The 57,671-nt window shown below is 54.2% G+C and carries 45 protein-coding genes (2 of these 45 cut by a window edge); 43 read left to right on the top strand and 2 right to left on the bottom strand.

Annotated elements, in window-relative coordinates:
- The 5 genes from NSU18_RS03745 to NSU18_RS03725 all read left to right on the top strand — a co-directional run.
- Positions 1 to 4,846, top strand: the 3' portion of a protein-coding gene (locus tag NSU18_RS03745) for a rhamnogalacturonan lyase family protein (protein ID WP_341148270.1). It extends 794 nt beyond the left edge of the window; the window shows 4,846 of its 5,640 coding nt (coding positions 795-5,640); its start codon lies off the left edge, out of view; its stop codon occupies positions 4,844 to 4,846.
- 655 nt (positions 4,847 to 5,501) lie between these two features.
- Positions 5,502 to 6,809: a BNR-4 repeat-containing protein gene (locus NSU18_RS03740; RefSeq protein WP_341148269.1), complete on the top strand. Its 1,308-nt coding sequence runs from the start codon at positions 5,502 to 5,504 to the stop codon at positions 6,807 to 6,809.
- 316 nt (positions 6,810 to 7,125) lie between these two features.
- On the top strand, positions 7,126 to 9,747 hold the full coding sequence (gene ppsA, locus NSU18_RS03735; RefSeq protein WP_341148268.1) for a phosphoenolpyruvate synthase: 2,622 nt from the start codon (positions 7,126 to 7,128) through the stop codon (positions 9,745 to 9,747).
- Between the two features lie 46 nt (positions 9,748 to 9,793).
- Positions 9,794 to 10,567, top strand: coding sequence for an ABC transporter ATP-binding protein (locus tag NSU18_RS03730; protein WP_341148267.1), 774 nt, complete (start codon positions 9,794 to 9,796; stop codon positions 10,565 to 10,567).
- Positions 10,568 to 10,781: 214 nt separating this feature from the next.
- Complete coding sequence (locus tag NSU18_RS03725) at positions 10,782 to 12,038, top strand: peptidase G2 autoproteolytic cleavage domain-containing protein (protein WP_341148266.1); 1,257 nt, start codon at positions 10,782 to 10,784, stop codon at positions 12,036 to 12,038.
- 106 nt (positions 12,039 to 12,144) lie between these two features.
- Here the strand turns inward: NSU18_RS03725 and NSU18_RS03720 are convergent, their stop codons facing one another.
- Entirely contained in the window at positions 12,145 to 13,443 is a 1,299-nt protein-coding gene (locus NSU18_RS03720; protein ID WP_341148265.1) for an alpha-glucosidase/alpha-galactosidase, read from the bottom strand.
- A gap of 136 nt (positions 13,444 to 13,579) precedes the next feature.
- Here NSU18_RS03720 and NSU18_RS03715 point away from each other — a divergent pair, with 136 nt between their 5' ends.
- The 14 genes from NSU18_RS03715 (at position 13,580) to NSU18_RS03650 (ending at position 33,396) form a co-directional block, all read left to right on the top strand.
- Positions 13,580 to 14,470, top strand: coding sequence for an AraC family transcriptional regulator (locus NSU18_RS03715; protein ID WP_341148264.1), 891 nt, complete (start codon positions 13,580 to 13,582; stop codon positions 14,468 to 14,470).
- A complete protein-coding gene (locus NSU18_RS03710; RefSeq protein WP_341148263.1) occupies positions 14,467 to 15,216 on the top strand; it encodes an AIR synthase related protein in 750 nt (249 codons plus the stop codon). Before NSU18_RS03715 ends, NSU18_RS03710 begins: the two co-directional genes overlap by 4 nt.
- A gap of 717 nt (positions 15,217 to 15,933) precedes the next feature.
- Entirely contained in the window at positions 15,934 to 16,899 is a 966-nt protein-coding gene (locus NSU18_RS03705) for an NAD(P)/FAD-dependent oxidoreductase (protein WP_341148262.1), read from the top strand.
- 74 nt (positions 16,900 to 16,973) lie between these two features.
- A complete protein-coding gene (locus tag NSU18_RS03700; RefSeq protein ID WP_341148261.1) occupies positions 16,974 to 18,398 on the top strand; it encodes a spore germination protein in 1,425 nt (474 codons plus the stop codon).
- Between the two features lie 34 nt (positions 18,399 to 18,432).
- The gene (locus NSU18_RS03695; RefSeq protein ID WP_341021862.1) at positions 18,433 to 19,536 is read left to right on the top strand and encodes a GerAB/ArcD/ProY family transporter; all 1,104 of its coding nucleotides are present in this window, start codon (positions 18,433 to 18,435) and stop codon (positions 19,534 to 19,536) included.
- Positions 19,537 to 19,554: 18 nt separating this feature from the next.
- Positions 19,555 to 20,733, top strand: a complete 1,179-nt coding sequence (locus NSU18_RS03690) for a Ger(x)C family spore germination protein (protein WP_341148260.1) — start codon at positions 19,555 to 19,557, stop codon at positions 20,731 to 20,733.
- A gap of 47 nt (positions 20,734 to 20,780) precedes the next feature.
- A complete protein-coding gene (locus NSU18_RS03685) occupies positions 20,781 to 20,999 on the top strand; it encodes a hypothetical protein (protein WP_341148259.1) in 219 nt (72 codons plus the stop codon).
- A 138-nt stretch (positions 21,000 to 21,137) separates the two neighbouring features.
- Entirely contained in the window at positions 21,138 to 22,088 is a 951-nt protein-coding gene (locus NSU18_RS03680) for an ABC transporter permease (RefSeq protein WP_341148258.1), read from the top strand.
- Positions 22,082 to 22,987 carry a carbohydrate ABC transporter permease gene (locus tag NSU18_RS03675; protein ID WP_341148257.1) on the top strand — a complete coding sequence of 302 codons (906 nt, stop codon included), beginning with the start codon at positions 22,082 to 22,084 and terminating at the stop codon, positions 22,985 to 22,987. The genes NSU18_RS03680 and NSU18_RS03675 overlap by 7 nt, the downstream gene beginning before the upstream one ends.
- Before the next feature lie 96 nt (positions 22,988 to 23,083).
- Positions 23,084 to 24,706: an extracellular solute-binding protein gene (locus NSU18_RS03670; protein WP_341148256.1), complete on the top strand. Its 1,623-nt coding sequence runs from the start codon at positions 23,084 to 23,086 to the stop codon at positions 24,704 to 24,706.
- Between the two features lie 102 nt (positions 24,707 to 24,808).
- Positions 24,809 to 26,275, top strand: a complete 1,467-nt coding sequence (locus NSU18_RS03665) for a response regulator (RefSeq protein ID WP_341148255.1) — start codon at positions 24,809 to 24,811, stop codon at positions 26,273 to 26,275.
- On the top strand, positions 26,272 to 28,104 hold the full coding sequence (locus NSU18_RS03660; protein WP_341148254.1) for a cache domain-containing sensor histidine kinase: 1,833 nt from the start codon (positions 26,272 to 26,274) through the stop codon (positions 28,102 to 28,104). Before NSU18_RS03665 ends, NSU18_RS03660 begins: the two co-directional genes overlap by 4 nt.
- Before the next feature lie 436 nt (positions 28,105 to 28,540).
- Positions 28,541 to 31,663, top strand: coding sequence for a family 43 glycosylhydrolase (locus tag NSU18_RS03655; RefSeq protein WP_341148253.1), 3,123 nt, complete (start codon positions 28,541 to 28,543; stop codon positions 31,661 to 31,663).
- 20 nt (positions 31,664 to 31,683) lie between these two features.
- Positions 31,684 to 33,396, top strand: a complete 1,713-nt coding sequence (locus NSU18_RS03650) for a hypothetical protein (protein WP_341148252.1) — start codon at positions 31,684 to 31,686, stop codon at positions 33,394 to 33,396.
- A gap of 314 nt (positions 33,397 to 33,710) precedes the next feature.
- Here NSU18_RS03650 and NSU18_RS03645 read toward each other — a convergent pair whose 3' ends face one another.
- Positions 33,711 to 34,688: a biotin--[acetyl-CoA-carboxylase] ligase gene (locus NSU18_RS03645; RefSeq protein ID WP_341148251.1), complete on the bottom strand. Its 978-nt coding sequence runs from the start codon at positions 34,686 to 34,688 to the stop codon at positions 33,711 to 33,713.
- Between the two features lie 249 nt (positions 34,689 to 34,937).
- On the opposite strand from NSU18_RS03645, the gene NSU18_RS03640 reads away from it, so the two are divergent.
- From NSU18_RS03640 to NSU18_RS03525, 24 genes are all read left to right on the top strand, one after another.
- Positions 34,938 to 35,489 (top strand): biotin transporter BioY, encoded by a 552-nt coding sequence (locus NSU18_RS03640; RefSeq protein WP_341148250.1) that lies wholly within the window; start codon positions 34,938 to 34,940, stop codon positions 35,487 to 35,489.
- A 6-nt stretch (positions 35,490 to 35,495) separates the two neighbouring features.
- Positions 35,496 to 35,630, top strand: a complete 135-nt coding sequence (locus NSU18_RS03635) for a hypothetical protein (RefSeq protein ID WP_341021883.1) — start codon at positions 35,496 to 35,498, stop codon at positions 35,628 to 35,630.
- Positions 35,582 to 35,896, top strand: coding sequence for a hypothetical protein (locus NSU18_RS03630; RefSeq protein ID WP_341148249.1), 315 nt, complete (start codon positions 35,582 to 35,584; stop codon positions 35,894 to 35,896). Before NSU18_RS03635 ends, NSU18_RS03630 begins: the two co-directional genes overlap by 49 nt.
- 20 nt (positions 35,897 to 35,916) lie before the next feature.
- The gene (locus tag NSU18_RS03625) at positions 35,917 to 36,717 is read left to right on the top strand and encodes an ATP-binding cassette domain-containing protein (protein WP_341021885.1); all 801 of its coding nucleotides are present in this window, start codon (positions 35,917 to 35,919) and stop codon (positions 36,715 to 36,717) included.
- Complete coding sequence (locus NSU18_RS03620) at positions 36,702 to 37,556, top strand: ATP-binding cassette domain-containing protein (protein ID WP_341021887.1); 855 nt, start codon at positions 36,702 to 36,704, stop codon at positions 37,554 to 37,556. The genes NSU18_RS03625 and NSU18_RS03620 overlap by 16 nt, the downstream gene beginning before the upstream one ends.
- Positions 37,553 to 38,317 (top strand): energy-coupling factor transporter transmembrane component T family protein, encoded by a 765-nt coding sequence (locus NSU18_RS03615; protein WP_341148248.1) that lies wholly within the window; start codon positions 37,553 to 37,555, stop codon positions 38,315 to 38,317. The genes NSU18_RS03620 and NSU18_RS03615 overlap by 4 nt, the downstream gene beginning before the upstream one ends.
- A 42-nt stretch (positions 38,318 to 38,359) precedes the next feature.
- Positions 38,360 to 39,559, top strand: coding sequence for a phosphoenolpyruvate hydrolase family protein (locus NSU18_RS03610; protein WP_341148247.1), 1,200 nt, complete (start codon positions 38,360 to 38,362; stop codon positions 39,557 to 39,559).
- A gap of 74 nt (positions 39,560 to 39,633) precedes the next feature.
- Positions 39,634 to 40,851 (top strand): Tm-1-like ATP-binding domain-containing protein, encoded by a 1,218-nt coding sequence (locus tag NSU18_RS03605; protein WP_341148246.1) that lies wholly within the window; start codon positions 39,634 to 39,636, stop codon positions 40,849 to 40,851.
- A gap of 25 nt (positions 40,852 to 40,876) precedes the next feature.
- Positions 40,877 to 41,707, top strand: a complete 831-nt coding sequence (locus NSU18_RS03600; RefSeq protein WP_341021892.1) for a phosphoenolpyruvate hydrolase family protein — start codon at positions 40,877 to 40,879, stop codon at positions 41,705 to 41,707.
- A 363-nt stretch (positions 41,708 to 42,070) separates the two neighbouring features.
- On the top strand, positions 42,071 to 42,358 hold the full coding sequence (locus tag NSU18_RS03595; protein WP_341021893.1) for a hypothetical protein: 288 nt from the start codon (positions 42,071 to 42,073) through the stop codon (positions 42,356 to 42,358).
- A 117-nt stretch (positions 42,359 to 42,475) separates the two neighbouring features.
- Positions 42,476 to 43,846 carry a right-handed parallel beta-helix repeat-containing protein gene (locus NSU18_RS03590; protein WP_341148245.1) on the top strand — a complete coding sequence of 457 codons (1,371 nt, stop codon included), beginning with the start codon at positions 42,476 to 42,478 and terminating at the stop codon, positions 43,844 to 43,846.
- Positions 43,843 to 44,391, top strand: coding sequence for a nitrous oxide reductase accessory protein NosL (locus NSU18_RS03585; RefSeq protein ID WP_341148244.1), 549 nt, complete (start codon positions 43,843 to 43,845; stop codon positions 44,389 to 44,391). The genes NSU18_RS03590 and NSU18_RS03585 overlap by 4 nt, the downstream gene beginning before the upstream one ends.
- A gap of 2 nt (positions 44,392 to 44,393) precedes the next feature.
- Positions 44,394 to 45,215, top strand: a complete 822-nt coding sequence (locus NSU18_RS03580; RefSeq protein ID WP_341150978.1) for an ABC transporter permease — start codon at positions 44,394 to 44,396, stop codon at positions 45,213 to 45,215.
- Positions 45,208 to 45,927: an ABC transporter ATP-binding protein gene (locus NSU18_RS03575; RefSeq protein WP_341148243.1), complete on the top strand. Its 720-nt coding sequence runs from the start codon at positions 45,208 to 45,210 to the stop codon at positions 45,925 to 45,927. The genes NSU18_RS03580 and NSU18_RS03575 overlap by 8 nt, the downstream gene beginning before the upstream one ends.
- Entirely contained in the window at positions 45,924 to 46,448 is a 525-nt protein-coding gene (locus tag NSU18_RS03570) for a redoxin domain-containing protein (protein WP_341148242.1), read from the top strand. Before NSU18_RS03575 ends, NSU18_RS03570 begins: the two co-directional genes overlap by 4 nt.
- A 471-nt stretch (positions 46,449 to 46,919) precedes the next feature.
- Entirely contained in the window at positions 46,920 to 48,242 is a 1,323-nt protein-coding gene (locus tag NSU18_RS03565) for an ABC transporter substrate-binding protein (protein ID WP_341148241.1), read from the top strand.
- Positions 48,243 to 48,322: 80 nt separating this feature from the next.
- Positions 48,323 to 49,204, top strand: coding sequence for a carbohydrate ABC transporter permease (locus NSU18_RS03560; protein ID WP_341148240.1), 882 nt, complete (start codon positions 48,323 to 48,325; stop codon positions 49,202 to 49,204).
- Positions 49,204 to 50,022, top strand: a complete 819-nt coding sequence (locus tag NSU18_RS03555) for a carbohydrate ABC transporter permease (RefSeq protein WP_341021901.1) — start codon at positions 49,204 to 49,206, stop codon at positions 50,020 to 50,022. The genes NSU18_RS03560 and NSU18_RS03555 overlap by 1 nt, the downstream gene beginning before the upstream one ends.
- An 18-nt stretch (positions 50,023 to 50,040) precedes the next feature.
- Positions 50,041 to 51,735 (top strand): protein O-GlcNAcase, encoded by a 1,695-nt coding sequence (locus tag NSU18_RS03550; RefSeq protein WP_341148239.1) that lies wholly within the window; start codon positions 50,041 to 50,043, stop codon positions 51,733 to 51,735.
- A 34-nt stretch (positions 51,736 to 51,769) separates the two neighbouring features.
- Complete coding sequence (locus NSU18_RS03545) at positions 51,770 to 53,299, top strand: DUF4127 family protein (RefSeq protein WP_341148238.1); 1,530 nt, start codon at positions 51,770 to 51,772, stop codon at positions 53,297 to 53,299.
- 364 nt (positions 53,300 to 53,663) lie between these two features.
- Positions 53,664 to 54,371 carry an N-acetylmannosamine-6-phosphate 2-epimerase gene (locus NSU18_RS03540; protein ID WP_341150977.1) on the top strand — a complete coding sequence of 236 codons (708 nt, stop codon included), beginning with the start codon at positions 53,664 to 53,666 and terminating at the stop codon, positions 54,369 to 54,371.
- Positions 54,358 to 55,191, top strand: a complete 834-nt coding sequence (locus tag NSU18_RS03535; RefSeq protein WP_341021906.1) for a MurR/RpiR family transcriptional regulator — start codon at positions 54,358 to 54,360, stop codon at positions 55,189 to 55,191. Before NSU18_RS03540 ends, NSU18_RS03535 begins: the two co-directional genes overlap by 14 nt.
- Before the next feature lie 734 nt (positions 55,192 to 55,925).
- A complete protein-coding gene (locus tag NSU18_RS03530) occupies positions 55,926 to 56,843 on the top strand; it encodes an ROK family protein (protein ID WP_341148237.1) in 918 nt (305 codons plus the stop codon).
- 27 nt (positions 56,844 to 56,870) lie between these two features.
- Positions 56,871 to 57,671: the 5' portion of an FAD-dependent oxidoreductase gene (locus tag NSU18_RS03525; protein ID WP_341148236.1), read on the top strand. Its footprint extends 786 nt past the window's final position; the window shows 801 of its 1,587 coding nt (coding positions 1-801); the start codon lies at positions 56,871 to 56,873; its stop codon lies beyond the right edge, outside the window.

The raw sequence follows: 57,671 nt of genomic DNA, 5'->3' as shown, positions 1-57,671 counted from the left end.
CCTCAGCGGGCCGGAATATCTGACGCTGTTCGACGGACAGACCGGCGCAGCGGTGTCCACCGTTGACTATGATCCGCCAAGAGGCAATGTGAGCGCGTGGGGAGACGGATACGGCAACCGCGTCGACCGGTTCCTGGCCGGAATTGCATACTTGGACGGCGTGAAGCCAAGCGTTGTGATGGCCCGTGGCTATTATACAAGAACAACGCTTACCGCATACGACTACACGAATGGCGCATTGGTGAAGCGCTGGAACTTCGACACGAACCAAGCTGGCACACAATATGAAGCACAAGGCAATCACAACCTTAGTGTGCTGGACGCAGACGGGGACGGCAGAGACGAGATCATGTACGGTGCGCTGGCAATTGATGATGACGGCACGCTGCTGTACAGCACAGGGCTCGGCCATGGAGATGCGATGCACGCCGGGAAGCTCGATCCGAACCGGGAAGGATATCAGGTCTTCAGTGTGCATGAACATAAGGATGCTGCCTACGGGCTGGAGATGCGCGATGCGGCTACAGGCGAGATCCTCTGGGGCCAATTCACCGGAAAAGATACCGGACGGGGCATGTCCGCCGATATCGATCCGGAGCATCCCGGCTACGAGTCTTGGGCGTCCACGATTGTAAACGGGCAGATGGACCCGTTATCCCGAGGCTATTCGGCAGACGGACAGGTGATCTATGAACAGAATGAAGTGCCGCGAAGCGCGAATTTTGCGATCTGGTGGGATGGGGATCTTCAGCGGGAGCTGTTCGACCACGACTGGAATAACACTACCGCGCAAGGCATTCCGCTCATTTATAAGTGGGATTACCGGAATAAGCAGCTGAAGGAGATTTTTCGGGCGGCGGGTACACTGACTAATAATCATACCAAAGGCAACCCGGCCCTTCAGGCGGACCTTCTGGGCGATTGGCGCGAGGAGCTGTTGCTGCGCAGCGAAGACAGTACGGAGTACAGACTCTATACCACCACGATTCCTACAACCTACAGAATTCCAACACTCATGCAAGATCCGGTGTACCGGCTGGGGATTGCCTGGCAGAACGTAGCGTACAACCAGCCGCCGCATACCGGCTTCTATCTTGGGACGGAGGCAACCGCTTTTCCAAAAGCAAATCTAACACTGGCCGGAGCGCCGCAACCGCTGGAGCAGCTACACCACTTCGGGTTCGGTACGGAGTCGCCAGCCGGAACCACCTCTGTACAGGCTACGCCGTACACTGAGGGCACGGGATATGGTTTCGAGAGCACAAGCGGGATCATCTTAGGCTCGGGCCACGCTTCTCTGCCGGAGAACACCAAGTTTGCGGTAGACCTGCCGAATGCCAATTACAAGGTGACGCTCAAGCTGGGCAGCGGAGACAGAGACTCGAACGTAGGAGTGAAATCCGAATTTGTGCAAAAGCTGGCACTCACTGAGGTCCCTGCCGGAACACCACTACACTATTCCTATGACATTGCAGTGGTTGACGGGCAGTTAGAGTTTATTTTCTCCGGCAAGGCAGCCGATGTGCAGGAGATTAAGATCGAGAAATACCCGCAGAAGACGCCGGGAACCGGAACAACCATCTATATGGCCGGGGATTCGACGATGCAGTCCTACAGTGGAATGCAGGCTCCGCAGGAAGGCTGGGGCCAGCAATTCGGTAACTACTTCAGCAGCGGAGTCACGATCCAGAATGATGCCATCGGCGGCAGAAGCAGCAAGTCGTTCATGGTGGACGGCCGTCTGGATAGTATTCTGCAGCAGATCAGGCCGGGCGATTATTTCTTCATCTCCTTCGGCCATAACGATGCAAGTGTCGGCATCCCTGACCGTTATGCCTCTCCGGCAGATTATGCAGCGTACTTGACCCGATACGTGAACGGAGCCAAGCAGCGCGGGGCCACACCGGTTCTGTTAACGCCGGTAGGACGCAGAGACTTCAATACGATCACTCAGGAATTCAATGTAAGCTTTCCGGAATATGTGAAGGCGGCAAAAGAAACTGCGGCTGCGCTGAACGTCCCGCTAATTGATCTGAGCCAGCTCAGCATTGCAGATTACAACCGGATCGGTCTGGCCGCTACGGAGAAGCTTTTCCTCTATGCCAATCCGGGGGAATATCCTAAGTATCCGAACGGTGTGAGCGATAATACCCATTTCAGCACCTACGGTGCGCAAGTAATTGCCGGTCTGGTGGCTGGCGCTGTGAAGGACATGGGCCTAAGTATATCCCCGTTCGTGATTGATCCCGGTATTACCGAGCCTGAGCCGGAGCCGGAGGTACAGCGGTATGCGGAGGACTTCGAGGGCGACCCGGCCGCTGCACAATATTCGATGGTGAATGCTACGGGCACTGCCGGAACGATGGCGGGCACGGTTACCGAAGAGAACGGGAACAAGGTATTGTCTGTGACGGGTTCCGGCTCCGGCAACCGCGCTAAGGTATTCCGCCTGTTCGATGCAGTGAACGGTGACATTGTGAATGTCGATTTCAACTGGCATTCCGGCAATGTGGGCGCTGCTCCGTCGGAGGGGCATCTGAGTCTGCAGGATGCGAATGAGAATCTGATTTTCACCCTGTTCACCAAGACCGGAGCGGCAAGCCCGAATACGAACATTCATTATTTCACCGGCCCGTATACACCTGATTATGGTACCGGCACTACTGCCATTCCAGGGGGCGGGACCGCTACGGATATTCCCAAGAACCAGTGGGTGAATGTTAAGCTGAAGATTGATTTTGCCGGAAAAACCCTTGACCTCACCTTAACAAGTCTCGCTAATCCAAATGTCACCCAGACGATCCGTGATATTCCGCTTAGTCCTGGCGTCTATGCGAATAACGTTAGGGGCTTGCGGTTCCTGGGTACGCGAAAAGGAGGAGGAGGCACGCTGAATTGGACTACCCAGATCGACAATGTAAAAATTGAAGGCACGAAGCTGCCGGTGGCAGCAGGCGACATGGCTGCGTTGATTGCGCTGCACAAAGATGTTAAGGCTATCGACCTGACATCCTACACGGAAGCGTCTATAGCTGTGGTGCAAAGAGCCTTGAACGCTGCCGAAGCCCTGATCGGAACAACAGCCTCGCAGGCGCAGATTAACCATGCGGTAAATATGCTGAACGTTGCACGCGACTCACTGACCAGCGAGGTTGCCGGGGATGTTAGTACGTATTCCTTTGATTTTGGCTCCGGCAGTGCAGCAGACGGCTATACGAAGGTGGATGCCAAACGGGCCTACGTAGAAGGGAACGGCTACGGGTTCGCCGACACTGCGCTGGTCCAGGATGAGAACCGGGGAACCGGCAATCCGCTGACCGAGGACTTTACCCGTGTGAACGGCACTTCGTTTCTGGTGGAGATGAAGCCGGCGAATTACCGGGTGACGATGACTATCGGGGATGCGCAGGAAGTGACCCAATCCGGGGTTACGGTGGAACAAATGAACAAGCTGCCAGCCACCACCATCCCCTCCGGCCAATTCAAGGAAGTGACCTATGATGTCGCCCTGATCGATGGCATATTTAACTTCAGCTTCTCCGGCAGTACACCGAAGATCAACGCGCTGAAGATTGAACGCCTGCCGGAGCAGGTAGCGGCTGATAAGCCAACTCTCTATCTGGCGAGCGATTCCACCGTGGCCAATTATGCGGAGAGCTACCGTCCGCAGGCCGGATGGGGCGAGACGCTGGGCCGTTATTTTGACACTGACAAGATTGCCATTGATAACCGGGCAGTCGGTGGACTAAGCAGCAAAACCTTCCTGAACGGCGGATATCTAAACGATATTCTGCTCGGTATTCATGAAGGGGATTATCTGTTCATGCAGTGGTCGCATAATGATTCCACGCCGTCCCGGCCGGAACGTTATCTTACCCCGGAGCAGTTCAAGGAGTATCTGAAGGATTATATTAACGGCGCAGTGCAGAGAGGTGCGGTTCCTGTACTGGTTACACCAGTGAACCGGCGGGATTTCAGCGGTGAGGTGCTGAATAAGAGCTTCCCGGCATACGTGCAGGCGATGAAGGAAACGGCGCAGGAGACGGGAACGCTGCTGGTTGACCTGAATGAAGCAAGCTGGGAGTATTTTCAGGAGCTGGGTACAGAGGGCACCAAGTCCATCTTCATGTGGACGGGAAGCACAGAAGACAATACCCATCTGCAGATGAACGGTGCGATTAAGGTATCTGAGCTGGTAGCGGGGCTTGTGAAGAAGCTGAATATTCCGCTGTCCGCTTGGGTTACCCTGGGCGAACCGCTCGCGGACGGCGCTCCGGGCCAGCCGGTGCTGTCTGATAATAACGGCCATGATACGGGGCTGCGGGACGGCGATTATACTGTTACGATGAATCTCTGGTGGGGCAATAATGGGACCCGCTTCAAGCTCTTCGAGAACGGCGAAATGATTGAGGAGGGCGCTCTGACAGACCAGTCACCGTCCGCCCAGTCAGTGCAGATTGATATTACCGGCAGATCGAATGGAACTTACGTTTATACGCTGGAATTGAGCAATGGGTATGGAGCGGTGACCAGCGAACCTTTGACAGTAACAGTCGCTGATGCTGCCCCGGGGCAGGCGGAGTTATCCAACGATAACTGGGACGGGGACGGCAGCTATGCGGTCACAATGAATCTGTGGTGGGGGACGAATGCGGCGGAATACCAGTTGTATGAGAATGGTATTTTGGTTGATACCCAGACTCTACAGGCGCATACCCCGGATGCCCAGTCCGCAGTCACTGCAATCTCCGGCAAAGCTCCCGGAACCTATGAATACGAAGCCGTCCTGCGCAACGCGGCAGGCGAGTCGAGATCTGCGAAGATGACAGTGACGGTGCGGAAGTGAGCGGTTGACTGAAGTGAGAACGATGCACGTGGTGGTGTTAGATTAACTGGAAAAGCCCGGGGAACCGGGCTTTTTGTGCATATATTAGAAACTATTACAGTATCGGACCGAAGAGACCTTATCCCCACAAGAACACCGCCTTTTGTAGCGTAACGGACTCAGGCGACCTTATCGTCTTTCTGTGAGGCGTTTCGGAGCTGAAATGCAGGGGATAAGGTCCTTGCGGTCCGTTAATCGCTCAAGTGACGACTTTCTTCCCGGATAAGAGCACCTCAGTCCGTTACGCTAAGCCAAACGGTCCTAAAGAAAAACCTCATAATGACTGTGAAAAACAGCATGCATTCAGGCCGCGTATTGGTGCCTCTCCCTACGCCGGATGCCGTCAATAGTAGCAGTAGAGTGAAAGAGAGTCGAAATTCATGCAGCGACGTGCAGCTATTGCGATAAAAGACCCCAGCTACAGCAATCTTGCAATAGTACAGTAACAATCCTTTAAGCAGCATGCTATTCTTGGGCCAGCAACCAGCAGCACCAAGAACACTAATACCTGGATAGTTGTTGAAAGGGGAGGCGGGGCCGGAGAGGAATGTATGCGTTTACATTTAAATTCAGTATGTCTTTGTGTAAGTCGATGAGATAAAGGAGGCGTAAATAGTTGAAGCAGATCAGTAAGTTACAAAAGAACCGAAACCCGAAATCAATCAAACACTGGATGCTTGCTCTTGTGATGACGCTGCTGTTTACCGCAGTACCTGCGGGGACGGGGAGCGCGGCGGCTGTGCTGGAGGAGGTGCCTTTTCCGATGGATTCCAGTAATCAGGCCGGTTGGTGGTCTCCACTTGCCACTTATGGGCTGGGCTATGAGTATGCTTATCTGGCCTATAATGCTCCGGGGTCTATCCCCGGCAAGCATACGGTAGCTATTGCAAGAAGAGACAACGACGGTCTATGGAGCAAGCTTCCGCTCATGGATGGGACAACGCCGGCGGAATATCTGGATGATCTCGGGCATAACCAGCCTTCTATCGCGAGAGACGGGAGCGGGCGGTTCCACGTCTTTGCTTCGATGCACAGCAATCCCTGGCGCTATTACCGCTCAGATACGGTGGGCGGGATTCCGCAGAACCACTCGGACGAGCTGCCCGCAGGCATGACGGTAACCTATCCGGTAGTGACGACTGCTCCGAATGGAGATCTGTATTTGCTAGTGCGTGTCGATAAAGACCTGGCTGGCAAAAGAGAGGCTGTTCTGCTGCGCTGGAACAATGCCGACTCCGTATGGACTCAGGTCAAGACCATTGCGGCGCATCTGAACCGGTCTGTCTATCCGGATGACCTGGTCTTTGATGCGAACGGCGATCTGCATATCTTGTTCGAGTGGGCGTATTTTGCCGCCAGCCCGCTGCGCCATCAGTTGTCCTATCTGAAGTACAGCCCGTCCACGGGCGTATTCAGCAAAGCAGACGGAACTCCGGTTACAGCGCCGGTCTCGCTGACTACGGCAGATATTGTGCAGCCTATGGCGCCAAGCGAAGCCTATGTGCAGAGCGGCAGCGATCCCGGTGGTCCGGGAGTACAGAGTGCCAAGATGACGCTTGACTCTGCGGGGCATCCGGTCATTGCTTACCGTTACCGTGAGGAGGGCAGCACCAGCTTTGCTGTGAAGCAGGCGACTTACGGTACAGGAGGCTGGAACTTGCAGACCGTCTATAACGCAGCTCCAACCAACGCGGCGATCGATGTGACCTGGTCCGGTACAGCTGCCAGAATCTATTATGTCAAAAGCAGCGGTACAGACCGTGCATTCATGGCAGTGAATAGCGGCGGAGGCTGGACCGAGAGCTCGCTTGCACCGGGTATTCCGGTTGAACGGCTGGCGGTAGACCGTAGTCCAAAGGGCATCGACATCTTGTATCTGGTAGATGTAACGAATCTGAAGCTCTACTACGGACGAAATAACTAGGCTGGGCAAGGGTGGTTCCACCACATAGCTATTCTACCAAGTGGAAAAGGCATTGCCATCCTACTAAAGGACAGTACCGTTTCAGCGAGAAATAGAATTCAAAAAAAGAACCCGGACATGCGCCCGGGTTCTTTCGTATTGCATCTATACATACACGATGATATAATCAACTGCGACTATTTAAAACTAATTGAGAACATAAAAAAGTCATCTTATATTTTTATCATAACATGCCGACATGAGGATGTCAAATCTTTTTCTCGCCCGATATGTTTCCGCTTCACAAGTTCTAATTCACAAGTTAGGGGAGATTGGAATGGAATCACTCGTTCTCGGATTAAAAGAAATGGACCATGCACCACTGCTGCTGGTTGGCGGAAAGGGGCTGAACCTGGGCAAGCTGTCCCGGATGGAAGGCATCCATGTACCAGAGGGGTTCTGTGTAACAACCGAGGGGTATCAGCAAGCTACCCGGCATAATGAAGCATATCATGCTTTGCTGGAACGGTTAATTGTGTTGCAAGCCAAAGACCAAGACCCGGCACAGATCAAGGACATCAGCAGAGCGATACGCGAGACGATTGAAGAATCCGAGATTCCGCCCGAAGTTGCAGCAGCTGTGAAGCAGCGGCTATCCCGGCTTGGAGACGATCAGGCGTATGCCGTTCGCTCCAGTGCAACGGCAGAGGATCTGCCGCATGCGTCTTTTGCCGGTCTACAGGATACGTTCTTGAATATTGTCGGACTGGACGCCATTCTGGAGCACATCCGCAAATGCTGGGCATCGCTGTTCACGGATCGTGCGGTGATCTACCGCATGCAGCAGGGCTACGATCACAGACAGGTCTATTTATCTGTCATTGTGCAGCAGATGGTCGTCCCGCAGGTCTCAGGTATTATGTTCACTGCCGATCCTGTCACGAATAACCGCAAGCTGCTGTCGATTGAAGCCGGGTACGGTCTGGGGGAAGCGCTCGTCTCGGGCATGGTATCTGCGGATGTCTATAAGGTGCGGGGGGAGAACATCGTAGAGCAGCGGATTACCTCTAAAAAGCTGGCGGTCTACGCGTTACCGGAAGGCGGGACGGAAATCCGGCAGCTTGACCCGGAGCAGCAGGAAGCGCAGACGCTTACGGAACCGCAGATTGTGCAGCTCGCCCGGATCGGGAGACAGATTGAGGCCAATTTCGGAGCTCCGCAGGATATCGAATGGTGCCTGGCCGATGATATCTTCTTTATCGTCCAGAGCCGGCCGGTCACAACGCTATATCCCATCCCTGATTCCGGGGACTCGGAGAACCGTGCTTACATCTCGGTCGGCCATGGGCAAATGATGACAGACGCAATGAAGCCGCTGGGCTTGTCTTTTCACCTGATGGTTACTCCTGCCCCTATGCGGGTAGCCGGTTCCAGACTGTTCGTTGATGTCACCGCTTATTTGGCCTCACCAGCCAGACAGTCGATTATTGATACGCTCGGGAAGTCCGATCCCTTAGTCAAAGATTCGCTGCTGACGATCCTTGAACGCGAGGATTTCATACCCGTATCGCCAGAGCTTCAACCCGCCGCCAGTCCCGGTACAAGCAAACCAGGCATACCCGCTCCCCAGGAGCAAGACCCGCTCAAGTCTGATCCGGCCATCGTTACAGAGCTGATTAAGAATAACGAAGCCTCGGTTGGCGAATTGAAGCAGGCCATTCAAGGAAAATCCGGCGCGGAAATGTTTGATTTTATCCGTGGGGATATGAAGGAACTCAAGCGGCTGTTGTTCGATCCGCACAGTACAGCAGTGTTCATGGCTGCTATGGATGCTTCGGCCTGGCTGAATGAGCACTTGAAGGAATGGCTCGGCGAAATCAACGCAGCAGATACCTTATCGCAATCGGTGGACAACAACATTACCTCATCCATGGGGCTTGCGTTGCTTGATGTGGCCGATGTCATCCGTCCTTTTCCGCAGGTGACCGATTATTTGCAGCAGCACGTTCAAGACGGGGATTTCTTGACCGGACTCCTTGCGATAGAAGGCGGGCAAGCTGCCTATGCAGCGCTGACAGAGTATCTCGGCAAATACGGGATGCGCTGCACCGGGGAAATTGACATTACCCGAACGCGCTGGAGCGAGAACCCGGCGATTCTAATTCCGATGCTTCTCAGCAATATCCGGCAGTTCGCGCCGGGGGCCGGCAGACAGAAGTTCCAGCAGGGACTTAAGGAAGTCCGGGAGAAGGAGCGGGAGATCATAGAACGCTTGCAGCTGCTGCAGGATGGGGACGACAAGGTGCTGGCAACCAGACAACGGATTGAGCTGGTCCGGCATTACATCGGATACCGCGAATATCCGAAATACGGGATGGTCAGCCGCTATCTGGTATACAAAAAAGCCATTATGAAGGAAGCGGACCAGCTCGTTCAAGCAGGCCTTGTTCATGACAGGGAAGATATTTTCTATCTACAATTCGAGGAACTATATGAGGCCGTTCGCACCGGTGTATTCGATGCCGAGCTGATTAAGAGACGCAAGGACGAGTTCAAATTCGCCGACAAGCTTACGCCGCCGCGTGTCATCACCTCAGAGGGGGAAATCCTGTCCGGCCGGTACAGACGGAAGGATCTTCCGCCCGGCGCCCTGGCAGGCCTACCTGTCTCTACAGGTGTAATCGAAGGACGGGCTAGAGTAATCCTTAATATGGAGGAGGCAGAACTGGAAGAAGGAGATATCCTGGTCACCTCATTTACAGACCCCAGCTGGACGCCGCTGTTCGTGTCGATTAAGGGCCTGGTCACCGAGGTCGGCGGGCTGATGACACACGGTGCCGTAATCGCTCGCGAGTATGGCTTGCCGGCAGTGGTAGGTGTTGAAAATGCTACCCGGCGGATTCAGGACGGGCAACGCATTCGTGTAGATGGAAGCGCAGGGTTCGTTGAGCTGCTATAATATTTCATTAAAGACTACTATGAGGGCAGGGGGGAACACCAAGAACATGATTATATCGCTAGAAAAGGTATCCTGGCGGCGTGAGCAGACAATGATTCTGCACGATATGAATTGGCAGGTACATGAGGGACAGCACTGGTGCATAGTCGGTCTGAACGGCTCAGGCAAGACGACCATGCTGAACGTTGTGAACGGCTACATCTGGCCGACAGAGGGACAGGTAGAGGTGCTGGGCCACCGCTTCGGCGATGTGGACCTGAGAGAGCTGCGTAAGCGGATCGGCTGGGTCAGCACCTCTTTGCAGCAGAAGCTGTACGGCCATCAGACGGCACTGAACATCATTCTGAGCGGCAAATTTGCCACGATCGGGCTATACGACAAGACAGAAGAACAGGACCTGAAGCAGGCAGAGGATCTGCTGGAATTCCTGGATTGTTCGGCTTTGGCATCGCGCACATATGATACCTTATCACAGGGACAACGCCAGAAAATTCTTATCGCCAGGGCGCTCATTGCAAATCCTGATCTGCTCATCCTGGACGAGCCTTGTACGGGACTGGATATTTTTGCGCGGGAGCAGCTGCTGCAGATGATCGAGAAGATCACCAAGCAGGAAGGGGGCCCTACCTTGCTGTATGTGACCCATCATATCGAGGAGATTACTGCCTGCTTCACGCATACCCTGCTGGTTAAGAAAGGGGAAATCTACAAAGCGGACAAGACGACGGAGTGTCTGAAATCCGGGGTGCTCAGTGATTTCTTCGATACCCCGGTTGAGGTGCAGGAGCATCATAGCCGGAGATGGCTCACATTGGGGTGAAAATACATTGCAGAGAAGGCATAAACGCATAGAGAGACTATAAGGTCGCCTGAGTCCGTTACGCTGCAAAAGGTCGCGTTTTCGCGGGGATAAGATCTCTCCGGTCCGATAAATAGTGTTTTGTACCCGGGAGACATGCCGTGTCCATTCCATCAAGTCCGCAATATTGTGTAGGGCAGGACCATAAAAACCACAATATTAGGAGGAATGGCTTATGGCAGATGAAGGATGCAATCAGACCGCTTCCGGATCTTGCTCACATGCAGAGGGGAACTCCACTACCGCCAGCGGCTTTGCTTCTCATGCCGAGGGGTTTGAGACCACGGCCAGTGCTTCTGCGGCTCATGCGGAAGGGTACCAGACCATTGCATTTTTGGATACGGCCCATGCCGAAGGAAATGGAACACTTGCCACAGCACCGGCCGCACATGCGGAAGGCTACAAGACCTATGCAATCAGTGACGCTGCCCACGCTGAAGGAGGTTTAACTGTTGCTTCCGCACCTCAAGCTCACGCTGAGGGTGCGCAGACGACAGCTTCGGGTGTGGCTTCACATGCGGAAGGTAATCAGAGCACTGCAAGTGGTGATTACGCCCATTCCGAAGGCTACCTGACTGTAGCTTCTGATGGTGCTGCTCATGCAGAAGGCTTCTTCACTCAGGCCAATGGGCTTTCTGCTCATGCAGAAGGTTCGTTCACTGAGGCGAATGCAAACTTTTCTCATGCAGAAGGTTCTTCTACAATTGCAGGTGCTCAGAACTCTCATGCTGAAGGTAATTCTACAGTTGTTCTTGAAGAACACTTTGAAGCTCACATTATGGGTTCCTTTGGTCAGACGTTATACCCCGGTTCCTGGCACTTAGCCAATGGTACTCCAGGCAATCCTGACCTGGCTGCTGTTCTTCAGGGTTCTACCGGGAATTTATACCTTCAAGGCACCGTAATAAATCCTGGGGCAGATTATGCCGAAATGTTTGAAACGGTGGATGGATTGCCGATGGAGCCGGGTTATTTTGTGACCACCGATGGGGAGCGGGTAAGAAGAGCAACGCCGGCAGACAAATATATCTTGGGCGTGGTCAGTGCAAAGCCCTCTGTCCTTGGCGATGCAAGCCCCTTGAACTGGAAAGGCAAATATGAAAGAGATGAATGGGGCAGGGTTAGATATGAAGATCGGGAAGTAGAGGCCGTGACAGACAGCGAGGGCAATGTTCTCGCACATGCACATTCTGTGAAGGCGGCTGCGGTCAATCCCCAATTCAACCCTTCTCAAAAATATGTGCCGAGGATTGATCGTCCAGAGTGGGTAGCAGTAGGAACCATGGGCAAGCTGCTGGTCCGTGATGATGGAACTTGTCAGGTGAACGGATATTGTCTGGCTGGTGAGAACGGAGTGGCAACCGCTTCTGCAGAAGGCTACCGCGTTCTTGCGAGAACGGCACCTAATCAAATTAAAATTTATGTGAAATAAATGGTTCTGCAAACGAGCGCAGTTCAAAAATATAAGGCAGCAATTCCCCTGTTACGGAGGATTGCTGCCTTTGCTATGGAGGTACCCCTAAAATATAGGCTGGAAATTATTGATACTTCGGCAGCCAGTCACCATGAGCCGCTATCAGATCATCGCACATGTTGACAATGTCGTCCATCGACAGCTCGGCGGCGGTATGCGGGTCCAGCATGGCGGCGTGGTAGATATGGTCCTTTTTGCGGGTCATAGCGGCTTCGATAGTCAGGAGTTGGGTGTTGATATTGGTCCGGTTCAGCGCTGCGCACTGCGGAGGCAGATCGCCCACGAAGGTTGGCGTTACGCCGCTTCTGTCCACGAGGCAAGGCACCTCGACACAGGCTTCGCGCGGCAGATTGGTGATCAGGCCCGTGTTCATCACATTCCCGCCGATCTTGAACGGCACATCCGTCTCCATGGCTTCCAGGATGTAGGAGGCATACTCATGGGAACGCTCATGTGTCAGATCCTGATTATTTACCAGATCTCCGCGCATCTGCTCCCAGTCCTTAATCTGTTCCACACAGCGGCGCGGATATTCGTCCAGCGGAATCTGGAAGCGTTCGATCAGCTCCGGGTAGTTCCGCTTGATGAAGTACGGATGATACTCTGCGTTATGCTCGGAGGACTCGGTAATGTAGTAGCCGAATTTCAGCATCATCTCATAGCGGACCATGTCGTAGTGAGGCTCAAGCTGCTTCGCGGCCGCACGCCGTTTGATCTCCGGGTACAGGTCCTCGCCGTCTTTGGTGACTTCAAGCAGCCAGGCCATGTGGTTGATGCCGGCGATTTTGGCTTGAACCCCTGTCTTGTCAATGCCGAGGTGGTCGAATAATCCAGGGATACACTGCTGCACGCTGTGACAGAGTCCAATAGTATTCACGCCGCCGTAGGTGTTCATGACATTCGTCAGTACGGCCATCGGGTTCGTATAGTTCAGGAACAGCGCATCCGGGCACACCTCACGGATATCCGCTGCAAAATCCAGCATAACCGGAATGGTGCGCAGATTGCGGAAGATGCCGCCAATGCCTACAGTATCTGCAATCGTCTGGCGCAAGCCGTATTTCTTGGGAATCTCAAAATCCGTAATCGTACAAGGATCGTACCCGCCGACCTGAATGGCATTCACTACATATTTGGCACCGCGCAGCGCCTCCTTGCGGTCGGTATACATACTGACGGTACACGTGCTGCCGCTGCTTTTCTTCAGATTCTGGAGCATGCTGGCAGAGTCATTCAGTCGCTGCAGATCGATATCATATAGGGCAAGCTCGAAGCCCTGCAGAGCGGGCGTAGCCATGATATCTCCGAGGACGTTTTTGGCGAATACTGTACTTCCGGCACCGATAAATGTAACTTTAGACATAAGAGTCTAACCTCCTGTTGGTTGTGGGATATTAGGTTTCAGAAGCTTTTTTCGCTTGTTTCATCTATAATCACTATAGAATAGAACCGAAGTTCCGCCTATGGAGAAAGACAAGATAGATATGGAGGAATGTTGCATGAATCCGGATCATTACGAGTTCACTCTGGCCATTAACCTGACGCCGGATGAGCAGGATATGTCCGTGCTGTTCAGCGGCGAGGGGAGACCGCTTCCCGGACATACCATTGGACCGTCCGTACATGATTTCTACTTAATACATACCGTTCTGGAGGGCGGAGGCCTCTTCGAGTGCGGGATGTTCACGGCCGAGTGCCGGGCGGGAGATACCTTCGTGATTATGCCCGGGTCCTTATTCAGCTATAAGGCTGACCCGGATATTCCGTGGCATTATGCGTGGGTAGCCCTGCAGGGGATCGGTGTTCTGGATCTGCTTAGAGCTGTGGGCATTACCAGGGAGCAGCCCTTTCTGTCTTCCGGCAACGTACCTGAATTGCACAGCTTATATGAACGTATCCGCTTGTCATTCAAGCAATCCGCATATCCGCGGCTGGAGAGTCTGGAGGCGTCAGGCTGGGCACGGCTGCTGCTGCATCAGTTCGGACGGGATAATTTAAGCGCCTTGCCGCCGAATCCGTCCGGGATGCCGGAGATGATCGACCGGCAGATCGACCAGGCGATCCGCTGGATCTCGCTGCAATACCATCAGCAGATCAGCATCGATCATCTCGCGTCCTCGCTCGGCTATCACCGGGTGCATTTATCCAAGGCGTTCAAGCAGCGGACCGGCCTGTCGCCCAAGCAGTTTTTGCTAAAAATCAGAATGGACAAGGCCCGGGAGCTGCTGGGCAGCATGCTGACGATTGAACAAGTGGCCTCTTCCGTCGGCTTCAATGATGCCTTGTATTTCTCCAAGCAATTCCGCAAAGCTGCCGGTATGCCGCCGAGCGAATACCGGGCCGGACTGAGGAACGGGAACGACAAAGATACAGGAGGATCAAAACTATGAAACCGCAAGTTCAGCGAATCCGTGATCTGACTATAGTGCGGAGAGGGGGAGGCCGCTTGCTGGTCATCGGCTGTGATTCCAGCGCCAGCATCGGGAATAAGCCGATGGATGCCGTGCAGACCCCGCCTGCTGTTGCAGGCTATTATGCGGCCAGAGTTGCAGTAATGGAGGTATTGTCTGTGGGGGCGGAGGTCTTAACGGTCATCGATACCCTGGCGGTAGAAAAGGAGCCTACAGGAAATGAGATTATCCGGGGCATCCGCAAGCTGCTTGAGGAAGCCGGATTGACTGCCGCCCACGTGAACGGCAGTACCGAGGATAATTTCGTGACCTGCCAGACCGGTATCGGAATCACTGTGATTGGGGACTCGGATGAGACGCAGTTGAAGGTGGGGTGTTCACGTATTGGGGATTGTATAGTGATGCTGGGCGAACTGCTGGTAGGAAGCGCTGTTCTGGAGCAGGAAGCAAGCCAGTGTACCATCCGGCAGCTTCAGCTTCTGGCAGCTGCGCCGGAGGTCCATGACATTCACCCGGTCGGATCTAAGGGAGCAGGATATGAATCAGAGCTGCTCGCGGAGCTGAACGGCTGCGGCTTCCAGCCGGTGCCTGGAATAGCCGATAAGCTACAGGCATCCGGGGGGCCGGCGACAGCGGTGATTTTTGCGGCAGAGGAACGTAAGATTAGAGAACTTCAGTCCAGAATAGGCGGCAAGATGGAGATTATCGGTTATTTGCAGGCATAACCGGCCGGCGGAAGGTGAATACCGGTGCGAACAAGGCGGATGTGATTAAGCCACCTCTGCCTTGCCGGCAAATAAATGGATATACGTATCTTAATTTCCCGCTTTCTGAGGAATGTCCTGAAACAAGTGGAAAAACAGCAACTGCTGCTCACGGATTGGGCCGTTTCGGGTAAAGTGTAAGTATTTAAGTGCCGTTTTTCCAATTGCTTCTCCAGCGTGGACCATACGTTCCTCAGCAAGTGGAGAAAATCCAACTAAATGCATTCCAGCAAACCTACATATCCCAGTTTCATCCTCTATCCAAGCGCAAAGTTCACTGCCAGCCCCTTGCAGACTGCGGGGTGGTGTGAGCTGGATGTGTACAATCCTTCTATTAATTGTTCAATCAGCAAAAGCCAAGAATCACTGCAATTGACATCATTTAAATTCGAAGTTATTATAGACACACATAGTCTTTAATTGAGGTGATGCAGATGTGTATTACAGATAGGTGATGTAGAGTGGACCATGTAGATTGGCCGGCGCAGATGTTCATTACAGATTGGTAGATACAGCTGTGCAATACAGATTGGCGACACATGTGGACGATGGAGATGCGGGGTCTATTTTTTTGCAATAATTGCAGACTACAGAAGTCTCTAATATCTGCGATAATTGCCCGCCGTCACCCACCCGCACACCACCTAACACCCACCACACACAAGGAGGAATTACAAAATGAAGAACCTGGAAAACGCTGATGCAGCAGCAAATGTAAATGTATCAGATACAGCGAACGCTGATGTAGTCATTATCGGAGGAGGGCCTGCGGGGCTTAATGCTGCGCTGATGCTGGGCCGGGCACGCAAACGGACGATGGTTATAGATGCCGGGCGTCCGCGTAATGCGGTCACCCGGGAAGCGCATGGCTTCCTGACCCGGGACGGGATTGCTCCGTTTGAACTCCGGCGGATTGCCATCGAGCAACTTCGGGCTTATCCGTCCGTCTCTCATATTGAAGATACCATAACGTCTGTTACTGGCGAGGATGGAGCCTTCCTGCTGGAGACAGCTTCAGGGCTTAAGATTACCAGCAAGAAGCTGCTGTTCGCCGCAGGCATGAAGGATCGCAGGCTGGACATTCCGGGACTTGCCGAGGTGTACGGGAAAAGCGCCTTTGTCTGTCCGTACTGCGATGGCTGGGAATTAAGAGATCAGCCGCTGGTGGTCATCAGCAGAGGGGCTGCACTCATGCATCTGGCACCGTTGTTATACGGTTGGACGAAGCAGTTCGCGGTCTGCACGAATGGACCCGATGAGCTCACAGAAGCGGAACGCGAGGAATTGCGAGCTCACGATATCCCATTATACGATGCCCCGATTCGTGAGATTTCTTCCAGGGAGGGCAAGGTTAATCATGTGAAGCTTATCGATGGAACAGAAATTCCGTGTAGCGGTATCTTCTTCAAGCCCGAGCTGGCTCCGGGAACGGATCTGCCGGAATCCCTGGGCTGCGGGATAACCGAGATGGGCGTCCTTGAAGTTAACGAGTTCGCTCAGACCAGCGTACCTGGGATATACGCCGCCGGGGATGCCGCCACCATGATGCATCAATCTATCGCTGCTGCCGCATCAGGCGCAGTGGCTGCTGCTGCGGTGAATGGCGAATTGAACCGGGAAGCCTGGAAGGCCGGGCTTGCATAATTCCCCCCCCATTAGCACAGGATAACATTACTATGAATATGAAATTCAAAGGTTAGAGCAGGGAGGGAGTATAGATGAATACCGCAACAGAAGCAGAACCGGAGACCCGGCTGACCCCGCTGCTGGCAGAGAATGAACTGTTTTTGCGCGGAGTTTTTGATGGCTGTGAGGATGTCGTGTTCCATTCGTTCCAGACAATTCATCGTACTTCCGCACTCTGTGTATACTGTACAGGATTATGTGATACGGAGCGGTTAGAGCAGCAATTGCTGGTACCGCTGGAGCAGACCGGCCTTGCAGTTGAACCGGCAGTGGAATGGTCTGCAGAGGTTCCGGTCGCCTCGATTCACCGGATTAGAACCGTAGAACAAGCCGTTACAGCGATTCTGGACGGTGAAGCTGTGCTTTTGCTGGACGGCCAGGCTTCGGGTAAAGGCTATCCGTTATACAAGGTCCCCACCCGGACCCCCGAAGAACCGGCGGCTGAATCCACTGTGCGCGGTGCCCGTGACGGCTTCACAGAAGCTCTGGCTACGAATCAGTCTCTATTGCGTATGCGGCTTAAGACGCCAGCACTGAAGCTGCACTCTTGCACTATTGGAGAGTACAGTAATACGAAGGTCACCCTCGTGTATGTGGAAGGCATTATCCAGCCGGGACTGGTCACTGAAGTCAACAAACGGCTAAGCCGGCTGAATATTAAGGATGTGCTGGAGAGCCAGTATATTGAACAGGGCATCATTGACCAGCCTTTTTCGCCGTTTCCGCAGATGATTGCCACGGAGCGCCCGGATGTGGTGGTCTCCAATTTGCTGGAGGGCCGGTTTGCACTGCTGATTGACGGGACGCCCTTCAGTCTGATTGCCCCGGTCAACATGTTCTCCATGCTCCAATCCCCGGAGGATTACTACGAGAATATTTACATGAGTATTTTTGTCCGCTGGCTCCGGTATATCTTCTATGCCTTGTCGCTCCTGCTCCCCTCAGCTTACGTAGCTATCACCACCTTCCATCAGGAGATGATCCCGACCGTGCTGCTGCTGAGCATCGCGCGGGCGAGAGAGGAGATTCCTTTTCCGGCTCTGGTGGAAGCGCTCATTATGGAAATCGCATTCGAGGCGCTGCGGGAGGCCGGCGTCCGGCTGCCAAAGCAGATAGGTTCCGCCGTAAGTATCGTGGGTGCATTAATTATAGGCCAGGCTGCGACCACTGCGGGAATTGTCTCTGCTCCGATGATCATTATTGTAGCGATCACGGGTATTGCTTCCTTCATGGTTCCGCGTTATTCAGCCAGTATCGCAACCCGGCTGCTGCGCTTCCCTATGATGATTCTGGCAGGCACGCTGGGGCTGATCGGCGTTATGCTCGGCATCATCCTGGTGGTGATTCATCTCAGCAGTCTGCGTTCGTTCGGCAGGCCCTATCTGTCACCGGCAGCTCCGACGTTCAGCAAGGCCTTGAAGGATGTGTTGTGGATCTCCCAGCCACGGAGCAAATGACGGCAGCCGGATTTCACCAGAGAAGGGGATTCTTATGTTGACTGACAAAGGGAAAATATCGGTTACCCAGCTGGCCTTTCTGGTCTTTCCCTCCATTCTCGCTACAGCTATTCTGTCTGTCCCCGGGATCACCATGCATTATGCGGGGCATGATATGTGGTTATCGCCCATCCTGGGCTCACTGATTGGAGTAACGGTCATAGGGATCTCGCTTGGCTTGAACCGGCTGTATCCCGGAAAGACCATTATGCAGTCCAGCCTGTTGATCGCGGGGTGGCTGCCGGGCAAGCTGATCGGACTGGGCTTTCTGCTTTTTTTGCCCCATTTGAACGGACTGGTTATTCTGGAATACGGCGAGTTCATTGTGAATAATGCACTTCCCAAGACGCCGCTGCTTGTCACTATGGGGACGATGGTTGCAGTCTGTGCGATTAATGTGAGGCGGGGCATTGAGATAGTCAGCCGGACCGCGCAGGTGTTCGTCACACTGGTGGTGGTGATGCTCTGCCTGATCTTTGTGCTCCTGATCCGTGAGCTTCATCCCCCCGAGCTGCTTCCGTTCATGGAGAACGGGCTGGTTCCCGTCATCAAAGGCTCGGTAGCCCCGTCGGCATGGTTCAGCGAATATATTGTGCTGGCCTTCCTGTTGCCATACGTCAACAATAAGAAACATCTGGGCCGGACGATGTTCGCCTCGCTGGCCGCAACGACACTGGCGATGACCGCGACGAATCTGTTCTGCCTGCTGCTGATGGGCGATTTAACAGACAGCTTTACTTTTCCGGTGATGATTGCTGCACGTTACATTACGATCGCCGATTTCCTGCAGCATATAGAGGCGCTAATTATTGCCATCTGGATCTTCGGGATCTTTGTCAAAATCTCTGTCTTTCTCTATATCTTCGCCGCCTCTGCAGCCGAATGGTTCGGGCTGGACGATTATAAGCCGCTGGTCATTCCGCTCGCCTTCGTAAGCATGGTGTTCTCTTACTGGGTAGTAACCGGCGCTGCGGGGGCGGCTGCGCTTGTCAGTGCTTCGGCTAACATATATACAATGATGTTCCTGGTGGCGCTTCCTGCCGCAATTTATGGACTGGCTCTGCTGAAGAAGGGCTTGAAGCTTCTAAGTAAAGGCTGAAGATAAGGAGGGAGGACAATGCGGGGCTTCAGAGCCATGGTTATGCTTCTGCTAAGCAGCATGCTGCTTAGCGGATGCTGGGACCGGACGGAGATCAATGACTTGGCGATCGTGCTGGCTACCGGCGTGGATTACAAGGACGGCCAGGCGCAATTGACGGCCCAGATCTTCATTCCGCGAAAAGGAAGCGGCGGCTCGGAGAGCGGCGGGGCAGGCGAGAGCGCAAGCGGAGTCACCATGACCCGCACTGCTGAAGGCGTGAACATTGCGGAAGCCTTGAACCGGCTGCAGCGGAAGGTCGCCCGCCATATGTTCTGGGGCCACTGTGAGGTCATTGTGATCAGTGAAGAGGCAGGGAAAAAGGGATTACGTGAATATGTTGATTTCTTCCTCCGTTATCCTCAGTTCCGAGAACACGCGTATATCTTCTCCAGCCTGGATTCCGCCAAGGATATTCTTGCCCTGCTGGACCCGCTGGAGCGGAGCTCCTCCGAATCTCTCCGGGAAATGGCGAATATGAACCTTGGCACGCGTGTGACTCTGCTGGAATTGGCCCAAGACATTCAAGGAGCCAGCGGTTCGGCCGTCTTAACCCGTATTCTGATTGCTCCCCCGGAACCAAATGACGGTCCGAATGCGACAACGCCCTCACTTAAAGGGTTGAGTCTGTATAAGCACGGACGTTATTCCCTCACGGTAAAAGAGCCGGTTAGCCTGGGAGTATTGCTCATGCTCAACGAGCTGAATAATATTGTTATCCCTGTATCTCTGGAGGGTGAGGGAGGCTCCTTCTCGATTCTGTCTAAACAAATCACCACCATGCTGAAGCCTAGCATCGTCAACGGGGAATGGAAGATGAAGATCCGGATTGTGGCGAGCGGAGAGGTCGTTCTGAATACAACGGATGCCAATCTGACTGATCCGGCGAAGGTGAAGGCGCTGAAGCAGGCATGGCTGGAGAAGCTGAAGGAGTTCGCCGGTCAAGCCCTCCATATGTCACAAAAAGAGCAGCAGACCGACTTTTACAGATTCGCCGATTCCTTCCGCAAGCAATACCCGCAGGAGTGGAAGGCAAAGAAGGACCAGTGGGAGGCTATGTATCCCGGGTTGAAGGTTGAGGTATCTGTCAAGACGAGCATTACCGGCAACGGAAGATCAACCGGGCCTCAAGGCATACCGGAGCAATCGTCTGACTGACAGAGGCTGCGCCTGAATTCCAGCAACCATACAAGGATGTGGGAAGCATGAAAATGGCAATAATTATAGCGATTCTGCTGCTGGCATGCGGGATCATTATTTTTGAATTCCGGGGCAGTAAGGACAAGAAGGCAAGAAAGGTTATTGCAGGCATTACTTTTGGGGCGGCGTGCCTTACCATTCTGCTGCTTTTTCAACCAGGATTACCGGGTCCCACTGAGCTGGTGAAGCTGTTGTTCGGCAGAATCGATCTGATTATGAAATGAAGCCTAAGGCAGCTCCTTCACGGGGCTGTCTTTTAAGTTTTTACCAAATTCATTTAAGCGATTACATTTTTTAATTCCCCCGGGTGACTATAATGAAAAACAAGAGAGCTCCTTAATACAGCCGGAGGGATGGGAGAAATGAAAGCGGTTTTAAACAATCAGCAAGATCAAGTCGGACTCACGCGAAAACACACCTTTTGGCTCAGGATCAGGAGAGATGCCTTACTCTACATCCTTTTGCTGCTGCCGCTCCTGTACATTGCCATTTTTAAATATGCCCCGATTTACGGCTTGATCATGGCATTTCAGGATTACAATATTTTTCAGGGGACGAGTGGAAGCGAATGGGTGGGACTGGATGTGTTCCGGTTTATTTTTCAGCAGGACAGCTTCTACCGTGCCCTCAAAAATACGCTGGTTCTGAATGTGCTGGATTTAGTGGCAGGCTTCCCGGCCCCGATTATCCTGGCGATTCTGCTTAACGAGGTCCGCTTGCCCCGGTTCAAGAAATTAACGCAGACGATTCTCTATCTGCCTCACTTCATGTCCTGGGTGATTATCGGCGGGATTGTCTATCTGATGTTCTCAAACAGCGGGATGGTTAATCTTTTTCTGGATAGCCTGGGCCTGTCAAAAATTGAATTCCTGTCGCAGAAGACCCCTTGGCTGGTCACGTATATTACGGTGGGGGTATGGCAGAACATCGGGTGGGGGACGATTATTTATCTCGCGGCGATTACCGGCATCAACAAGGAGCTGTATGAAGCGTCCGATATGGACGGCTGCAGCAGACTCCGCAAAATGTGGCATATTACACTGCCCGGCATTAAATCTACGATTAACATTCTGCTGATTCTTCAGATTGGCCGAATGGTATCGATCGGGTTCGACCGCCCGTTTGTAATGGGGAATTCACTGGTCAGCGAATATTCCGATGTCATCAGCACCTTCGTGTACAGAGTCGGTATCAGCTCGGGAGACTTCTCCCAGGCAACGGCCGTCGGGCTGTTCCAATCTGTGGTAGGTCTGACCCTGCTGATCGGTGCCAACTATATTGCGAAGAAATTGGGTGAGGATGGGATATGGTGAGAGCGGCAAGCACGATACGAACCAGAAGGATTGGCCGGAAAAAAAGTGTAGCAGATATTGCGATTATAGTCTTTATTGTAGCTTTGTCGTTCACCTGCATTGTCCCGTTCTTATACATGATAGCGCTATCATTCAGCTCCAACGAAGCGATTATCTCGCAAAAGGTAAGCTTATGGCCGGTAGACTTCACTGTAGATACGTACAAGACGATTCTGAGCGATGCCGATATGCTGTATACGCTGGGCTATAGTATTGTCCTGACGATTTTTTACACCGTGGTGTGCATGTTCCTGACCATCTGTGCGGCGTATCCATTAACGAAAAAGCGGCTATGGGGGAGAAACTTCCTGCTGTCCGCGCTGGTCTTCACAATGTATTTCAGCGGCGGTCTGATTCCTTCCTATATCCTGATCAAGAACCTGGGGATGATGGACACGATATGGAGTCTGGTGCTGCCGGGCGCGATGAGTGTATTTAATCTGATTATCCTGAAAACCTTCTTCAGCTCTCTTCCCGAGAGTCTGGAGGAATCAGCGTCCATTGACGGGTGCTCGGATCTGGGGATTCTTCTGCGGATTGTGCTGCCTCTCTCGCTGCCATCGATTGCCACCTTAAGCCTCTTCTATGCTGTGGACCGGTGGAACGGATTCCAGGATGCCTTATTCTATATTACCAAAAAAGAGCTCTATCCCATGCAGCTCAAGCTCTACCAGATCATCTCAGCCAACCAGCAGCTCGACAGCCAGCAGGGCGGCGAGGGGAGTGTCGGCTCGTTCATTGTGCCGGAGTCGCTGAAGGCCGCAAGCGTCATGTTCACCACCATTCCGATTCTGCTGATCTATCCCAAGCTGCAGAAGTATTTCGTAGACGGTGTAATGACAGGCGCGATCAAGGGCTGATGCAGTACACTCCAGGGAAGGGGGAATGCTTGGCTGGCGGAAGTTGAAGCTGCCTGGGCAAGGAAGCTATAATCTGGATTACTATCATGATAAGAGATGAAAGGGTGGTATACCGTGAAGACAGGCATCAAGAAAATATCGGCCGTTCTGTGCAGCACCGTGCTGCTGGCCGGCGTTGCAGCGGGCTGCGGCGAAAGTGACAAAGAGAGCAAAGAGACAGCCGCGCCGGAGTCGTCGAGTGCAGCAAAGTCCCCTTCTGATCCTCCTGCAAAGCTTACAGTGGAGGTGTTCGACAGAGGGGTTCAGGGCCAGCCGGATCTGAATAATAATTTCTGGACGAAATATGTGAATGAGCATTTCGGCAAGGCGAATAACGCCATTGTTGAATATGTACCGGTTCCCCGGTCCCAGGAGGTAGATAAGCTGAACGTATTAATGGCTGCAGGCCAGGCTCCGGACATCTCCTTCACCTATGACGGGACGCTGGTCACCCGCTTTGCCAAAAGCGACGGCCTCTACACGCTCGACGAGCTGCTGGAGAGCCACGGCCAGCAATTGAAGGCTTATCTTGGGGAGAATGTTCTCGCTTACGGCAAATATAACGACAAGCAGGTATCCATTCCGGGTAAGCGTACCCTGCTGGCCTGGAACGGGATGTTCATCCGTAAGGATTGGCTCGACAAGCTCGGGATGCCGCTTCCGACCAATAGAGATGAGTTATACAATACACTGGTAGCCTTCCGCGACAAGAATCCGGGCAATGTGAACGGCGTCATTCCTTGGGCAACGGCGGCAGCGGGCATGAACTACACCTTCGGCAACCTGGTTCAATCCTTCTGGGGACAGATGTCAGAGGAGGAATTCGTCACCACGCCAAACTGGCTGAAGCCGGGCAACAAGGATGCGTATAAATGGCTGAATAAGCTGTATAATGAGAAGCTGATCAGCCCCGATTTTGCCCTGGACAAAACCACCAAGCAGGCGGATGCAGATGTGACCAACGGCAAGGTCGGCTTCTATGCCGCCAACTGGGATTATCCGATGACCCAGAAAATCCGTGTTCCGCTGAAGCAAAACTCGCCGGATGCCCACTATGTTCCGGTGGATACCTTCAAGAATGCCGAAGGCAAATACCTCAAAGAGGTATATAATGAGAACGGGATCTTCTCCTTCATTCCCAAAAGCAGCAAAAATGCGGAGCTGGCGGTCAAATATCTGAACTGGATGGCGGACCCGGAGGTGATGTTCTTCCTGCAGTTTGGTGAAGAAGGCGTTCACCATACGCTGAAAGACGGCATCCCGCAAGGGATTGCACAGACCGGCGAGAAAATGCAGATGAGTAATTTGAACATGGACTATACGATGATTGTTAACGGCGCTGAGCTGGGCGACACCGAAAAGAACGTCAAAACCTATGCCGCAGCTCTGGCCTCCGGGGATACGCAGTATGAGGAGCTCGCGATGGAATCGTATAAAATTAATACTACAGACGGCTATTCCTCCTTCTATTACGGGGTGCCGAACGAAGCCAATATTAAGTACGGCAAGACGCTGGGCGATATGAACAAGCAGATGATTGACCGGCTGATCGTTGCCAAGGCGGCCGAGTTCGATGCCTTGTACGAAAAGCTCGTGAAGGAGTATATGGACGCCGGCGGTAAGGCGGTTCAGGATGAGAATGTGAAGAACTACAGGGAAGTCAAAGCAAATACCAAATAAATCTTGAAATACGGATAAACCACGACGATGATAAGAAGTGGTTTATCCGCATTTCGTTTGCCGGGTAAGCTCAGATGAATTCACAGGTTCAGGAGGACATCCATGTACAAGGTCATTATTGTAGATGATGAGTCGTGGGCGATTAGAGGGATCAGCAATGCCTTTGACTGGGAGCAGTATGGCTTTGAAATCTCGGGACAATTCACAAGTGCCTCCCAGGCGTGGGAAGCCATCGCCTTGCAGGAGCCGGATCTGGTGGTTACAGATATCCGGATGCCGGAGATTTCCGGGCTCGATCTGATGAAGCGTGCCAAAGCGCAGGGCATAGACACAGAATTCGTCATTATAAGCGGGTATGCGGAATTTGAATATGCCCAGGAAGCACTGCGCTTCGGGGCCTTGGATTATTTCCTGAAGCCGCTGGATGTGGATATGACCGATTCGTTCCTGGCGAAGCTCGCCCTGCACTTCTCCCGGCGAAGTGCGGCGCGCAATCACCTTCTGTTGGATGCGCTTACCTCGGCAGATGAAGAGGAGATCAAGCGCTGCCTTCCTGCCGGCATGAGTGCAGGCTGCTGTCAGGTGCTTGCTGTCCATTATGAGGCAGAGCGGCCGAAGCCGGCTGAACTGCTGAGACTGGACGGGCGGCCGGTTCATGTGCTGGTGGTAGAGAACGGAGCAAGCACCCTGCTGGCGGTTCTGATCACAGAGCAGGAGAGTGAGCTGAAAGGAATTACGGATGAATGGCCTGCGGCCGCGGGCAGCCCGGATCTTCCTGTTGTAGGGATCAGCAGCATCGGCAGCGGGCTTAAGCAGATCGGCAAGCTGATCAAGGAAGCTGAGCTGGCGGCCTCCCGGGTATTCGTGGATGAAGCTTCCAGCACGGTTCACTATAATCCCAAGCTGCCCTTGGTGAAGCCCTGTATAGATGAGCTGCATTCTATAGTTCATGGTAATCAATACGACAGCATTGAGACATACACCCTGGGCTTACAGGAATACTTCAGGCTTCATCAGCTGGGCATGAGCGAGGTTGTCTACCTATGGAATCAGGCTGTCGGACTTCTGACGAACGCTTATTCAGAGGAGCTCATGGACATGGAGCTTGAATTCCTGAATTATGCCGAGCTGAAGGAGCGGTTCGAGGACCTGGAGTCGCTGTGCAGCTTCCTGCATGACGTTCTTACCGTAATCCGGCAGGGGAACAGCCGCGCTTTGCAGGAAGGGGATATCCTCTCCTGCTTCAACCGGATGGTCGCCTATATTGACCGGAATTATGAGCAGAAGCTGTATCTGAAGGAGCTGTCGGTCCAATTTTTCATCAATCAGGTGTATTGCTGCCAATTGTTCAAGAAGAATCTGGGCAAAACCTTCTCTGAATATGTGGCTGACCTGAGGATCAGGAAAGCGCGCGGGCTTTTGCAGCAGACAGACCTGTCCATTGAGAGCATTGCCATCCAGTCCGGTTATTTAGATTACTATTACTTCAATAAGGTGTTCAAGAAGCACTGCGGGATGACGCCCGCCAAATTCAGGAAAAGGGAAGCCGAACGGAGCCGCAGGCCATGAAGACCCGCAAGGTGAAATTGAAGCATCAGCTATGGCTGTTCTTTTGCTGCTCCATTGTTATATTCACTGTGATGGAATTTTACTTCTTCTATAATTTCTCAACGCTTACTCAAAAGAGGGCGGTCACGTATAGCAACCAGATGATAGAGCAGACCCGCCGCAAAATTGATTCTGTATTCAATGATATCCGGATCAGTACCGGCTTCGCGGTCAACAGCAAGCTGATTCAGGAATTCACTATAGCCGATGATGATTACAAAAGGGCGTTCGACAGCGCTCCCTATGCTCTGGATCTGATGGAATATATGCGGTCCTTCAATTCCTATGTGAACGGCATCATGATCAATGACCTCCAGGGAAGACGGCTCTCCAGCGAGGATTCTGCAAGCGGCGATATTTTTTATATCAACCTGTATGACAGCTTTATCCGCCCGTACAAGAACGATCCTGCGCTTCGCCAGAAGGGGAAGTTCACTGCTATTCTGAAGGATGACCGGACAGGAACGGAACAATTCTTCTATATTGCTCCGATTGTGGAGTCCATCGGCGGTGTTCATTTCTCACAGATTACGGGCTACTGCATGGTGATGGTCAATATGGATAAAATGCAGGGGCTGGTCGCAAATACGGAATTAACGGAGAACTCCACCTTGTCCATCCTGAATAACCGGGACGAGGTGGTGGCCTCCACCAATTCCTATGCGCGGGGCAATGTGATCAAAGATGTGCTGTCTATGGATAAGAACCATTTGCTTAACGGGGTAAAGGCAACGATTGACGGCAAGGAGGTCCTCATTCAGGTGAAGGGGCTGGAGCAGGCTGACGGGTGGCGGGTGGTCAGTATGATCCCGGTGCAGGAACTCACTGCCGATATGATCCCCATGCGCAGGGTCAGCATTATTGTGGGGATTGGCATCATTGTCAGCATGATCCTAACCGGCAGCTTCTTCATGAGCAATCTGATGCGTCCCCTGATGGGGCTGGTCATGGATATGAAGAAGGTGGCCGGGCGGGACAGAGGCTTCCGGATCAAAGTCCGGTTCACCAACGAGGTAGGCCTGCTGGCCCAGGATATTAACCGGATGATGGATGAGATGGACGAAATGACCCGGGAGATGTTCAATACCCAGGCCAGACTATACGAATCCGAGCTGAGCCAGAAGCAGGCGGAGTTCTCTGCCCTGCAGAGCCAGATTAACCCCCATTTCCTCTATAATACGCTGAATTGTATCAGCAGCATCGGACTGGAGTACGGAAGCCGGGAGATTGCGCAAATTACGTACTGCATGTCCAAGATCTTCCGCTACAGCATCAAGAAGGATGATCTTGTGCAGATTCGTGAAGAGGTGGACTGCATCCAAGCTTACATGAAGATTATCCTGATCCGCTACGAGAATAAATTCTCGCTGGCACTTGACGTGGAGGAGAGCTTGCTGGGTATGCAGACCCCTAAGATGATTCTCCAGCCCATCGTGGAGAATTCGGTCTATCACGGGCTGGAGCGGATGGATCAGGGCGGAAGCCTTCAGATTACCGGGAGTCTGGATGAGCGCGGGGATGTGTGCTTCCGCATCACGGATACCGGCAGGGGGATGGAGCCGGAGGAACTGGCCGCCCTCCAGTCCAAGCTTGGCCTGGAGCAGAACGGGCTGGCCCTGACCGGCCAATCGGCACAGGGCATCGGGCTGCTGAATATCCATAACCGGCTGCGCCATCTGTTCGGAGAAGGCTACGGACTTACCGTTGACAGCCGGTTAGGCTATGGGACAACCGTGAACGTGAAGATTCCGAAGCTTCCGGGCAGCAGCAGCACGCTTCCGGACAAGTAGATTAATAGTAAGTGCGTGCGGATCAGATCAGGGTGCCTCCGTTAAACGGGAGGTGCCCTGTTTGGCTGTGTGGAGAGGGCTTAGCCTCATACCGCCTCTGTACCGGAGGAAGGCCTCTGGATGATTCAGGCGGGAAGGGGAAAATAGTTGGATTTAGTCCACCTTCTGATAGAGTTACAGCCCACCCGGACGCATTAGTTGGATAAACAGCACTTACTCAAGCGCTATTTACTTAAAGTGCCTGAATCCGTGAGCAGCAGTTGCTCTTTTTCCACTTGTTTCCCTGCAATCGCCAGAAGTCGAGAAATTAAGCTGCATTTATCCAATTATTTGATTACAAAAACAATTTAAGATCTTCCATTTTTTTAAGCCGCCCTGGAGGGTATTATGAGTACGCCAGACGGAATCATCATTCCTGCTAGAAGGAGATGAAAAAATGAAAGCGGTTAATTTTGCCTGGAAAGAACAGAAGTGGTCCAGAACAAGTGTCAAAGCTCTGCTGCTCAGCCTCGTGGTCCTGCTCATGCTGCCTCAGTGGGGAGGGGGCGCTGCGGCGGAAGAATCGGGGCCGGTTACGCCGGAGACGGTGATGGCAGCACAAGGGGGAACGAACGTGACGGATTTCTACAATGTCATCATGCAGACCGGGGCCGATCCCTGGGTATACAAGCACACGGACGGCTATTATTACAACACCTTTGTTAATGCCAGCGGCGTCATGGTCCGCAGGTCAAAGAGCATTATCGGCATTGAAGCAGGCGAGCGGAGTCTGGCTTGGTCGCCCGTTAAAGGAACCATGTACAGCTCCAATGTGTGGGCGCCAGAGATGCATTATCTCAAGGATACGGACGGTCAGTACAAATGGTATATCTACTTCGCAGCCGATAACGGAACCAACGCCAACCACCGCATGTATGTGCTGGAGAATGCCAGTGCCGATCCGATGAGCGGAAGCTGGACCTTCAAAGGCAAGATTACCGATGCCACGGACCGCTGGGCGATTGACGGCACTGTGCTGACGATCGGTGACCAGCACTACTTCATCTGGTCCGGCTGGGAGGATACCGATGGCAGCTTTCAGAATCTGTACATTGCCAGAATGAGCAATCCATGGACGATCAGCTCGCAGCGCGTGCTCCTGTCCACACCGGAATATGACTGGGAGACCTCCCCCGGCCGGATTAATGAAGGACCGCAGATTACGATCAAGGGGAACAAGATCAATCTGGTGTACTCCGCCAACGGAAGCTGGACAGACAGCTATAGCCTCGGATTAATCACAGCCGGCACCAGCGCCGATCTGATGAATCCCGCTTCCTGGACCAAGCTTAACCAGCCGATCTTCGCAAGCGCGAACGGTGTCTATGGCCCGGGCCATCACAGTATCGTGACTTCACCGGACGGTACCGAGGACTGGATCATCTACCATTCCGCCCGCTGGCCGGGCTCAGGCTGGACCCGCAATGTCCGCACGCAGAAGTTCTCCTGGAATACAGACAACACGCCGAACCTGGGAGAGCCTGTTAATCCGAACAATCCGATAGCAGTCCCATCAGGCGAGCCGGCCCGAATTCGTTATGAAGCCGAACAAGCTCTGCTTGTAAAAGATCCGGCTGGCGCTTCATCCCCGGCGGTCCGGCGCGAAAGCTCCGCCTCCGGCGGGATGAAGATTACCAGCCTCGCGAACACCTTCGACTATGCCCAGTTCAATGTCAATGTGCCGGAAACGGGCTTCTACGTGCTGTCCGTGCGTAACAGCAACGGCTCAGCGAATGCGGGGGATGCCTCTCATATCCTGTCGGTCAACGGCGGCTCCGGAGCGTCGATGAATATCGTCTATTCCGGCGCGAACCGCTGGGGAGCCTCTACGGCGAAAATCTATCTTCAGCAGGGAGACAATGTTCTCCGCTTCTTCAAGGGGAACAATCTGGCGGACATCGACAGCCTGGATTTATCCCGGCTGAATACCTCGGAGCTGCTGTTGGGGGCTCCCGGATATACGCTGGGACTTAACGAGACCCGCAGCCTGCCCCTCTATACAGTAACAGGAACTACCTATTCTGCTGTCACGGCAGGCGTGGTCCTGACCTCGTCTGATACGAACGTAGCCGTTATTCAAGCTGGGAATCAAGTGAAGGCCGCCGGAGCAGGAAATGCAACCATTACCGCCTCCTATAACGGCAAAACCGCAACCGCAGCAGTTAACGTCAAAGCTGATCCGAAAACAGTGCAGTCCTTGGTGCTCACCGGGCCGGAGCCTGTGCTGATCAGCGGCCAGACCAGCTCACCGCTGTGGGCAACAGCACTTTACAACAATTATGAAGTTCAGGATGTAACCGCGAGTGCTCAGTACACCAGCAGCAATCCAGGCGTGGCGGCCATTGACCCGGCAACCCATACAGTAAGTGCTGTTCAACCGGGCACGGCGCTAATTACAGCCGTATCAGGCGGCAAGCAAGCTACTTACCCAATAACATTTATTAACGCTTCAAATGCCGTTCAGGTCACAACAACACTGAAGACGCCTTCGGGAGTGGTTCCTTCAATTCCAGTAGTTGTTAATTCTGTATACCATAACCAGCCGGTTCAGGCACAGGTAACCGGCAGCGAGACGGCAGGTCTGGACTTCAGTACCATTGGCACGGTTCAGATGCCTGTGACCCTCAAGATAGACGGGCAGGAGTTCTCTTCCACGATTTCTGTAGAGGTTGTGCCGGGCTATGGCCTGGATGAGATCGTGAATCAGCTTCGCAGCAAGCTGGCTAATAACTCCTATCCGCTTGGGAACGGGGCAGGCAATTATAGCGGAGCCAAGTACGCTGACTTCGTTGCCGCCGTGGATCATGCGGAGGCGTTGGCCGGTAATGCGGAATTGACGCAGGCGCAGTTCAATGCAGAGCTGAATGCACTTGCTGAAGCGGAAGCCGCCTTGCTGGCTTCACTGAATACCACACAGAACGGGATAACCTATAAGGCTTACCGGGATTTCTCCGGCGATACAACCGGCAAATATCCCTATGGCATTACAACGCAGGATCTGACGAATGGCGCCGCCGCTGTGGTTCAGGAGGAAGCAGGCAATAAATTCCTGCGGTTAACCACAACCTCAGTAGCAGGCAAAGCCAACCTCTTCTTGCCTTATGCGGGCGATGTAAACGCTGAGGGGAATCAGCGGATTGTTATCGAGTACCGTGTCCGGTTAAACAGCAACTTCCAGTATGCCAACGGCGCTATGGTAAGAAATGATAGCGGGACCGGAAACTATTCGATGGTGACAGCGTTTGATTCCGGTAAAATCCTGGTGCAGAATGGCGGTTCCAACAAGGTCAAGGTGAGAGACTTCTCGCTGGGCACGTGGTATAGCATCAAAATGGTCGCGAACTGGGATGCCAAGACGTACAGCGTCTATATCAACAATGAAACTGTTCCGGCTGCTACAGATTTCGCCTTTCGTCATACGGGCGGCAGCACATTGACCGGACAACTGTTCGGCGTTGACGGCTATGCGAATGCGTCTATCGACTTCGACGACTTCAAGGTCAGTGTTACCGGAGATTAAGCAGCGGAGGGATAGACAACATGGCAAGTCAAACTTACGAAAAGTTCACGCCGTTACTGAGTGCCAAGCTCGTTCTGGGTTATCTGACCTCTATGGTGGATGCGCAGGAAGATAATCTGCCCTATTGGCTTGTACTGCCGCATAAGAAGCCAGCTGAGGCTGCCCACTGCCGGGTGGACGATGCGGAGCTGGTCGGCTCCTGGTATGAGGCTATAGATGCGGTGCGCAAAATGCTGAAGACGGGGGAAGGCGCTGCGGTGCAGCAATCCTTTTACCGTCATCTGATGAAGTCCTGGGGGGAGCACGGCCTGCGCTTTCATGAGCCTTATCCGTGGACGCACACGAATCATAGCTCTTTTCACGAGATGGGCTATATTCTTCCTGCGCTGAACCGGATGCTGGAGAATGATCCCGGGGATGTGGAGGCGGAGAGCAGAGCGGCCGGGCTGGTCAGGGGAATGCGTTCCCTGGTGATCGAGCGGACGGTCCGAACATTCTGGTCGGGGGATTATGAGGAGCAGGAGCCGCTCTACGAATTCCCGAATGATGTGTATTTGAAGGACGGCGGCTTCGATCTGTCCAGGCATACCGGGCGGGGGGAGCAGGCAATCCGCAATGCCATTGTTCTTCATTCTCTGGTGCGCAGATATGAGCTTGCCGGAGATGAGGCGGCACTTGATCTCGCAACGGGTCTCGCCAACCACCTGCTCGGACCTTCACGCTATTTCAATTATAAGATGGAATTCTTCGGACATGTCCATTCTGCAGGCTGGGTAGCTTCCGGTCTGGTACGTCTGGGCCGGGTAACGGGCAAGGAGTGGTATATTACCGCAGGGAAAGGAATCTATGATTATATCCGCAGCCTGTCCTCCTCCTTCGGTTGGGTGCCTGAGTATGCCCAGTGGCATCCGCCGCATGAGGAGCATTGCGAGACCTGCTGCATCAAGGACATGATCGAATGTGCAAATGAGCTGATTTTGGCCGGGTATGAGGAATATTGGGAGGATATGACCTTGTACGCGCGGAACCAGCTGGTGGAGAATCAGCTAAAGGTATCTGCCTACGTGGTCACAGACAACACCCGGCCTGACGAAGCAGGCATAACCTACAGGGAGATTGATACAAGAATGATCGGGGGCTTCACCGGAGGCTCACTCGTGAATTCCATGTCGTTATCCAGGTTCCGCTCTATTGCGGGCTGCTGCGTCGGCATGGCTCCGGTAGCCCTGGAGATCATATGGAATCGGGCGGTGGAATTCCAGAATGGCACAGTAATCGTCAATATGCCGGTGGATAAGGAGACGGACGAGGCTACCGTCACCATGAGCTATCCCGATCAGGGATATATGTCCATGACAGCCAAGCAGCCGTGTAATGTTGCGGTACGGGTCTATGACTGGATGGGGACGGACCTCACCGTTAGGTTAAATGGAGCCGTATGTGCAGCCGCACGGGAAGGCAATCTGCTTGTGATCCGCAGTGTTGGAGAAGGGGATACGGTAGAGCTTGCGCATCCGCTGGAGACGGTGGTGGTGAAGGAGACGGTGCGCGGCGAGGAATACAAGGTCTCCTGGAGAGGCTGTGATGTCGTGGATATCGCTCCCCGGGGAGAGCATTTGTGGCTGTATCAACGGGATCTGCGCATCCCGAAGGTGTATCCCGCGCCGGAAGATGTTCACTTCACCGGAGCGGCCAATTACGGTCCCACCCAGCAAGCGCAGGGGAGTAAATAACTTCAGCACTGAAGCAAGCCACAACTAAGCCGTAATTGAAAAACCGCACCCCGCAAGCGTCGCTTGCGGGGTGCGGTTTGTTTGCTTGTTCATACACTTCTACTCCTTTGCTTTTTTAATATCGCGCTAACCAGCTCGGAATATTTATGATCTTCAAGCAGACCATGACCCATAAAGTCAGTAAAGTATTTGCTAAGCTATGCTGCATCTATTTTCTGGCATCAATCAATTCACGCGTCAAATATCCGGGCCGAAACAATGGCATTAAAAAACCACAACCCGCAAATAACGCTTGGGAATTGTGGTTTGAGGCGTTAGAGCAGAATACGAACCTCGCCGCTCGACAGATATTCCTCTTCGCCATTCGGATACCGGACCTTCAGGCGGCAGTCATTGTCGATATCAACGGCGGTTGCCGGTTGCTCTTGATGCTCCTTAACAACCATAATTGTCTCGCCCAAGGACATCATGCGCTGGCGGTAATCGGGCAGGAACAGCCGTTCCTTAAGCTGCTCATAATAGGCCATGAAGCGGTTCAGCACTTCGGCTGTAAGCCGGTTCCGCAAATCCCCTTCGGGATTGCCTGCCTGATAGATAGAGGTCGCAACCTCAGACAGCTCTGCGGGAAAGCCGCCGGAGGGCAGTGTCACATTGATCCCGATCCCGAGCACAGCATAATCCAGCCACTCGCTCTCCAGAGACAGGGAAGCCTCGGTGAGGATTCCGCACACCTTTTTACCGTTCATGAATACGTCATTCACCCATTTGATCTGTGTGCTGAGGTCGGACACTCTCTCGATAGCCAGAGCAACCGCAACGGCAGCAGAGGTAGTCAGTAGCGTAGCATCCGCCGCCGACAGCCGGGGACGCAGCAGAATGCTCATATAGATGCCTGTCCCCGCAGGGGAAAAGAAAGGCCGGCCTTTCCGGCCACGCCCGGCGGTCTGCTCCTCCGAGAGAATGACTTTGCCTTCCGATTCTCCGCCGGAAGCCAGCGCCTTCACCAGCTCGTTCGTGGAAGCCACGCTCTTGAAGACCTCAAGCCGCAGCTTCTGGCCCCGGGGATCCAGGTATTTGGACACCGCTGCGGCGGACAGAATGTCCGTCTGCGGGGACAGGGAGTATCCTTTATTGGTAACGGCCTGAATGGAGTAGCCATCGCTTTGCAGTGCTTTGATGGCCTTCCAGACTGCGCTGCGCGTCACGGATAACCGCCCGGCGATATCCTCGCCGGAGAAGTACTCACCCTTATTGCTGTCCAGTAAGGCCAGGATATGTTCTTTGACTGTCATGCCTATAACCCTCCACAAGTCTAACGTTCCGAACTCATCTCTTTAAGTATATTAACATGCTTAGGATCATTAGAAAAATCAAGACTTTTCGTTATTTCTTTAGGGCATCTTATATGATTCAATTGTGAACCTATAATTAAATAATGGTTTACAATAGAACCATCCTCCACTATAATTCAGCTTATTGGCTGGACCCCCTAACCGGAAGGCCGTCCAGTTCTTATATCTTATCTCGTGGAGGTTATTGAATTGAGAATTAAAGAGTTGGTCTATGCGGCCTTATTTGCCGCGCTAATCGCGGTGCTGGGCTTGATTCCGCCCGTATCCCTAGGCATTATTCCTGTACCTGTCACTGCCCAGACGCTTGGCGTCATGCTGGCCGGCTGTTTCCTGGGCTGGCGGACGGGTGCGCTCAGCCTGATCGTTTTCCTTATCCTCATTGCGCTAGGCTTGCCGGTCTTACCAGGCGGACGCGGCGGGCTGGCTATCCTGGTTGGACCGACAGGAGGCTATTTGTTCAGCTGGCCGCTGGCAGCCGGGCTGATCGGCTGGTTCGCTGAAGCGGTCTGGCCGAAGCTCCGGGCCTGGAAGCTGTTCGCTGTTAATCTGATCTTTGGCGTTCTGCTCGTTAATCTGATCGGCGCTTCGGCCATGGCCTGGATCACACATACTCCGCTCTGGACCGGACTTGCCGGGTCTGCGGCTTTTCTGCCCGGAGATCTGATCAAGGCTCTGCTGGCCGCCGTCATCACCATGCAGCTCCGGGCGCTCAGTCCGCTTGAAGACAAGAGAAGGGGATAGACAGCGATGAATCTGGCAGAGCTTATTCTGGAGCGTGCACAGCAGGTCCCGCACCGCATCGCGATATCGGACGGACAGGAGATTATGCGGCTATGGATGGGGAGGGGCAACTGCGCCTGGCCGGACGCGCAGGCAGTATGATCAAGAGCGGAGGACTGAAGGTGTTCCCCGAGGAAGTCGAGGCCGTACTGCTCCGCCATCCCGCGGTCCTGGTCCTGGCCAAGCGGACGCCAGTCGGCAGAATCGGCGGACAGCTCTGTACGCTGGAACCGGAGCAGCTGCTGGCTCCGCTGATTCAGCGGTTAATCCATGAGGCCCGTCTGCCTCCCGAATGGATTGACGATGGGGCTGGCTGTACTTGTCGAAGGGATACCCCGCAGATGAGCGGGTATGAAAGTGAAGGATAGAACAGAAAGGAGCAGCGCCAATGCTGATTTTTGACCGGGTGAATTATGATTACCGGCAGAGGGAGCCTGTGCTCCGCCAGCTTAGCTTCGGGATTCATCCCGGTGAATTCGTAGCCGTCACCGGAGCGAACGGCAGCGGCAAATCCACAGCCGCCAAGCTAATGAACGGGCTGCTGCGGCCTAGAAGGGGAGAGGTAAGATTGGGGGCACTTAGTACCCTGAACCGGGATGATCTTGTGAGCATCCGTGAGCGGGCCGGACTTGTCTTCCAGAACCCGGACGATCAGTTTATCACGGCGTCGGTGCTGGATGAAGTGGTGTTCGGACTGGAGAATCTGCGGGTGCCGGGAGCAGAGATGAGGCAGCGTGCAGAGGCTGCCCTGCGGGCTGTGCAGATGGAAGCCTACGCAGACGCCTCTCCGCATCAGCTATCCGGCGGACAGAAGCAGCGGGCCGCCGTGGCTGCTGTTATCGCCATGCAGCCGGAGATTCTGATCCTGGATGAAGCAACCTCCATGCTCGACCCGCAGGGGAGACAAGAGCTTCTTCAGCTTCTGCATGGCCTGCACCGGCAAGGCCTGACGATCATCCACATCACGCATCATATGGATGAGGTGCTGGCCGCTGACCGCGTTCTGCTGCTAAACAACGGGGAACTGGCCTATGACGGGCCGCCTTCCCGCTTGTTCAGCAATAACTCTATCGCCGGGCAGGCGCTGGAGCTACCTTTTACAGCCAGATTGTATCAGGCTCTTGGACTAGATGTATCCGTAAGCGCGGACTGGAAGGAGGGGATCAGGCAATTATGGGCTATGCGTTAAGGGATATAAGTGTAAGGCTGGACGGCCGGGATATCCTGCGTTCGGTAAGCTGCCATCTGCAGGAGGGGAAGTGGATCTCGCTGATCGGCCGGACCGGGGCCGGGAAGTCTACTTTTGCCAAGGTGGTTAAAGGGCTGATTCCCTTCTATAGAGGCGAATACACACAGCATGGACAGCCTATGCCAAAAGACCGCCACGGACGGCTGAAGGTGGTTCCGCAGATCGGCTATGTTTTTCAGTATCCGGAGCACCAGCTCTTTGCGGCGACGGTGGAGCAGGAGCTGGCGTTTGCGCTCACTGTGCAGGGGGTATCCAGAACAAGCGTGGACCAAGCTATTCATGCGGTTATGGAAAAGGTGGGGATACCCGCTGTGCTTCTTCCGCAGAATCCGTTCCAGCTCAGCGGGGGGCTGAAGCGGCGGGTGGCGATAGCTTCTGTGCTGATTGCGGACCCGGAGCTGCTGATTCTGGATGAGCCGGCGGCAGGGCTTGATCCAGGCAGCAGAAGGTCACTGCTCTCCCGGCTCCGAAGCTGGCAGAAGGAGAACAGGCGGACGGTGCTGTTCATTTCCCATCAACTGGAGGACGTAGCCGAATATTCGGATGAGGTGATTCTTTTCCATGAAGGGCGCAGCTTGGGTCACTACGGGGTGAATGAATTATTCCTGAAGCGCCCGGAGCAGATGGAACAGGCTGGCCTGCCTCTGCCGGAGCCGGTGCAGCTCTTAAGACTCATGGAGCAGTTATCCGGGCAGAGGCTGGAGCCGGCAAGCTGCCGGGAAGCCGATATTATGGAACGGGTCAGAGCAGTCTGGCACGGCAAAGGCAAGCTGGCATGAGCACTGCGACCGCTTGGGGGCAGTATGTCCATTCCAATTCTGTCATTCACCAGCTTGATCCGCGGACCAAGCTGGTGAGCGTCGTTGTGTTCACCCTGTGCTGTATGCAGCTAAGATCACCCTGCGGATATTTGGCAGCTGCTGTACTTGCAGGGAGTTCCATGCGGTTATCCCGTCTCCCGCTTCGTCTGTACCTCGGCGGCTTACGGCCGGTGCTCTTGTTCCTGCTGCTGCCGCTATGCTATCATCTTCTGTTCAACCGGAGCCAGGCCGGTATCATGACGGAAATATTCAACCTCTGGCGCATTCTGCTTCCGGTCGCGTTTGCCCTGGTCCTGACACGGACCACAAAGCCGCTGGATCTGGCCAAAGGCCTGGAAGTCATGTGCAAGCCGCTCGCCCGTCTGGGGATTCCTGTGGAAGCCTTCGCACTGATGGTCATGCTGGCGGTCCGCTTCATTCCGACCATCAGCCAGGAGCTGGACCGCATTCTTATGGCGCAGAAGGCACGGGGCTGCGAAATTGGGAGCCTCCGAGGCCGCCAGCGGCTTCAAGCCTGCCTGCGTTTAATCATTCCGCTGCTGGTTACTACAATCGGCCGGGCCGAGCAGCTCGCTATGACCATTGAGGCCAGAGCTTACGGAGACGGGAGGGGCCGGACCTCGTTCAGAGTGCTGCACTTCTCGCGAATGGATGCTGCGGCAGGGGGAATCATGCTTGTGTATACTCTGCTGATTCTATCAGGCTGGCGGCCATGGTAAGATGGACAAGAAGTGAACAATGTTAGAGAGAAGGGATGACACTTGAACCGGCCTGCTATTCTGGAACGGCTCCAGACACAGCTTCGAGAAGGCAACCATATTATCGGTGTCTCAACAGGCACGGGAATTACAGCCAAGGTTGCCGCTGACAGCGGAGCAGACTTCATTCTCATGCTGAATTCGGGCAAGTTCAGGCAGATGGGGAGAAGCTCGCTGGCTGGGTTCCTGCCCTTCTGCAACAGCAATGAGATGGTGATGGATTTTGCCTCGAAGGAGATAGTGCCGCTGGTGAGAGACACTCCGGTGCTGTTCGGGCTGAATGCGAATGATCCAACGAGAGAAATGTCCCTTTATATAGAAGAGATCAAGGCCAGAGGCTTCGCGGGAGTGAACAATTATCCGACGGTCGGCCTGATCGACGGGGTGTTCAGAGAGGCGCTGGAGGAAGACGGGATCAGCTATGACAGAGAGGTTGAGGCTATACGTCTGGCTCATCAGCAGGGGTTGTTCACCGTGGCCTTCGTCTTCGACGAATCCCAGGCGGTCCAAATGGCCGAAGCGGGGGCAGATGTGATCTGTGTGCATCTCGGCCTGACCGTAGGCGGATTGCTGGGGGCGCGGAAGGTCGTCTCCCTGGAAGCTGCCAAGGCGAAGGCCCTGCGCATTCTCACTGCCTGCGGGGAGGTTAAGCCTGAAGTCATTAAGATGATTTACGGCGGGCCGGTCAAGACTCCGGTTGATGTTCAGTACATGTACAGCAGCAACACGCAGATAATGGGCTACATTGGCGGCTCAGCCTTTGAACGGATTCCCTCCGAGATGTCGATTACATCCATAACCCGCGATTTCAAGCGCCTGGGCAAGCTGGATGAGGATGATCTCATGGTCAAAATGCTCAGCGGCATCACCCGGCATTACGATTACGTAGAATTCGTCAAAGAATATGTCGCCCAGAATTACAGCGAGGAAGTTGTGTTCGCAGATCTGGCCAAGGTGGCGCATGTGTCACGCAGTTATTTGAGCAGCTTATTTAAAAAAGAAGTCGGGTGCAGCTTCCAGAGCTATCTGGTCGGTTTCCGTATGCAAAAGGCTGCCATCCTGCTCCAGGCCCCGCACCTGCCATTATCCGAGGTGTCCGCAATGGTCGGCTACCCCGACTATGCCCAGTTCAGCAGAATGTTCAAAAAGCTTATGGGCTGCTCGCCCAAGCAGTACAAATCTAACCTAAACACAAAAACATAGGACATAAAAGCGTTTTCATATATAAAAATGCCCGGTATGATGAATCTATGATACGCATACGAGGAGGCAGCAGAATGAAGACGATCGCTATAGCTGGAACGTTTGATACGAAGGGTGAGGAGTACCTGTACATCAAGCAGCTTGCAGAGGAGCTGGGCCTCAAAGCCCTGATGATCCATACCGGTGTTTTCGAGCCGGCCTTCCTTCCCGAGGTGTCTAACCGGGAGGTCGCTTCCGCCGCAGGGGTGGAGCTGGACGAGCTTGTTGCTAAGAAAGACCGGGCGTTAGCTACAGAGGTGTTGTCAAAAGGACTGGAGCAGCTCGTTCCCCGGTTATACCAGGAGGGCAAGTTTGACGGCATTATTTCCTTCGGGGGCACCGGCGGAACATCACTGGTTGCTCCTGCTATGAGGGCCCTGCCGATTGGCGTACCGAAGGTGCTGGTATCGACGGTGGCCTCCGGAAATACCGCCCCCTATGTCGGTACCAGCGATATTATGATGATTCCGTCTGTCGTGGATGTCTCAGGCCTCAATTCGATCTCGACAAGAATATTCAGCAATGCGATGTTTGCCATCGCAGGCATGCTCCTGTTCGAAGCAGACTATGAACCGGAGAAAAAGCCGCTGGTAGCAGCCACCATGTTCGGAGTGACCACGCCTTGTGTGACCGAAGCGCGCAAATACCTGGAGGAGCGCGGCTACGAGGTGCTGGTATTCCATGCAACCGGAATTGGCGGACAATCGATGGAGGCGCTGATCGAAGCGGGTTTCATTGAAGGAGTGCTGGATTTAACCACTACCGAATGGGCGGATGAGCTGATCGGCGGCGTCTTGAATGCAGGGCCGCACCGCCTGGAGGCCGCAGGCCGCAACCGTATTCCGCAGGTCGTCTCGGTGGGCGCTCTGGATATGTGCAACTTCGGACCGGCGGATACCGTACCGGAGAAGTTCAAGGACCATAGGTTCTATCAGCATAATCCCACCGTCACCCTGATGCGGACGACCGTGGAGGAGAATGAGCAGATCGGCAGAAAACTGGCCGAGAAGCTCAATATGGCGACAGAGAGCACGGTGCTGATGCTGCCGCTTGGCGGCATTTCAGCCATTGATGTGGAGGGGCAGCCTTTCTACGGCCGTGAAGAGGACCGGATGCTGTTCGATACCCTGCGCCGGCAGGTGGACCGCTCAAGGGTTGAGCTGATCGAAATGGACTGTGCGATTAATGATCCGGCTTTTGCCGAGGCGGCAGCCCGGAAGCTGGTTGATCTCATGCAGGCTGCGAAGGCCTGAACCACACATTAAGGAGGAGCTACTAATGAATAAACTGACCAGAGCCGAGATTATGGATAGATTCAAGCAAGAGGTGAAGGCGGGCAAAATTCTTCTTGGTGTCGGGGCAGGCACGGGGATTACCGCCAAGAGCAGTGAGGCAGGCGGAGCGGATATGCTGATTGTGTATAATTCAGGCCGTTACAGAATGGCAGGACGCGGTTCACTGGCAGGCTTGCTGTCGTATGGGGACGCCAATCAGATCGTGGTGGAGATGGGCTCGGAGGTGTTGCCTGTCGTCAAGGATACGCCCGTTCTGGCAGGGGTATGCGGCACCGACCCGTTCCGGGTGATGGAGGTCTTCCTGAAGCAGTTGAAGGAGCAGGGCTTCAGCGGTGTGCAGAATTTCCCGACAGTGGGTCTGATCGATGGCGTATTCCGGCAGAATCTGGAGGAGACCGGGATGGGCTACGGGCTGGAGGTCGAAATGATCCGTATCGCCCATGAGCTGGATATGCTGACCACCCCGTATGTATTTGATCCTGAACAAGCGCGGGCCATGGCAGAAGCAGGCGCAGATATTCTGGTTGCCCACATGGGTCTCACCACCAAGGGCACCATCGGTGCAGTTACCGCGCTGACGCTGGACGATTGTGTAGAGCGTATTGAAGCGATTATCGAAGCCGGACGGGCGGTCAATCCGGAGATTATGATTATCTGCCACGGCGGCCCGATTGCTGAGCCGGAGGATGCGGCTTATGTCATTCAGCGGACGAAGGGCATCCATGGATTCTTCGGCGCATCGAGCATTGAGCGCTTCGCCGCGGAGCAGGGAATCACCCGCCAGACCGAGTCGTTCAAAGCGATTGGGCAATAAGCAAGAAGATAAGATCAAAAATTAAAGACCACAGCCCGGCTTCCGCCGATTGTGGTCTTTTTTTGTTATTATAAGCTGCGATGAGGGATGGGGCCCCATACCCGTAACATTTTAGAGAAATCCTGCAAAAAGTGCAACAATGCTGCCCAATAGAAGCGCCAGATACTGAAATCCTGCATGAAATGCAACAAAGCCAGCGATAACTTGATTTAATCACCGGAATTCCTGCAAATGATGCAACAATGTACAATAGGCAGTAACATTTTTTAGAGAAATCCTGCAAAATGTGCAACAATGCGATCCATACAAACGGTCCGAGAGAGGAAACGCTCAGAATTGGTGAGAGATAGGCGGAGCACCACCATGAAAAGAAAAAGCACTTCAGAACGTATGCGAAAACCAACTATAATACGTGGACAAAAAGGAATATGGGACTGGATGCACGGGCTGTACAATGCCAACGGCCGTAGCACAGTGAAGGGGATTGACGGCGAAAGCTTCCGTATGCTGAATTCATTCTGGGGCAAGGATGATCATGAGGTGTTCTTGCTTCAAGACTGGAGGCGTGCAGAAGACGCCCGGTTCATCTATACAGTTACAGATAACAATACGATTAATCACATTTTAGACACATTTTTTTGTCAAGGATAGCTAAAATGGGCTATGGTCAGCGGAGCTCCTATTACCTACAATGGGAGCGTTATCATTGCACAGCTGTAAGGCTGGAATTGGGAACATTACTACGTCACTATGTCGAGGGAGTGAACAATGCTAATCTCACAAGGCTTTCGTCCATCCCGTTACACCAAAGTAAGGGCTGTACTGTTGGCAGGCTTGTTCATTATATGCCTGTTCTGCTGCCGTGAGGTCAATGCAGGGAGCAGTACAGAAGCGGCTCTTCCGCTTCAGCCCATCATTGATTCAGCCAGTGAGGGAGATCTCATCACCCTGGCTCCGGGAACCTATTCCGGTCCGGTCCGGCTGAATAAGCGGGTGACGATTAACGGTAACGGCAAGGCAATTCTGCTGCATACGGCTAAAGATGAACAGGCGGCGGTGCTGATCGCAGCAGACGGTGTAAGGCTTGAGAATCTGAAGATACAGCAGAATAACGACGGGGAAGCGGCAGCTGTACGCGTTGAAGCGGACAGGGTCACCTTGAAGGGACTGGTGATTCATTCGGCAGGGTACGGAATACTGCTGCGTGAAGCCGATGGCGGAGTGATCTCGGATAATAAAATAAGCTGGTTCATCCCCAAAGGAGAAGCACCGGGAACGAGAGGCAACGGGATCGATCTCTATAACTCTCACGGTGCTGTGATCCGGGGCAACGACATCGTTTATCTGCGAGATGGCATCTATCTGGAGAACAGCCGCAATACGGTGGTGGATCAGAACAAGCTTGCTTATCTGCGTTACGGGGTCCATTGCATGTATATCAATGGCTCGAAGGTCACTAACAACACCGGGGAATACAACATTACCGGCGCGATGGTGATGGGCGTAACGGATGTGGTGGTGTCCGGGAACTCCTTCCGCAAGCAGAGCCGGAATGTACATTCACAGGGAATTCTGCTCTACGATGTGCAGAATTCAGAGATTATGAACAACCGGGTCGAAGGCAACCGGGTGGGGATCTACATGCAGCAGTCCTCAGATAACAAGCTGCAGCAGAATCTGGTGCTCCGCAACTATATCGGTGTACAGTTCGAGAATGCAGAGGGCAACCGCTTTGAGCGTAACGGGTTTATTGCGAATGTCATTGAGGCCCAGGCCACAGGCAGCAGGAACAATGATATGAACGGGAATTACTGGGACGCCTTTGGCGGACTGGATCTCACGGGGGACGGGGTTAGCGACCTGAAGTATGCGATCAACCCCTTCTATCAACAGTTGGTAGCCGGGAATGCAGCGTATCAGCTGTTTTTCCAGTCACCGGGGATGACCTTCCTGAGTGATATGTACACCGGCGGTTCGGCAGGGTGGTCCACAGATTCAGCGCCGCTGATGCAGCTTGAGGCAGGTACAGTTAGCCCGGATCAGGCGGCAGGCGGACAAGGCACGGTCATGGTAGTAGGCTGGCTGCTGCTGTTCCTGTCTGTCATTACAATCATATACTTGGGGGTATTGCGGTTATGAAACGATGGAGTCTGGTATTTATGGTAGCAATGAGTCTGGTGATCCTCGCGGCCTGCGGGCAGAAGAAGTACGAGCCGGTAGCGGTTAATGAAGATGTCGATATCTGCGTGGTCTGCAATATGCAGGTGAAGGATGATGCCTTCGCCACTCAGCTAACGACCAAGGACGGCAAGAATTATAAGTTCGATGATATCGGCTGTATGAATGAGTGGAAGAAGAGTAACGGCACGGAGCAGATCGGCATGGATTATGTCCGCGACTATAACGACAAGAGCTGGGTTGAATTCAGCAAGGCGAGCTATGTATATGACGCTTCTCTGCGTACACCTATGGCTTATGGAGTGATTAGCTTCAAGGACAAGGCGGCAGCAGAAGCGTTCGTGAAGGAGCAGGGGGTAGGCGCTGTGCTGACCGCCGGAGAGCTGGCCTCCCATGAATGGAAGCAGAACAAGGATATGATGAACATGGGCATGCAGAGCGGGGAAGGTCATATGGAGGAGCATAGCTCAGAGGAAGGCACGCATTCCGATGAGACGGATATGTGAGTATGGCTGACATCCTGCACATTGCCCGCAGAGAGCTTAAGATGGGCTTCCGCAACCCGTGGGCCTATTCTTTCCTGGTCTTATTCTGCACCTTCAGTCTCGGGCTGCTGCTGATCCATGCGAATAATGCGGTGGAAGGCTATACTGCCGTTACGGGCTCCATGCTGAGCCTGATTCTGTATCTTTTGCCGCTGATGACATTATTTCTGGGCTCCTTCTCACTGACCTCGGAACGGGAAGACGGAAGCTGGCAGCTCTTATCCACCTATCCCATTGGAACCATGTCCTTCGTTCTGGGAAAATACACCGGTATGGCCGCTGTCCTGCTGACGATTGTAGCGTTTGGTTACGGGCTGATGGGGCTGGTCAGCGGCCTGCTCGGGATGGCTTTTGCGGCGGATACTTACTTCCTGTTCCTGGCCTTCTCGGCAGGTCTGGTCTTACTGTTCCTGACTCTCGCCCTCTTCATTGGCTCGTTATCCCGCAACCGCTGGCAGGCCTTGACGATCTCTGTAGCGGTCTGGTTCTTCGCTGTAATCGGCTGGCCGACGTTCCTGATCGCAGGCCTCGGGCTGCTCCCGTATCTCTGGATCAAGCCTGCGCTGATCGTGCTGACGATTCTTAATCCGGCTGAACTGGTGCGTCTGTTCGTGGTGGTAAAGCTGGGCGGAGGGTCGGTCCTGGGACCGGAATATTATCAGTGGGTGGAATGGATTAGCCGTCCGGGCGGCAGTCTGCTGTTCCTCGGGGTCTGCACGGCCTGGGTACTGCTGTCTGTCTTAGCGGTATATTGGATCTGGGAGAGGGGGCGTTCCCGTGGATAACCCGTTGGTGCAGGTGAAAGAGATTACCAAGGTCATAGGGCGGCAAGCACTGGTTGAAGAGATCAGCTTCCAGGTTCCCGGCGGCAGTATACTTGCCTTGTGCGGCGGGAATGGAGCCGGCAAAAGCACGGTGCTGCGGATGGTAGCCGGGATAGTGCAGCCGACTTCCGGCGAAATTACATTAAACGGGCTGAAGTGGAAGCAATCCCGCAAGCGCTTTTCCATGCAAATCGGCTATATGCCGGATGATTATCAATTCAGCCACGGACTGTCTGCGGAAGAGCTGCTGAATTTCTGGGCGGCATTGCGCCGGATTCCCAGACGCAAAGAGCGGGTAGAGGAGGTGCTGGCTTTAGTCGGGCTTGCGGATAAACGCAACACCCTGGTGACTACCTTCTCCAAGGGGATGCGCCAGCGCGTCCTGTTCGCGCAAGCGCTGCTGGCGAAGCCGCCGCTCCTGATTATGGATGAGCCGACTAACGGGCTGGACCCGTTCTGGATGAACGAATTCGTGAAGCTGCTGCAGGACATCCGTGAAGAGGGGCATACCGTCCTCTTTTCCACCCATCAGCTGGAGATTGCGGACCGGGTGGCTGATCAGATTGTCTTCTTGAATCAGGGCAAGCATGTGGGCTCAGGCACAACGGCAGAGATCCGTGCAGAATTCGGTTCGCTGTACGCCGCCTTTCACCACAGTCTGGGGCTGGAATGAAGCTGCGCCGGATCGTTACTCTGCTGATTATTACCGCTGCCTCCGCTGCCGGAATCTGGGTGTACCTTCAGCAGTCCAGCCAGCCTCCTGCCGGGAGAATGACTATAGGGGCTTCAGCTCCGGCGTTCGAAGCGGTAACCTTGCAGGGGGAGAAAGTGAGTCTCAGTGAATACAAGGGCCGGGTCGTGCTGCTTAACTTCTGGGCTACCTGGTGCAAGCCCTGTATGCGGGAAATGCCGCTCTTAAATGAACTAAGCCAATCCGCAGAGCTTCCAGTCGAGACCTTGTTCGTGAACGCTGGGGAATCTAAGGGGACGGTATCGGAGTATATGGCGGAGCAGCGATTTTCATTTCCCGTAATTATCGATGTTACCGGAAGGATATCTGCCTCGTATAGCGTCAATGCACTGCCGACAACTTATATCATCAATAAGGAGGGCGGGATAAGCAAAATCGTGGCCGGAGAGATCGGGGATCTCGATAACCTAAAGCAATGGCTGGTTGAGGCCGGAGCTGAATAATTATATTCTATACAAAGTATAAAAACGGTAAGCTCTCCCAAAGTCATGAAATACAGATAATTATTATCTTTCAAAAAAAGCGAAACAGACGATTTAACTGTTTCGCTTTTTTATCTTAGAAGAAAATTTCCAGAAGGGATTTTTTAATTTTCAGCAATTCTGCATAAGTAATTACATCTTTTTTCCAAGCGGGCGGTGTTCTTCAGGGGCGTTTGGCTTAGCGTTTTGGACTGAGGTGCTCTTATCAGGGAAGAAAGTGGTCACATGGGTGATTAACGGACCCTCCATTCGTTTAAATCTGATTTTAGAACTCAAAAAAGAAAAATTATTTCTTTATTTATTTTATTTTAGGAAAAATACTTTATTTAAATCCGAATTCTGCTATACTCATTGCAAAGAGGGAGCAATAAGTCAGGAATCCTGACGCGGGAAGGGCGCTCGCCTTACACTTAATCTGAGGGGGAATGTGGTGTGGGAACTAACAGAAAGAGCTTCACAGTATCGCTGCTGCTGACCATGTCTATGCTGCTTGCGGCTTGCGGAGGAAATGGCAACACCAAGGGGACAACGGATGCCGGAAGCACCGGAGCACCAGGCACGGGCGCTGAAGCTACGGCTGCGGCAGAGCCGGTGAAGCTTGAATTCTGGACGATTGCACTTCAGCCTACGTTCAATGATTACTTCAATAATCTGATCACCCAGTATGAGAGCAGTCACCCCGGGGTGACGGTGGAGTGGAAGGACTATCCCTATGATGCGATCTCGCAACGGCTGTTGACTAGTACAGCAAGCGGCAAGAGTCCCGATGTCGTGAATCTCAACACCGAATTCGCCAGCCAGTTAGGCAGTAAGGGAGCGCTGCTGAATCTGAACGAGTACCTGACGGATGAGCAGGCGAAGAGTTATTTTGAGGGGATTTATAATTCTACGGTATTGGGCGGCCAGGCTTATGCGCTTCCCTGGTACACAGGCACAGAGGTGCTGTTCATGAACAAAAAGCTGGTAGAGAAGGCCGGCCTCGACCCTGCCAGTCCGCCACAGACCCGCGAGGAGCTAGTGGAGTGGGCCCGCCAGGTTCATGAGAAGACCGGGGCTGCGGGATATGCACAGCAGCTGGTCTCCAAGCTGTTCCCGATTGACGGCATCCCGATTCTGAACGAGGACAAGACGGCCGCAGCCTTCAATACGCCGGAAGCCGAGGCCATGATCACCCAGATGCGCGATCTGATGAAGGAAGGCGTGGTACTCAAGGAGGATGCGGACTTCAGCAAGCAAATCCAGTATTTCTCCGGTGAGCAGGTGGCCTTCCAGCTATCCGGCCCGACGTTCATTAACTTCATTAAGACCTCCGCGCCGGATGTCTACAAGAACACCATCGCTGTCCCGCTGCCGACAGGCAAGGCAAATCTGCGTCTCTCCAACTCCATGAACCTGGTGGTGCCGCAGAAGTCGAAGAACCCGCAGCAGGCAGTCGAATTCGCCGCCTTCCTTACGAACGCCGAGAACCAGACAGCCTTCTCCAGGGTCGCCAACACACTGCCGTCAAGCAAGGCGTCGATTCAAGATCCGTTCTTCACCGACTCTGACGGTTCACTCGAAGCTGAAGCGAAGGTGGCTTCCTCGCAGAGTCTCGACAAGGCTACCGATTATATGGTCGGAGTCCCAAGCGCCGCAGATATCAACTCTGCACTTGCACGGGGCCTGCAGGAGATTCTGATGAACGGCGCAGACATCAAGGAGACGCTGAACAAGGTAGAGAAGGAAGTCAATAATATTATCAGTCAGGGTTCCTAAGCTGCTGAAGCATAGCTGATAAGGGGGAGTTTCTCCCCCGATTCAATTGAGGGTACTTGAAGGAGTGGGAGGTGTAGCGGGTGTACAAGGGGTTTCGGTCTGAATCTTTTACTGCATGGGCGTTTATGGCGCCGGGGCTGCTGTTTCTGGCGGTGTTTACCTTTTGGCCGATTATATACGGAGTACCGCTCTCATTAACAGACTATTCGGTCATTGCCGAGACGAATTATGTGGGTCTGGATAACTTTACCCGGGCCTTCCAGGATCATAATTTCCTGATTTCACTGTGGAATTCACTGGTGTATGTGCTGATTGTGCCGGTGATCCAGATCATTTCGATCTTAATGGCGATTCTGGTCAACAGCCGGATTCCTGGAGTCAAAATGTTCCGGGCCGCCTACTATATACCGGTCGTGACCTCAATGGTTGCGGTGGCGCTGATCTGGAGCTGGCTGCTCGGCAATAACGGAGTTGTCAATTACCTGCTGCTGAAGGCAGGGATTATCAGTGAGCAGGTCTCCTGGCTGTCCACGAGCAGCACGGCGCTGTATGTTTTAATGTTCATTACGATGTGGAAAGGCCTCGGCTATTACATGATGCTCTATCTGGCCGGGCTTCAGGGCATTCCGGCAGATCTGTATGAGGCTGCTAGGGTAGACGGAGCCGGGCCGCTGCGGCTGATTGTGCATGTAACGCTGCCGTTGCTGCGCCCGCATATTCTGTTCTGCACACTGATCTCGGTCATGGGCGCGATCCGGGTATTCGATGAGGTCTACATTCTGACCAAGGGCGGGCCGGGGACGTCCACGCTGACCTCAAGCGTCTATATTTTCCAAAAAGGGCTGGAGCAGTTCAACTTCGGCTATGCCTCGGCGCTCGGGCTGATCGTCAGTGTGATGGTGGGAGCGCTTAGTGTACTCGTATTCAGACTGAACCGGAAAGGCGGGGTGAATTCCTATTGATGCCGCGTAGCTTACGTGTTCTGATTACTTATCTTCTGCTGATCCTGCTCGCCCTGTTCATGATGGGTCCGTTCCTGTGGCTGCTCAGCGTCTCGCTGATGCCGGGGCGCAACGTGTTTGCGAACCCGCCGGCGATTCTGCCCACCTTCATTGCATTCGACAACTATGTGCAGGTATGGAACTTCATGAATTTCCCGCGTTACATTCTGAATACGGTCATCATCACGCTGCTGGGAGTCGTGTTCAACATTATACTGTCCTGTCTGACGGCGTATCCGCTGGCTGCCTTCCGGTTCAAGGGCCGGAATCTGGTCTTCACACTGCTGATCTCGACCATGATTATTCCGTCGGCAACCGCCATGATTGTGCATTATCTGACGATTCAGGCTTTTCAGCTGGGCAATACGTTCTTCGGCGTTGTTCTTCCGGCTGCGGTGTCCGTGTTCAATATCTTCCTGATGCGGCAGACGTTCCTGGGTATTCCGGCAGACATCCGGGATTCGGGTAAAATGGACGGGGCCTCCGAGCTGCGGATCTTCATCCAACTGGTCATGCCGCTCGTCAAGCCGGGGATTGCGGTGATTGGATTACTGGAGGTCATGGCGTTCTGGAATAACTTCCTGTGGCCGATTGTCGTACTGGACGACCCGGAGAAGTATCCGCTCGCTGCGGCGCTGACGTATCTGAACGGGCAATTCTCCTATAACTTCGGCTGGATTGCCGCCGGAACCATGATCTCGGTGCTGCCGATCATCCTCGTGTTCCTGTTCACGCAGAAGTATTATATGGAAGGGATTGCCGGCGCGATAAAAGGCTAACTAAGGAGGCATAACTCAATGGGAATTTCGTTACGGGACTGCCAGTATTTGTTCCGCGACTTTTATTCGCAAGGGAAAGAGCTGACCGTGGAGGGGCCGCAGCTGCGCTGTGAATTGGCCTCGCGGTATGCCATGAATCAGGATGTCCACGGTCTGATGGAAGAAGACGGAGACATCGCAATTCTGGAACCGGCCGGTCCGGGCGTAGCCACCGCCGATAAAGGCAATGCGCAGCTGATGCTGGAGTATGACGGCGGGATTGCTGCGGACGGCTATCGGCTTGTGATTGGAGAGGACGCGAAGCTGGTCATTGCTGCGTCTAACCGGCGGGGGCTAAAATACGGGCTGGATGCGCTGACAATGCTCCTTACCGCGGAGGAGGATTGCTGCCGCCTGCCGGTGGTTACGGTGGAGGATGAGCCTTCTTTTCCGGTGCGGGGCATTATTGAAGGGTTCTATGGCGTACCCTGGAGCTTCGCGGACCGGATGGATTCGGTGAGATATATGAGTGAGCACCGGATGAACGCGTTCATGTACGCGCCGAAGGATGATCCTTATCACCGGAAGCTGTGGCGTGAGCCCTACCCGGATGAAGTGTTTGCCAAGATTCATGACTTGAAGCGGGAATGCGACAAGCATCTGGTGGATTTCTACTATTGTATCAGCCCGGGCAATGATCTGGAATTCCGCAGCAGTGCGGATTTCTTGAAGCTGGAGGAGAAGCTTGCGGCCATGATTGCGATTGGAGTGCGGCATTTCGCACTATTAATGGATGACATAGATTATGTGCTCCAAGGTGACAACAAGCAGTTCCTGGAGCGCTCCGGGACCGCCCATGCTTATGTGACGAACCGGGTCTATGATTACTTAGCCGAATGTCTGCCGCACTTCACCCTGGCGATGTGTCCTTCGGAATACTGGTCGTATTGGAACACGGAGTACAAGAAGGATATCCTTGAGCAGCTTCATCCCGCTGTCAAGGTGTTCTGGACCGGATATTTCGTCTTCGCCCCGGAGATCGGCCGGAGACATGCGGAGGATAACTTCAATTATTACGGGCATGAGCTGTGGCTGTGGGACAATATTCCGGTGAATGACTGTGACAAGGACCGGCTGTTCCTCGATCCGGTGCGCGGGCGCAGCTCCCGGCTCGGCAGGTACGGGCATACAGCGGTCGTCGCCAATCCGATGAATCAGTGGGAATGCTCCAAGATCACGCTGGGCACGATGGCCCACTATATGTGGAACAGCGAGCGTTACATGCCGGAGCTGTCCTGGGAGCTGTCCGTGCGTGAATTTGCCGGAGAGCTTGCGGAGGACATGATGTTCTTCTGCCGCCAAAATCTGAACAGCCGCCTGTATTCCGGCGGCTACCGGGACCTGGACGATGCGCTGGCGGAGCGCGATCTGGAGCGGCTGGACGCCTATTTCAGCCGGCTGGAGCAGACTGCCGTGCGGCTTGGCGGATTAGACAATGCCAAGTTCATAGAAGAAGCTGGACCTTGGCTGTGCCGGGCCATCGGGGATGCTATGCTGTGGCGGGCTGTGCGCAGACAGCTCACGGACCCGCTGAACCCGCAGGCACAGGCGGAAGTTTACCAGCGCCTGGAGACCTGCCGCAGCTACGGTGTACGCCTCGGCAGTGATGCGGCCGTGCGTGCGGCTGAGGCACTGGGGATCGGGCTGCCGGAGATGGAAGAAGAGATTAAGTAGGATTTGAAGGAAGCGACAAAGGAGGAGGACAGACATGACTAAGCTTCATAAGCTGATTCTGGTTCCGCTCGATGAGCGGCCCTGCAATTATGAATTCCCGTATCTGCTGGCTCAGGGAACAGATTATACGGTAGAGCGTCCGCCCGCCGGGATTATGGGCCTGAAGAAACGTCCGGGTGATGTTGAGCAGCTGTGGTCCTGGTTTGAGGCTGCCTGTGAAGGTGCGGAAGGTGCGGTGGTCGCGCTGGATACGCTGCTCTACGGCGGTATCATTCCCTCGCGGCTGCACCAGCTGGAGCTTGAAGTGCTGGCGGCACGCCTGGAGCGGCTGCGGGAGATCCGGCGGCGTTATCCGCAGCTGAAGCTGTATGCGTTCCAGCTCATTATGCGTTGTCCGCAGTACTCCCTCTCGGATGAGGAGCCCGATTATTATGCCGACTGGGGCCGGGATATCTTCCGCAAAGGCTGTACCGGCCACCGGCTGGAGCTGGGCATTGCCACGGATGAAGAGATTCGCGAGCTGGCTGATATCGATCTCCGGCTCCCGGCAGAGGTGCTGCAGGATTATCTTGGCCGCCGGGCGATTAATATAGAAGCCAACAAGCAGGCGCTGGAGCTGGTGAGTGACGGAGTAATCGACTTCATGATTGTGCCGCAGGATGATTCGGCCCCGTACGGGCATACCGCCAAGGATCAGGAGAAGGTACGGGCACGGATTACGGCGCTTGATCTGGAGCTTAAGGTCTATATGTATCCTGGAGCAGACGAGGTGGGCTGCACACTGCTCGCCCGAATGCTGAACATGGCCGAAGGGCGGAGGCCGCTAGTGTACCCGCGCTTGTCTGCTGTGCAGGGGGCGTTTGTGACGCCGCTGTTCGAGGACCGCTTTTTCTATGAGACATTGAAGTATCAGATTCTGGCGGCTGGGGGGCTGATTGCATCCAGTGCTGCGGAGGCAGATCTGGTTCTGCTGGTCAGTACACCGGGGGAGACGATGGCGGAGGCGGTGTCGCAGCATCATGCTTACTTCAGCTATGATATCTACCGGAATCTGATGGAGCTGGTGGAGTACGGGGAGCATCTGCTTCGTGAACGGAAGATACCGGTGGCTGTAGCAGATGTCGGGTATGCCAATGGCGGTGACCAGAAGCTGGTTAAGATGCTGCGGCAAAAGAACCTGCTGTTCGACCTGGCCGGATACGCCGCCTGGAATACCAGCTCCAACTCGCTGGGAACCGTAATCTCGCAGGCGATGTTCTATCTGATCTACGGACGTACAACTGGCCATCTGGATTTCCTGGCGCTCCGCTATGCCGAAGATGTATGCTATTGTTCGGTAGTGCGCGGAGAGCTTAGTGATGGCCCTGTGCAGGAGATGGGCTATGGCAAATATGAGCTGGACGGACCGCGCGGGCGCGTGGCTGCCCGAGTACAGGAACGGCTGAGTGAGGAGCTGGCTGGCCGGATTGACAGTCCATCGGGGAGCGTGAAGATTACCGATTGCTATATGCCTTGGAACCGGATGTTCGAGGTGGGCTTAACTGTAGAGTATGTGCCCTTGTGAGGGCGAGTTGACTCTATCCATTTTCAATTGAAGCAAACATTCAGAGATAGGTGTATTCTGTGCAATTAAAAACAAGGAAATGGATAGATTTACTCCTCTAAATGTAGTCTGTACAACTAAATTTCCCAAATGGGCCAAAACACAGGCACTGCAGGCATTTTAAATGTACAAAATACAACTAAACGAATCGTAAGCGGAACATCAGATGATTTAATTGTACAGAATGCACTTAAGCATATCGCGTATACCTTAAACGGGGCATCGCAAGCCCTTGGCATGCGGCTGGGTACAGTAATTCTTACTGTTAAATTCTGATGTTGTACTTGTTCAATGGATGTAGAATACGAGAGAGAGGGTGGGGACCCTGAGCAAAAATATACTGGAAAGCCTGCACCACGGGCTGATTGTCTCCTGCCAGGCACTGCCGGATGAGCCGCTGCACGGGCCGGAGATCATGGCCCGGATGGCCGTGGCGGCTGCGGAGGGCGGAGCCATCGCCATCCGGGCGAACGGGGCAGCAGATGTGCGGGCGATCAAGCAGGCGGTTGCGCTGCCGGTGATCGGCATCGTGAAGCGCAATTACCCGGATTCGGACGTCTATATTACCCCTACGCTTAGAGAGATTGAGGAACTCCTGGAAGCGGGGGCGGATATTATAGCTTTTGACGGGACCCGGCAGACCCGGCCGGAGCATTCTACGCTGGAGCAGATCATAGACCTGCTGAAGGCAAGCCCGGCAGCGTCCATGGCGGATATCTCCACTCTGGAGGAAGCGCTATACGCCGAGTCGCTTGGGGTCAGCTGTGTCTCGACCACTTTGTCGGGATATACATTGTATTCCCGCCAGCAGGAAGGGCCGAATCTGGAGCTGCTGGAGCAAGCTGCACGGCGGCTGAAGATTCCGGTCATCGCCGAAGGCAGGATCAGCCAGCCCGCCCAAGTGGAGGCAGCGCTGGAGCTCGGAGCCTACGCGGTGGTGGTAGGCTCCGCAATTACCCGGCCGCAGATGATCACCCGGCCGTTCGCAGCAGCGGCGAGAAAAGTGAGGATGAACCTTAATGGAAATGAATGACCGGATCAACACGTATTACCCGTCCATGACCAAAGCTGAGCAAAAGGTAGCCCGGTGTGTGCTTGAGCATCCGGATAATCTGATCTATTTGTCTGTGACTGAGCTGGCCGATTTTGCCGGAACGGGCGAGACTACCGTTATGCGCTTCTGCCGCAAAATCGGCTTCAAGGGCTATCAGGATTTTAAGCTGATGCTCGCACAGGGGCTGCCGAAGCGGCAGACTCTGACGGACGGCGAGCAGGGGGCAGGCGAAGGGGATTACGCCGACCATCTGTATTCCCTGATGGTCGGTGTACTGCAATCCAGTCTGGGCATGCTGGACCGGGAGCAGCTGCAGCAGGCAATAGAGGCTCTGGATCAGGCCCGGCATATCCAGTTCTTCGGCGTAGGTTCTTCAGGGATCACGGCACTGGATGCCAAGAACCGCTTCCTGCGGATCGGGCGTCGGGTCGAAGCCAGCTCCGACAGCCACATCCAGGCGATGATGGCGGTGACGATGGGACCGGGTGATGTCGCTTTTGGCATCAGTGTATCGGGCAGCACGCTGGATACGAATGATATGCTTATGAAGGCCAAGCACAATGGGGCCAAAGTCATTGCCATGACTAATTACGCCAAGTCCCCGATTGCTTCAATTGCCGACATTGTGCTGCTGACAGCCGGGAAGGAATCGCCGCTGGAAGGCGGCTCCGTAGGGGCCAAGGTCTCCCAGCTGTTCATTATCGACCTGCTCTGCCAGGGGCTGGAGCAGCTCCATGGCGAAGAGACCAAGCGGATGAAGGAGCTGACCGCCCGGGCGGTTATTGACCGGATTTATTAGGGTGCGGGGGAAATGAAACGGTAGGGAGAAATGAAACGACTGGGAGAAATGAATTATATATTACATGCCGGTTAAGGGAACAGCGTTGGTGATATAGCGGACGTTGAGTTCGTCTGTTGAGTTAGGGTGTGAGAAAGAGGCGTGTAGGCGGAAAACCGAACACATTAGGGTCGGGGACAGCGCGTTGGCCAGATGTAATCGAAAAAACGATTACAATGCGCTGGCGAGAGGACAGATGGCCAGATGTAATCGGAAAACCGATTACATTGCGCTCACGAGAGGGCAGATGGCTGGATGTAATCGGAAAACCGATTACAAGGCGCTCGCGAGAGGACAGATGGCCAGATGTAATCGAAAAAACGATTACAATGCGCTGGCGAGAGGACAGATGGCCAGATGTAATCGAAAAAACGATTACAATGCGCTCGCGAGTGGGCGGATGGCCAGATGTAATCGGAAAACCGATTACAATGCGCTGGCGAGAGGACAGATGGCCAGATGTAATCGGAAAACCGATTACAATGCGCTGGCGAGAGGACAGATGGCCAGATGTAATCGGAAAACCGATTACAATGCGCTCGCGAGTGGGCGGACGGCCAGATGTAATCGAAAAACCGATTACAGGTGTATTGTTACTCAGGGATCATGCTCTATGCCGCCAGAAAGTTACCTTTCCTACAAGGATGGCAGCGCCGTTTCTGTGTGGTACAGACGCAGTAGTGGAGGTGGTGCGAATGCGGCAAGTCATTGGTTTAGATATCGGGGGGACAGGCATCAAGGGGCTTGTGACCGATGAAGCGGGGGTGGTTCTGGCGGAAGCCGGGCGCGACACGGAGGCCCGGCTGGGCCGGGAGGTTATTCTCGGTCAGCTCCATAGTCTGGTGGAGGAGCTGCTGGCGGAGCATCCTGCCGTGGAAGCGCTGGGGATTGGTTCGGCGGGCAGGGTGAATGCGAATACGGGCGAGGTGGTCTACGCCACCGACAATCTGCCCGGCTGGGAGGGCATGCAGCTTACGCAGTGGGCAGAAGCTGCTTTCGGGCGGCCTGCGGCGGCCGATAACGATGCCAACGCGGCGCTGCTGGGCGAGGCCTGGCTGGGCGCGGGACGCGGCAGGGCGAGCCTGGTCATGCTGACCCTGGGCACCGGGGTCGGCGGGGCGAATCTGGCGGAAGGCCGGCTGCTGCGCGGAGCCGCCTGGAGCGGTGGCGACTGGGGGCACAGCGTGCTGGTGCCGGGAGGCCGCCCCTGTAATTGCGGCAAGCGCGGCTGCGCGGAGCAATATGTGTCCGGCCAGGCGCTGCTGCGGCTGGCACTGGAGGAGACCGGCCGTGCGCATGCGCACGGGCTGGAGATTATGGCGGCGGCGAAGCAGGGCGACGCGGCAGCGCTGGCAGTGCTTGCGCGCTTCACAGCGGACCTGGCGCTGGTGGCAGCTAACATCGGGGCGGCGGTAGACCCCGAGCTGATTATTATCGGCGGCGGGGTCATCCAGAGCCGCGCGGTTTGGTGGCCGCTGCTGGCCGGGCAGGCGGACGGCAGTCTGGCCGCCCGGATCGTGCCAGCGGAGCTGGGCAACCGGGCAGGCTGCTTCGGCGCGGCCCGGCTGGCTCTGGAACGGCTGCGCCGCGCCGAAGGCGCAAGGCAGATCTAACTGCTGCGGCGGGGAGGAGATGGAGAGATGACTGGCGAACAGGAGAAGTGTTCGGATGTTGTAATTATCGGCGGCGGCCTTGGAGGAACGGCGGCGGCACTGGCCGCAGCCAAGGCAGGGCTGCGCGTACTTGTGACAGAGGAGACGGACTGGCTGGGCGGGCAATTGACCTCCCAGGCCGTGCCGCCGGATGAGCACCGCTGGATTGAGCAATCGGGCAGTACCGCAGCTTACCGGGAGTTCCGCAGCAGAGTCAGGGAGTATTACAGGCGGAATTATCCGCTTACGGAAGCTGCCAGGAGCAACCCTATACTGAATCCCGGCAACGGCTGGGTCAGCCGATTGGCACATGAACCGAAGGTGGCACTGGCTGTTCTGCAGGAGATGCTGGCTTCGTATGTGAACACCGGACGGATTGAGGTGCTCTATCATACGGTGCCGGTTACGGCCGATACTGAAGGGAATTACGTTACTGGAGTGACTGTACGGCAGGGATCGGGCGGTGACCTGATCAAACTGAGGGGAGCCTACTATCTGGATGCCACGGAGTGCGGCGATCTGCTGCCGCTGGCCGGAGTGGAGCATGTCAGCGGCGCAGAAGCCCGCAGCGAGACAGGGGAGCCGCACGCATTAGAACTCGCGGACCCGCTCGACATGCAATCGATCACCCATGTGGCGGCGGTGGACTATGTGCCGGGCGGAGACTTTATAATCCCGCGTCCAAGAGGTTATGATTACTGGCGCGAATATGTCCCCTCGTTCTCGCAATATCCGATCTTAAGCTGGTACGCTTCAGATGCTGACGATACGACCAAGCTGAAGCAGTTC

It is taken from the genome of Paenibacillus sp. FSL H8-0048 (assembly GCF_038002825.1).
Classification (GTDB): Bacteria; Bacillota; Bacilli; order Paenibacillales; family Paenibacillaceae; genus Paenibacillus_AQ.
This window is presented reverse-complemented; position numbering and strand designations above follow the sequence as displayed.

Excerpts from the sequence above, each read along its gene's own strand:
- NSU18_RS03650 (WP_341148252.1), top strand. The coding sequence starts at position 31,684 with ATGGCAAGTCAAACTTACGAAAAGTTCACGCCGTTACTGAGTGCCAAG.
- NSU18_RS03660 (WP_341148254.1), top strand. The coding sequence starts at position 26,272 with ATGAAGACCCGCAAGGTGAAATTGAAGCATCAGCTATGGCTGTTCTTT.
- NSU18_RS03655 (WP_341148253.1), top strand. The coding sequence starts at position 28,541 with ATGAAAGCGGTTAATTTTGCCTGGAAAGAACAGAAGTGGTCCAGAACA.
- NSU18_RS03670 (WP_341148256.1), top strand. The coding sequence starts at position 23,084 with ATGAAAGGGTGGTATACCGTGAAGACAGGCATCAAGAAAATATCGGCC.
- NSU18_RS03555 (WP_341021901.1), top strand. The coding sequence starts at position 49,204 with ATGCCGCGTAGCTTACGTGTTCTGATTACTTATCTTCTGCTGATCCTG.
- NSU18_RS03530 (WP_341148237.1), top strand. The coding sequence starts at position 55,926 with ATGCGGCAAGTCATTGGTTTAGATATCGGGGGGACAGGCATCAAGGGG.
- NSU18_RS03685 (WP_341148259.1), top strand. The coding sequence starts at position 20,781 with ATGAAAATGGCAATAATTATAGCGATTCTGCTGCTGGCATGCGGGATC.
- NSU18_RS03675 (WP_341148257.1), top strand. The coding sequence starts at position 22,082 with ATGGTGAGAGCGGCAAGCACGATACGAACCAGAAGGATTGGCCGGAAA.
- NSU18_RS03535 (WP_341021906.1), top strand. The coding sequence starts at position 54,358 with ATGGAAATGAATGACCGGATCAACACGTATTACCCGTCCATGACCAAA.
- ppsA (WP_341148268.1), top strand. The coding sequence starts at position 7,126 with ATGGAATCACTCGTTCTCGGATTAAAAGAAATGGACCATGCACCACTG.
- NSU18_RS03590 (WP_341148245.1), top strand. The coding sequence starts at position 42,476 with ATGCTAATCTCACAAGGCTTTCGTCCATCCCGTTACACCAAAGTAAGG.
- NSU18_RS03710 (WP_341148263.1), top strand. The coding sequence starts at position 14,467 with ATGAAACCGCAAGTTCAGCGAATCCGTGATCTGACTATAGTGCGGAGA.
- NSU18_RS03690 (WP_341148260.1), top strand. The coding sequence starts at position 19,555 with ATGCGGGGCTTCAGAGCCATGGTTATGCTTCTGCTAAGCAGCATGCTG.
- NSU18_RS03700 (WP_341148261.1), top strand. The coding sequence starts at position 16,974 with ATGAATACCGCAACAGAAGCAGAACCGGAGACCCGGCTGACCCCGCTG.
- NSU18_RS03725 (WP_341148266.1), top strand. The coding sequence starts at position 10,782 with ATGGCAGATGAAGGATGCAATCAGACCGCTTCCGGATCTTGCTCACAT.
- NSU18_RS03550 (WP_341148239.1), top strand. The coding sequence starts at position 50,041 with ATGGGAATTTCGTTACGGGACTGCCAGTATTTGTTCCGCGACTTTTAT.
- NSU18_RS03585 (WP_341148244.1), top strand. The coding sequence starts at position 43,843 with ATGAAACGATGGAGTCTGGTATTTATGGTAGCAATGAGTCTGGTGATC.
- NSU18_RS03665 (WP_341148255.1), top strand. The coding sequence starts at position 24,809 with ATGTACAAGGTCATTATTGTAGATGATGAGTCGTGGGCGATTAGAGGG.
- NSU18_RS03720 (WP_341148265.1), bottom strand. The coding sequence starts at position 13,443 with ATGTCTAAAGTTACATTTATCGGTGCCGGAAGTACAGTATTCGCCAAA.
- NSU18_RS03600 (WP_341021892.1), top strand. The coding sequence starts at position 40,877 with ATGAATAAACTGACCAGAGCCGAGATTATGGATAGATTCAAGCAAGAG.
- NSU18_RS03580 (WP_341150978.1), top strand. The coding sequence starts at position 44,394 with ATGGCTGACATCCTGCACATTGCCCGCAGAGAGCTTAAGATGGGCTTC.
- NSU18_RS03705 (WP_341148262.1), top strand. The coding sequence starts at position 15,934 with ATGAAGAACCTGGAAAACGCTGATGCAGCAGCAAATGTAAATGTATCA.
- NSU18_RS03615 (WP_341148248.1), top strand. The coding sequence starts at position 37,553 with ATGAGCACTGCGACCGCTTGGGGGCAGTATGTCCATTCCAATTCTGTC.
- NSU18_RS03695 (WP_341021862.1), top strand. The coding sequence starts at position 18,433 with ATGTTGACTGACAAAGGGAAAATATCGGTTACCCAGCTGGCCTTTCTG.
- NSU18_RS03545 (WP_341148238.1), top strand. The coding sequence starts at position 51,770 with ATGACTAAGCTTCATAAGCTGATTCTGGTTCCGCTCGATGAGCGGCCC.
- NSU18_RS03680 (WP_341148258.1), top strand. The coding sequence starts at position 21,138 with ATGAAAGCGGTTTTAAACAATCAGCAAGATCAAGTCGGACTCACGCGA.
- NSU18_RS03715 (WP_341148264.1), top strand. The coding sequence starts at position 13,580 with ATGAATCCGGATCATTACGAGTTCACTCTGGCCATTAACCTGACGCCG.
- NSU18_RS03730 (WP_341148267.1), top strand. The coding sequence starts at position 9,794 with ATGATTATATCGCTAGAAAAGGTATCCTGGCGGCGTGAGCAGACAATG.
- NSU18_RS03595 (WP_341021893.1), top strand. The coding sequence starts at position 42,071 with ATGAAAAGAAAAAGCACTTCAGAACGTATGCGAAAACCAACTATAATA.
- NSU18_RS03625 (WP_341021885.1), top strand. The coding sequence starts at position 35,917 with ATGCTGATTTTTGACCGGGTGAATTATGATTACCGGCAGAGGGAGCCT.
- NSU18_RS03630 (WP_341148249.1), top strand. The coding sequence starts at position 35,582 with ATGGATGGGGAGGGGCAACTGCGCCTGGCCGGACGCGCAGGCAGTATG.
- NSU18_RS03645 (WP_341148251.1), bottom strand. The coding sequence starts at position 34,688 with ATGACAGTCAAAGAACATATCCTGGCCTTACTGGACAGCAATAAGGGT.
- NSU18_RS03570 (WP_341148242.1), top strand. The coding sequence starts at position 45,924 with ATGAAGCTGCGCCGGATCGTTACTCTGCTGATTATTACCGCTGCCTCC.
- NSU18_RS03620 (WP_341021887.1), top strand. The coding sequence starts at position 36,702 with ATGGGCTATGCGTTAAGGGATATAAGTGTAAGGCTGGACGGCCGGGAT.
- NSU18_RS03635 (WP_341021883.1), top strand. The coding sequence starts at position 35,496 with ATGAATCTGGCAGAGCTTATTCTGGAGCGTGCACAGCAGGTCCCGCAC.
- NSU18_RS03605 (WP_341148246.1), top strand. The coding sequence starts at position 39,634 with ATGAAGACGATCGCTATAGCTGGAACGTTTGATACGAAGGGTGAGGAG.